Source organism: Pseudomonas sp. FW306-02-D09B, assembly GCF_058782685.1.
Window position 1 is genome coordinate 190,374 of sequence record NZ_JBYSXY010000003.1, and the last position, 57,671, is coordinate 248,044.

The 57,671-nt window shown below is 58.8% G+C and carries 50 protein-coding genes and 2 pseudogenes (1 of these 52 only partly in view); 29 read left to right on the forward strand and 23 right to left on the reverse strand.

The features are described 5' to 3' along the window. Window positions 1-82 precede the first annotated feature (82 nt). Window positions 83-865: a class I SAM-dependent methyltransferase gene (locus AC3WK5_RS07615; protein WP_103315531.1), complete on the reverse strand. Its 783-nt coding sequence runs from the start codon at window positions 863-865 to the stop codon at window positions 83-85. A gap of 93 nt (window positions 866-958) precedes the next feature. Here AC3WK5_RS07615 and AC3WK5_RS07620 point away from each other — a divergent pair, with 93 nt between their 5' ends. Then, a complete protein-coding gene (locus AC3WK5_RS07620) occupies window positions 959-1,579 on the forward strand; it encodes an energy transducer TonB (protein WP_103315532.1) in 621 nt (206 codons plus the stop codon). A 15-nt stretch (window positions 1,580-1,594) separates the two neighbouring features. Here the strand turns inward: AC3WK5_RS07620 and AC3WK5_RS07625 are convergent, their stop codons facing one another. The 7 genes from AC3WK5_RS07625 to ppc all read right to left on the reverse strand — a co-directional run bounded on the left by AC3WK5_RS07625 (window position 1,595) and on the right by ppc (window position 8,949). Further along, the gene (locus AC3WK5_RS07625) at window positions 1,595-2,293 is read right to left on the reverse strand and encodes an extensin-like domain-containing protein (RefSeq protein WP_103315533.1); all 699 of its coding nucleotides are present in this window, start codon (window positions 2,291-2,293) and stop codon (window positions 1,595-1,597) included. Window positions 2,294-2,309: 16 nt separating this feature from the next. Beyond that, complete coding sequence (locus tag AC3WK5_RS07630) at window positions 2,310-3,131, reverse strand: isocitrate lyase/PEP mutase family protein (protein ID WP_103315534.1); 822 nt, start codon at window positions 3,129-3,131, stop codon at window positions 2,310-2,312. Between the two features lie 32 nt (window positions 3,132-3,163). Beyond that, window positions 3,164-4,024 (reverse strand): DUF72 domain-containing protein, encoded by an 861-nt coding sequence (locus tag AC3WK5_RS07635; protein WP_103315535.1) that lies wholly within the window; start codon window positions 4,022-4,024, stop codon window positions 3,164-3,166. After that, window positions 4,024-4,332: a hypothetical protein gene (locus AC3WK5_RS07640; RefSeq protein ID WP_103315536.1), complete on the reverse strand. Its 309-nt coding sequence runs from the start codon at window positions 4,330-4,332 to the stop codon at window positions 4,024-4,026. Before AC3WK5_RS07640 ends, AC3WK5_RS07635 begins: the two co-directional genes overlap by 1 nt. A 280-nt stretch (window positions 4,333-4,612) precedes the next feature. Then, window positions 4,613-5,287 carry a tRNA (adenosine(37)-N6)-threonylcarbamoyltransferase complex dimerization subunit type 1 TsaB gene (tsaB, locus tag AC3WK5_RS07645; protein WP_103315537.1) on the reverse strand — a complete coding sequence of 225 codons (675 nt, stop codon included), beginning with the start codon at window positions 5,285-5,287 and terminating at the stop codon, window positions 4,613-4,615. A 93-nt stretch (window positions 5,288-5,380) separates the two neighbouring features. Beyond that, complete coding sequence (gene adk, locus AC3WK5_RS07650; RefSeq protein WP_054595883.1) at window positions 5,381-6,028, reverse strand: adenylate kinase; 648 nt, start codon at window positions 6,026-6,028, stop codon at window positions 5,381-5,383. 290 nt (window positions 6,029-6,318) lie between these two features. Continuing rightward, window positions 6,319-8,949: a phosphoenolpyruvate carboxylase gene (gene ppc / locus AC3WK5_RS07655; protein ID WP_103315538.1), complete on the reverse strand. Its 2,631-nt coding sequence runs from the start codon at window positions 8,947-8,949 to the stop codon at window positions 6,319-6,321. Window positions 8,950-9,143: 194 nt separating this feature from the next. Here ppc and AC3WK5_RS07660 point away from each other — a divergent pair, with 194 nt between their 5' ends. Then, complete coding sequence (locus AC3WK5_RS07660; protein WP_103315539.1) at window positions 9,144-9,488, forward strand: pilin assembly protein; 345 nt, start codon at window positions 9,144-9,146, stop codon at window positions 9,486-9,488. 168 nt (window positions 9,489-9,656) lie between these two features. Then, window positions 9,657-11,123: a hypothetical protein gene (locus tag AC3WK5_RS07665; protein WP_103315540.1), complete on the forward strand. Its 1,467-nt coding sequence runs from the start codon at window positions 9,657-9,659 to the stop codon at window positions 11,121-11,123. Between the two features lie 60 nt (window positions 11,124-11,183). Here the strand turns inward: AC3WK5_RS07665 and AC3WK5_RS07670 are convergent, their stop codons facing one another. Together AC3WK5_RS07670 and AC3WK5_RS07675 are read right to left on the reverse strand one after the other, a co-directional pair. Further along, window positions 11,184-11,510 carry a PA3694 family proteiin gene (locus tag AC3WK5_RS07670; RefSeq protein ID WP_054595880.1) on the reverse strand — a complete coding sequence of 109 codons (327 nt, stop codon included), beginning with the start codon at window positions 11,508-11,510 and terminating at the stop codon, window positions 11,184-11,186. Further along, window positions 11,507-12,421 (reverse strand): alpha/beta hydrolase, encoded by a 915-nt coding sequence (locus tag AC3WK5_RS07675; RefSeq protein WP_103315551.1) that lies wholly within the window; start codon window positions 12,419-12,421, stop codon window positions 11,507-11,509. Before AC3WK5_RS07675 ends, AC3WK5_RS07670 begins: the two co-directional genes overlap by 4 nt. Before the next feature lie 380 nt (window positions 12,422-12,801). Here AC3WK5_RS07675 and AC3WK5_RS07680 point away from each other — a divergent pair, with 380 nt between their 5' ends. From AC3WK5_RS07680 to AC3WK5_RS07725, 10 genes are all read left to right on the forward strand, one after another. Beyond that, window positions 12,802-13,716 (forward strand): glutamate/aspartate ABC transporter substrate-binding protein, encoded by a 915-nt coding sequence (locus AC3WK5_RS07680; RefSeq protein WP_103315541.1) that lies wholly within the window; start codon window positions 12,802-12,804, stop codon window positions 13,714-13,716. A gap of 191 nt (window positions 13,717-13,907) precedes the next feature. Beyond that, on the forward strand, window positions 13,908-14,654 hold the full coding sequence (locus AC3WK5_RS07685) for an amino acid ABC transporter permease (RefSeq protein WP_103315542.1): 747 nt from the start codon (window positions 13,908-13,910) through the stop codon (window positions 14,652-14,654). Beyond that, on the forward strand, window positions 14,654-15,325 hold the full coding sequence (locus AC3WK5_RS07690; RefSeq protein WP_054595877.1) for an amino acid ABC transporter permease: 672 nt from the start codon (window positions 14,654-14,656) through the stop codon (window positions 15,323-15,325). The genes AC3WK5_RS07685 and AC3WK5_RS07690 overlap by 1 nt, the downstream gene beginning before the upstream one ends. Further along, on the forward strand, window positions 15,322-16,056 hold the full coding sequence (locus tag AC3WK5_RS07695; protein ID WP_054595876.1) for an amino acid ABC transporter ATP-binding protein: 735 nt from the start codon (window positions 15,322-15,324) through the stop codon (window positions 16,054-16,056). Before AC3WK5_RS07690 ends, AC3WK5_RS07695 begins: the two co-directional genes overlap by 4 nt. Window positions 16,057-16,219: 163 nt before the next feature. Then, window positions 16,220-18,121, forward strand: coding sequence for a two-component sensor histidine kinase AauS (gene aauS / locus AC3WK5_RS07700; protein ID WP_103315543.1), 1,902 nt, complete (start codon window positions 16,220-16,222; stop codon window positions 18,119-18,121). Next, on the forward strand, window positions 18,118-19,446 hold the full coding sequence (gene aauR, locus AC3WK5_RS07705; RefSeq protein WP_103315544.1) for a two-component response regulator AauR: 1,329 nt from the start codon (window positions 18,118-18,120) through the stop codon (window positions 19,444-19,446). The genes aauS and aauR overlap by 4 nt, the downstream gene beginning before the upstream one ends. 27 nt (window positions 19,447-19,473) lie before the next feature. Further along, complete coding sequence (locus AC3WK5_RS07710) at window positions 19,474-19,803, forward strand: GlpM family protein (protein WP_173859969.1); 330 nt, start codon at window positions 19,474-19,476, stop codon at window positions 19,801-19,803. Between the two features lie 280 nt (window positions 19,804-20,083). Continuing rightward, window positions 20,084-21,004 (forward strand): arginase family protein, encoded by a 921-nt coding sequence (locus tag AC3WK5_RS07715; protein ID WP_103315545.1) that lies wholly within the window; start codon window positions 20,084-20,086, stop codon window positions 21,002-21,004. Beyond that, window positions 21,001-21,375, forward strand: a complete 375-nt coding sequence (locus AC3WK5_RS07720; RefSeq protein WP_103315546.1) for a DMT family transporter — start codon at window positions 21,001-21,003, stop codon at window positions 21,373-21,375. The genes AC3WK5_RS07715 and AC3WK5_RS07720 overlap by 4 nt, the downstream gene beginning before the upstream one ends. A 10-nt stretch (window positions 21,376-21,385) precedes the next feature. Next, a complete protein-coding gene (locus AC3WK5_RS07725) occupies window positions 21,386-21,790 on the forward strand; it encodes a DMT family transporter (RefSeq protein ID WP_371919121.1) in 405 nt (134 codons plus the stop codon). Window positions 21,791-21,987: 197 nt separating this feature from the next. On the opposite strand, the gene AC3WK5_RS07730 is transcribed toward AC3WK5_RS07725, so the two are convergent. Together AC3WK5_RS07730 and AC3WK5_RS07735 are read right to left on the reverse strand one after the other, a co-directional pair. Further along, window positions 21,988-22,854, reverse strand: a complete 867-nt coding sequence (locus AC3WK5_RS07730; protein ID WP_103315547.1) for a fatty acid desaturase family protein — start codon at window positions 22,852-22,854, stop codon at window positions 21,988-21,990. 105 nt (window positions 22,855-22,959) lie between these two features. Continuing rightward, window positions 22,960-23,730 (reverse strand): MipA/OmpV family protein, encoded by a 771-nt coding sequence (locus AC3WK5_RS07735; protein ID WP_285378503.1) that lies wholly within the window; start codon window positions 23,728-23,730, stop codon window positions 22,960-22,962. Between the two features lie 228 nt (window positions 23,731-23,958). Here AC3WK5_RS07735 and AC3WK5_RS07740 point away from each other — a divergent pair, with 228 nt between their 5' ends. The 6 genes from AC3WK5_RS07740 to AC3WK5_RS07765 are packed head-to-tail and all read left to right on the forward strand — an operon-like array spanning window position 23,959 to window position 31,232. Then, complete coding sequence (locus AC3WK5_RS07740) at window positions 23,959-24,681, forward strand: MtnX-like HAD-IB family phosphatase (protein ID WP_103320059.1); 723 nt, start codon at window positions 23,959-23,961, stop codon at window positions 24,679-24,681. Next, entirely contained in the window at window positions 24,674-26,068 is a 1,395-nt protein-coding gene (locus AC3WK5_RS07745; RefSeq protein ID WP_103320057.1) for an aspartate aminotransferase family protein, read from the forward strand. Before AC3WK5_RS07740 ends, AC3WK5_RS07745 begins: the two co-directional genes overlap by 8 nt. Next, the gene (locus AC3WK5_RS07750; RefSeq protein WP_103320056.1) at window positions 26,065-26,928 is read left to right on the forward strand and encodes an alpha/beta hydrolase; all 864 of its coding nucleotides are present in this window, start codon (window positions 26,065-26,067) and stop codon (window positions 26,926-26,928) included. The genes AC3WK5_RS07745 and AC3WK5_RS07750 overlap by 4 nt, the downstream gene beginning before the upstream one ends. 14 nt (window positions 26,929-26,942) lie before the next feature. Beyond that, window positions 26,943-28,067: a GNAT family N-acetyltransferase gene (locus AC3WK5_RS07755; protein WP_103320054.1), complete on the forward strand. Its 1,125-nt coding sequence runs from the start codon at window positions 26,943-26,945 to the stop codon at window positions 28,065-28,067. Continuing rightward, window positions 28,067-29,845: a sensor histidine kinase gene (locus AC3WK5_RS07760; protein ID WP_103320053.1), complete on the forward strand. Its 1,779-nt coding sequence runs from the start codon at window positions 28,067-28,069 to the stop codon at window positions 29,843-29,845. Before AC3WK5_RS07755 ends, AC3WK5_RS07760 begins: the two co-directional genes overlap by 1 nt. Continuing rightward, the gene (locus AC3WK5_RS07765; protein WP_103320051.1) at window positions 29,835-31,232 is read left to right on the forward strand and encodes a sigma-54-dependent transcriptional regulator; all 1,398 of its coding nucleotides are present in this window, start codon (window positions 29,835-29,837) and stop codon (window positions 31,230-31,232) included. The genes AC3WK5_RS07760 and AC3WK5_RS07765 overlap by 11 nt, the downstream gene beginning before the upstream one ends. Window positions 31,233-31,272: 40 nt before the next feature. On the opposite strand, the gene AC3WK5_RS07770 is transcribed toward AC3WK5_RS07765, so the two are convergent. After that, a complete protein-coding gene (locus tag AC3WK5_RS07770; RefSeq protein ID WP_103320049.1) occupies window positions 31,273-32,307 on the reverse strand; it encodes an alpha/beta fold hydrolase in 1,035 nt (344 codons plus the stop codon). A gap of 262 nt (window positions 32,308-32,569) precedes the next feature. Further along, window positions 32,570-34,882: a 5-methyltetrahydropteroyltriglutamate--homocysteine S-methyltransferase gene (gene metE / locus AC3WK5_RS07775; protein ID WP_103320047.1), complete on the reverse strand. Its 2,313-nt coding sequence runs from the start codon at window positions 34,880-34,882 to the stop codon at window positions 32,570-32,572. A 107-nt stretch (window positions 34,883-34,989) separates the two neighbouring features. Here metE and metR point away from each other — a divergent pair, with 107 nt between their 5' ends. After that, window positions 34,990-35,907 carry a transcriptional regulator MetR gene (gene metR / locus AC3WK5_RS07780; protein ID WP_054595864.1) on the forward strand — a complete coding sequence of 306 codons (918 nt, stop codon included), beginning with the start codon at window positions 34,990-34,992 and terminating at the stop codon, window positions 35,905-35,907. 169 nt (window positions 35,908-36,076) lie between these two features. On the opposite strand, the gene AC3WK5_RS07785 is transcribed toward metR, so the two are convergent. The 4 genes from AC3WK5_RS07785 to nosR form a co-directional block, all read right to left on the reverse strand. Continuing rightward, a complete protein-coding gene (locus AC3WK5_RS07785; protein ID WP_103320045.1) occupies window positions 36,077-36,580 on the reverse strand; it encodes a GNAT family N-acetyltransferase in 504 nt (167 codons plus the stop codon). Between the two features lie 5 nt (window positions 36,581-36,585). Then, entirely contained in the window at window positions 36,586-37,224 is a 639-nt protein-coding gene (locus AC3WK5_RS07790) for a LysE family translocator (RefSeq protein WP_054595862.1), read from the reverse strand. Between the two features lie 29 nt (window positions 37,225-37,253). Then, window positions 37,254-37,688 (reverse strand): NUDIX hydrolase, encoded by a 435-nt coding sequence (locus AC3WK5_RS07795; protein ID WP_103320043.1) that lies wholly within the window; start codon window positions 37,686-37,688, stop codon window positions 37,254-37,256. A 184-nt stretch (window positions 37,689-37,872) separates the two neighbouring features. Continuing rightward, a complete protein-coding gene (gene nosR, locus AC3WK5_RS07800; protein WP_103320041.1) occupies window positions 37,873-39,207 on the reverse strand; it encodes a response regulator c-di-GMP phosphodiesterase, NosR family in 1,335 nt (444 codons plus the stop codon). A 262-nt stretch (window positions 39,208-39,469) separates the two neighbouring features. Between nosR and AC3WK5_RS07805 the strand changes: the two genes are divergently transcribed. From AC3WK5_RS07805 to AC3WK5_RS07840, 8 genes and pseudogenes are all read left to right on the forward strand, one after another. After that, the gene (locus tag AC3WK5_RS07805) at window positions 39,470-41,776 is read left to right on the forward strand and encodes a GGDEF/EAL domain-containing response regulator (RefSeq protein WP_103320039.1); all 2,307 of its coding nucleotides are present in this window, start codon (window positions 39,470-39,472) and stop codon (window positions 41,774-41,776) included. Beyond that, window positions 41,773-43,644, forward strand: a complete 1,872-nt coding sequence (locus tag AC3WK5_RS07810; protein ID WP_103320037.1) for a putative bifunctional diguanylate cyclase/phosphodiesterase — start codon at window positions 41,773-41,775, stop codon at window positions 43,642-43,644. The genes AC3WK5_RS07805 and AC3WK5_RS07810 overlap by 4 nt, the downstream gene beginning before the upstream one ends. 43 nt (window positions 43,645-43,687) lie before the next feature. Beyond that, on the forward strand, window positions 43,688-44,647 hold the full coding sequence (locus AC3WK5_RS07815; protein ID WP_103320035.1) for a cytochrome-c peroxidase: 960 nt from the start codon (window positions 43,688-43,690) through the stop codon (window positions 44,645-44,647). Then, window positions 44,644-46,455, forward strand: coding sequence for a DAHL domain-containing protein (locus tag AC3WK5_RS07820; protein WP_103320033.1), 1,812 nt, complete (start codon window positions 44,644-44,646; stop codon window positions 46,453-46,455). Before AC3WK5_RS07815 ends, AC3WK5_RS07820 begins: the two co-directional genes overlap by 4 nt. Beyond that, complete coding sequence (locus AC3WK5_RS07825; protein WP_103320031.1) at window positions 46,452-47,858, forward strand: ATP-binding protein; 1,407 nt, start codon at window positions 46,452-46,454, stop codon at window positions 47,856-47,858. Before AC3WK5_RS07820 ends, AC3WK5_RS07825 begins: the two co-directional genes overlap by 4 nt. A gap of 32 nt (window positions 47,859-47,890) precedes the next feature. After that, window positions 47,891-48,055 (forward strand): annotated as a pseudogene (locus tag AC3WK5_RS07830) (response regulator transcription factor); the annotation flags it as partial. Window positions 48,056-48,256: 201 nt separating this feature from the next. Beyond that, the gene (locus AC3WK5_RS07835; RefSeq protein WP_103320029.1) at window positions 48,257-49,873 is read left to right on the forward strand and encodes an FMN-binding glutamate synthase family protein; all 1,617 of its coding nucleotides are present in this window, start codon (window positions 48,257-48,259) and stop codon (window positions 49,871-49,873) included. 57 nt (window positions 49,874-49,930) lie between these two features. Beyond that, window positions 49,931-50,215 (forward strand): putative quinol monooxygenase, encoded by a 285-nt coding sequence (locus tag AC3WK5_RS07840; RefSeq protein WP_054595853.1) that lies wholly within the window; start codon window positions 49,931-49,933, stop codon window positions 50,213-50,215. Between the two features lie 1,060 nt (window positions 50,216-51,275). Here the strand turns inward: AC3WK5_RS07840 and AC3WK5_RS07845 are convergent. From AC3WK5_RS07845 to AC3WK5_RS07865, 5 genes and pseudogenes are all read right to left on the reverse strand, one after another. Further along, a pseudogene (locus tag AC3WK5_RS07845) lies at window positions 51,276-51,956 on the reverse strand (glycosyltransferase family 39 protein); the annotation flags it as partial. Window positions 51,957-52,130: 174 nt separating this feature from the next. Then, window positions 52,131-53,639 carry a glycosyltransferase family 39 protein gene (locus AC3WK5_RS07850; protein WP_103320024.1) on the reverse strand — a complete coding sequence of 503 codons (1,509 nt, stop codon included), beginning with the start codon at window positions 53,637-53,639 and terminating at the stop codon, window positions 52,131-52,133. Next, window positions 53,633-55,138 carry a glucosyltransferase domain-containing protein gene (locus tag AC3WK5_RS07855; RefSeq protein WP_285378527.1) on the reverse strand — a complete coding sequence of 502 codons (1,506 nt, stop codon included), beginning with the start codon at window positions 55,136-55,138 and terminating at the stop codon, window positions 53,633-53,635. The genes AC3WK5_RS07850 and AC3WK5_RS07855 overlap by 7 nt, the downstream gene beginning before the upstream one ends. Beyond that, window positions 55,135-56,073, reverse strand: coding sequence for a glycosyltransferase family 2 protein (locus AC3WK5_RS07860; RefSeq protein WP_054595849.1), 939 nt, complete (start codon window positions 56,071-56,073; stop codon window positions 55,135-55,137). The genes AC3WK5_RS07855 and AC3WK5_RS07860 overlap by 4 nt, the downstream gene beginning before the upstream one ends. Further along, window positions 56,070-56,573, reverse strand: coding sequence for a GtrA family protein (locus tag AC3WK5_RS07865; protein WP_350318952.1), 504 nt, complete (start codon window positions 56,571-56,573; stop codon window positions 56,070-56,072). Before AC3WK5_RS07865 ends, AC3WK5_RS07860 begins: the two co-directional genes overlap by 4 nt. 171 nt (window positions 56,574-56,744) lie before the next feature. Here AC3WK5_RS07865 and AC3WK5_RS07870 point away from each other — a divergent pair, with 171 nt between their 5' ends. Then, window positions 56,745-57,671, forward strand: the 5' portion of a protein-coding gene (locus AC3WK5_RS07870) for an OpgC family protein (RefSeq protein ID WP_103320088.1). The gene runs 198 nt beyond the window's last position; 927 of the gene's 1,125 nt are visible here — the first part of the coding sequence; it begins with the start codon at window positions 56,745-56,747; its stop codon lies beyond the right edge, outside the window.

Consider the following 57,671-nt stretch of genomic DNA (forward strand, 5'->3'; position numbering starts at 1 on the left):
TGGCTCTGTGGTGTACATGCAATATGTGATCACCATCAATCAAATGTGGGAGCGGGCTTGCTCGCGAAGAAGTTGATGCGGTTTATGGTTTGAGCGCTTTCTTGGGGTAGATGTCGTAGCGGCTGGACTTGCCGTCCAGCGCATGGCTCGGCTTCGGCCCTTCGATGCAGGGCGCCTTGCGCGGGCGTTTGACCACCACCCGGTGGCTGGCCAGTGCAAGTGCGGCCGCGAGGAGTGCCGGCGCATCCGGGTCATCGCCTACCAACGGGCGAAACAGGCGCATTTCCTTCTTCACCAACGCGGTTTTCTCACGATGCGGGAACATCGGGTCGAGGTAGATCACCTGCGGCGGCTCACCCTCCCAATTGCGCATCAACTCGATCGAGTTGCCCTTGAGCAAGGTCATCCGCGCGACAATCGGCGCCACCTCAAAATCTTCCGCCGCGCGGGCCAAACCGTCTTCCAGCAACGCGCCAATCAACGGCTGACGCTCGATCAGGCTCATTTCGCAGCCAAGACTGGCCAGCACAAAACCATCCTTGCCCAGCCCCGCCGTGGCATCCAGTACCTTTGGCCGCACGCCTTGAGCGACGCCGACAGCCTTGGCGATCATCTGGCCGCTGCCGCCACCGTACAACCGGCGATGGGCCGCGCCGCCCTCGACGAAGTCCACCCGCACCGGGCCCGGCGCATCCGGGCCGAGCTGTTGCAACTGCAAGCCGTGCTCACCCACTTGCAACGCAAACTCGGCATCGTCCAGCAACAACGGCAAGTTCAATCGCTCGGCCCAGTGCTCGGCACGTGCCTGAAACGCTTCGGCCAGGGCCTGGACTTTGATGCGGCTGGCCGCGGGTTGCTCACTCATCAGAAAACACACTCAAAAAATTAATGATCGGCAAAAACGGCCGATAACAAAACTATCGAGCATTTTGCCAGAGCTGAGCGTCGACCGAGAGAAATGTCAGACATTCAACGCACATCAGTAGGCTACATCTCGCCCCACGGCGATTATGGCCTGCGCAACTCCCAAGCACTGAGCGGTGTCAGTCACCTGTGGCAGGATTTTTTTGCCCAGGCGCTGTCCGATCATTTGGGTGATGCTGCACCGGTTCCTGGCAGTTACACCCCTGTCGCCATCGACGGCCCGATCGAACCGACCGTTGGCGCTGAACTGCTCGAACACATCGTCACGCAGCGCGCCTGCGACGTGAAGGACACCGAAATCCGTCCGCCTGAGCCACTGTTCCTGCCGATTGCCGAGTTCGAAATGGACCTGGCGGACAAACCGTTTCCGCCGTTCCCGCCGCAAGAAATTCTCGCGCAACAGAAGCAACAAGACTTCGAAAGCGCTTGGGTGCGCCCGATCGTCCTCGCTGCCGGCCAGCCATTGCCTGCGCCAGGTCCGACACCGCAACCGCGTCCGTTGCACCTGCCAATTGCCGAGTTCGAACTCGACTTGCTGGATAAACCGGCAACCCCTTATCCGCATGAAGAGCTGGTCGAGCAACAGAAGCAATTCGACTTCGATAACGGCTGGGCCCGCCCGATCGTCCTGCAAAACCTGCGCATCGCCGCCTGATCCTCGACTTCAGCCTCAGCGACACACCCACCACGGCCCGACATCCAGATGAAAATGGTTGCGATGAGCGGCGTTGTAGTCCGGGCTCAATACCACGCTGAACATGTCACACGCGCCATCGCGAACCTTGCGTAGAAAGCGCGCATCGTCATTGTCCTTCGGCCAATCGCGCAGCACGCTGATACTGCGCCCGTCCGCCAGGCGAAAGCCGGCGATATCCAGTGCATCGGCCGTCGCGTGCTGGCTGCGCGAGCCGTTTTCGAGGTTGTACATATTGCGGCAGGCAAAACTGCCGAGGTGATCGACCCGCGCCACCGCCTGCCCATACGTGGCCTGCGCAGCCGGTTGCAGGGCATGCCGCTCGAACAGCACAAACGCCACTGCCAGCGGGCAACTGGCGAGAAAGCTGCTGCTCAGCGCCACCTCGCCGCCCTGCACGCGCAGGGTGTTGTTCAGCGGGCAATCGACGTCCGGGTTGCTGTCGGCCTGGCGGCTGTACTTCAACCCGGCACCGTTGAGCACCTGGTCGCAGAGTTCAGGGTTATCGCGCAGTCTCATCAATTTGAAGCGCGTCAGCAGGTTCGGCGTGGCCCGGACATCCAGCGGCGCCCAAGGGTTCCAGGCCGCTGGCAACGGCAGCCAGCCGCGCCAGACACTCACCAGCAAGCCGCCCATCACCAGCATCACCGCCAACAGCACTTTCAGAAACCGCACGACAACTCCCTGTAGGTCAGCCTTTGAACAACTGATTGATCTGCCCAAACGGCAGCGCGCGGTCGGCGAAATCGAAGGTGCCGTGCGACTGAATTTCCTGCGCGGCCTGATAGAACGCACCGTAGGCCGCACGGGCCATGGCCGAGCCGACGCTGATCCGTTTGACGCCCATTTCACTGAGCTGCGCGACGCTCAACTTGAGACCGCCGGACATCAGCACATTGACCGGTTTTGGCGCCACCGCACGGACCACCGCCAGTATCTCTTCAGCGTTGCGCAGGCCCGGCGCATACAGCACATCGGCGCCAGCCTCGGCAAAGGCCTGCAAACGGCGAATGGTGTCGGCCAGGTCCGGACTCCCGTGCAGGTAATTCTCGGCGCGCGCGGTCAGGATGAACGGGAACGGCAAACTGCGTGCCGCCGCAACGGCCGCCTCGATCCGCGCGACGGCGTGTTCAAAGCAGTAAATCGGGCCGTCTTCACGGCCGGTAGCGTCTTCGATCGAGCCACCGACCGCGCCGGCAGCGGCGGCGCGTAGCAAGCTCTCGGCGGATTCCTGCGGGCTGTCGGCAAAACCGTTTTCCAGGTCAACCGCGACTGGCAGATCGCTCGCGCCGACAATCGCCCGAACGTTGGCCAGTGTCTCTTCGAGTTTGACCGCGCCATCCGGGCGGCCCAGCGAAAAAGCATAACCGGCACTGGTCGTCGCCAGCGCCTGGTAACCCAGGCCGGCAAGCATTTTTGCCGAGCCGGCGTCCCACGGATTGGGAATCACAAAAGCTCCGGCACCTTCGTGTAAGGCCTTGAAGGCCTGAGCTTTAAGGGTTTGCGCATCCATTGGCTCACTCCTGCAGAAGGGAAAACCCGTCGTCAGAGCAACCCAAGCTGCTCGGCGGCGGGTTCTCTATATAGCTCAGGCAGCGCCGGCAAGCCAGGCAAACGCGTCATCAACCGAGTATGAAAGCGTTGTGCCAAAGCGGCGGCCAGCAGGTTGTCGGCGGTGTGCAGGAAGATGTACGGCGTGCGGCCCTCTTCGATCCATTGGGCGATTTTCTCGACCCATGGCGTCAGGAACGTATCGTTGGCTTCAAGCAGCGGATGACCGATGAAACGCACCTGCGGGAATTGAGTAAAAGCCGCCGGGCGCGGTGGCACCTTGGGCTTTTTCGATTGCGCGTGAAGCACCGAAGGTTCAGTCGACGTGCAACTGAATAGCGCCCGTGGATCGAGGCAAATGCGCTCCACGCCACGATCCAGCAACAGCCGATTGAGCCTGCGCTCGGCATCGCCTTTGGCGAAGAAGTCCCGATGCCGCACTTCAACGGCCAACGGCCGCTGCACCCCATCGATAAACCCGGCCAGTTCGCCCAGCCGTTGCGGGGTAAAGGCTGCCGACAGTTGCAACCAGAGCGGTGAAACCCGCTCACCGAGCGGGCTGAGCAATTGCACGAAGGTTTCGGCGGCGCTCAGTTGCTCGCGCAGGTCGCCGCCGTGGCTGATGTCGCCGGGGAATTTGGCGGTGAAGCGAAAATGTTCCGGCATCGTCTGCGCCCAGCGCTCCACCGTCGCCGGCGCAGGGCGTGCGTAGAACGTGGTGTTGCCTTCAACGGCGTTGAACACCTGCGAGTACAGGTCGAGAAATTCATTGGGGCGGGCGTTTTGCGGATACAGGTATTCGCGCCAGGCGTTTTCGCTCCAGGACGGGCAACCGAGGTAGTAAGGCAACCGCATCAGATGTGCAGGTCGAGACCCAGCACTTCCATATCCCAATCGACGAAAGCCGCAGTGCTCAGGTAGCTGGCCAGGGCCATCGCCACGCTTTTGCTCATGGCGCGATGGTAGATCATGTCCTGCTGACGGGCGGGGAGATTGCTCAGGCGTTGCGCAGAGGCCTTGGCGGCGCGGGCAGCCAGTTGCTCCTCAGAAGGAAACTCCTGCTCGCCATCGATATCCTCGAGGGACTCGTCCACCGACACATTGCCTTTGCGTGGCTTGCGCTTGATGGGGTAGGACTGAGAGGCAAAGCCGTCTATGCGCATAGGTACAAACTCGCTATCGATGATGGCAATTTAGCGGCACTTATCAGTGTGCGCAAACTCCCAAGTGATAACTAGAGCACAGAAACCGGAAAAGGTTTAAAAGCGCGTGGCAGAAACTGACAACTGGCTGCGCCCCTGTGGCGAGGGAGCTTGCTCCCGCTCGGGGGCGAAGCGCCCGCAGATTAGCCGACGCGGTACATCTGACGACATGAGGCTGCAGATTTTGGGGGCGCTTCGCACCCCAGCGAGAGCAAGCTCCCTCGCCACAAAAGCACTCGGATTACCGGGCTTTGGGGGTTGCCACTTTGTCGCGCAGGTAAACCGGCTGTGCGTCGTCGGCAGGGATGCCTTCGCCGCGTTCCCAGGCGAAACGGGCCAGGGTCAGCAAGTCTTCGGCGTGAGGCAACATGCCGGCATCCTGGCCGATCAGGTTGACCGCGATTCGCTCGCCATAGCCCCAGCCGGTGCCCGCGCCGAACCAATCGCCCGTGGCATCTGCCGGCAATGCCGCGACTTGCGGCGGCAACACCGCTTCAGCCCCCACCAGACGCATTTCGCCGGCGGTTTCGCGGTAGCAGCCCCAATAGACTTCATCCATCCGGGCATCGATGGCCGCCGCGACCTGATGTGCACCGTGCTCGCGCAATGCGCGCTGCGCCAGTACCGCCAGGTTGGACACCGGCAACACTGGACGATCCAGCGCAAATGCCAGGCCCTGAACCACGCCAATGGCGATTCGCACGCCAGTGAACGCACCCGGGCCGCGCCCAAAGGCAATCGCATCGACCGCTTGCAAGGTGGTGCCTGCATCCGCAAGCAACTGCTGGATCATCGGCAGCAACTTCTGCGCATGCAGGCGCGGGATCACCTCGTAATGACTCGTGACCTTGCCGTCATGCAGCAAGGCAACGGAGCAAGCTTCAGTCGCGGTGTCCAGGGCCAGCAAGGTGCTCATCGATGTTTCCGTAAAGAGAGTTGGAAAAAGTCCGCCAGTATAAACAACAACGGCCCGCAAGCGGGCCGTTGTAGGTAAAGCAAATCAGCTTTCTCAGCTCAGCGCTTCAAGCACCTTGCCGGTGATCGCTTCAACCGAACCGACGCCTGCGATGTGGCTGTACTTCGGCTTGCCTTGGGCAGCCGACAGTTGCTGGTAGAAATCCACCAGTGGCTTGGTCTGGGAATGGTAGACCGACAGACGATGACGCACGGTTTCTTCAGTGTCGTCTTTACGCTGCACCAGCGCTTCGCCGGTGACGTCGTCCTGGCCCGCGACTTTTGGCGGGTTGTAGACGGTGTGGTAAACGCGGCCGCTGGCTTCGTGTACACGACGACCGGCGATACGCTGGACGATTTCTTCGTCATCAACGGCGATTTCAACCACGTGATCCAGTTCTACACCGGCATCGACCAGGGCTTCAGCCTGAGGAATGGTGCGCGGGAAACCGTCGAACAGGAAGCCATTGGCGCAATCGGGCTGAGCGATACGATCCTTGACCAATGCGATGATCAGGTCGTCGGAGACCAGGCCGCCTGCGTCCATGATGCTCTTGGCTTTAATGCCCAGCTCGGTGCCGGCCTTGACGGCAGCACGCAGCATGTCGCCGGTGGAGATCTGTGGAATAGCGAATTTTTCAGTGATGAACTTAGCCTGAGTACCTTTACCGGCCCCGGGAGCTCCCAGCAGAATGACGCGCATCGATGTGCTCCTCAATTTCTTATTTAGATAACGATCGGATTTGCCGCGTGGGGCCAATCTCAAAAATAGGGTCGTGGGCCGCCCAAACGGCCAAAGGCTGATCAAGATACACAGCAGGCCCTGACCACACAAGCCGCCGAAAGTCGGAGCAACCCGTGCCTGTTATGCCCTGGCGAGGAGGCGATCCAAGTCGCAACCCCATAACAAAGTGTCGCCTGACAAGCGCGACCGGCCCCCGCGGACCGGTCGTTTGTCGCAGTAAAATTGCCTGCGACACCCCGCAAAAGACCTTAGCCGGTATTGCGCAAACCGGCGGCAATCCCCGCCACAGACACCAGCAACGCCTGCTCCACCGGGCTGCCCTGCACCACATCCGGCTGTCGCGAGCGCGCCAACAGTTCAGCCTGCAATAGATGTAGCGGATCGAGGTAGGTGTTGCGCAAACGGATGAACTCCAGGGTGTCAGGGCTATGGGCCAGCAGCTGCGACTGACCGGTCAGGCCAAGGACCACGGCACATGCCTGCGACAATAGGTCGCGTAAATGCACACCCAAAGGTAACAATTCCGGCGCAACCAATCGCTCGTCGTAGGACTGGGCAATGTCCGCGTCAGCCTTGGCCAGCACCATCTCCAGCATGTCGATGCGCGTGCGAAAGAACGGCCACTGCTCACGCATCTGCGCCAGCAACTCGCCCTCACCGCGCGCCAAGGCGTTGCTCAACGCCGCTTCCCAGCCGAGCCAGGCCGGCAGCATCAGGCGGGTCTGGGTCCAGCCGAAGATCCACGGAATCGCCCGCAGGCTTTCGATCCCGCCAGCACGACGCTTGGCCGGACGGCTGCCGAGCGGCAGGCGCCCCAGCTCCTGCTCGGGCGTGGATTGACGGAAATACTCGACGAACTGCGGATTCTCCCGCACCACGGCGCGATAAGCGCTGACGCCATCGGCCGCCAATTCGTCCATCAGGCCGCGCCATGCCGGTTCCGGCGGTGGCGGCGGCAACAGCGTTGCTTCGAGCACTGCGGCCAGGTACAGGTTGAGGTTTTGCTCGGCGATGTCCGGCAAGCCGAACTTGAACCGAATCATTTCCCCTTGCTCGGTGGTGCGGAAACGCCCGGCCACCGAACCCGGCGGCTGCGACAGAATCGCCGCGTGCGCCGGGCCACCGCCACGGCCCACGGTGCCGCCGCGACCATGGAACAACAGCAGTTCAACTTGTTGCTCGCGGCAGATATCCACCAAGCGTTCCTGCGCCCGGTACTGAGCCCAGGCCGCCGCCGTGGTGCCGGCGTCCTTGGCCGAGTCGGAATAGCCGATCATCACTTCCTGCGGGCCCTGCAAACGCGAACGGTAACCCGGTAGCAGCAACAGTTTTTCGATCACCGGGCCGGCATTGTCGAGGTCGGCGAGGGTTTCGAACAACGGCACGACGCGCATCGGCCGCAGCACGCCAGACTCTTTAAGCAGCAGTTGCACGGCGAGCACGTCCGAAGCGGCACCCGCCATGGAGATCACATACGAGCCGAGCGACGCCGCCGGCGCCGCCGCGATTTCGCGACACGTCGCCAGGACTTCGGCGGTGTCGGCCGAAGGTTTGAAATACGCCGGCAGGAGTGGCCGACGATTGTTCAGCTCGCCCATCAGGAAGCTGATGCGCGCTTCCTCGTCCCAGTCTTCATAGCGACCGAGCCCGAGGTAGTCGGTGATTTCGGTCATCGCCGACGCATGCCGCGATGAGTCCTGGCGCACGTCCAGTCGCACCAGGAACAGGCCGAACGTCACTGCCCGACGCAGGCAATCGAGCAACGGGCCATCGGCGATCACGCCCATGCCGCATTCATGCAGCGATTGATAGCACAGCTCCAGCGGATCCAGCAGCTCGCGGTTGTTTTGCAGCACGTCGGCCGGCGCCGGGGTGCTCGCGGTCAAGGATGCCTGCGCCCAGTTACGGGTCGCACGCAGGCGTTCACGCAGCTGTTTAAGCACTGCACGGTAAGGTTCGGCGCTGTCCCCAGCCTTGGCCCGCAACGTGGTGCTGGCCTGCTGCATCGACAACTCGGCGGCCAGTTGATCGACATCGCGCAGGTAAAGGTCGGCCGCCATCCAGCGCGCCAACAGCAGCACTTCACGGGTCACCGCCGCCGTGACGTTCGGGTTGCCATCACGGTCGCCGCCCATCCACGAGGCGAAGCGAATCGGCGCCGCCTCCAGCGGCAAGCGCAGACCGGTGGCCGCATGCAGCGCCTGGTCGGCCTTGCGCAGGTAGTTGGGAATCGCCTGCCACAGCGAATGCTCGATCACCGCAAAGCCCCACTTGGCTTCATCGACCGGGGTCGGCCGGGTGCGGCGAATTTCTTCGGTGTGCCAGGCTTCGGCGATCAAGCGCTGCAAGGTCGACTTGATCTGCTCGCGCTCGGCGCGGGTCAGGTCACGGTGATCCTGTGCCGCCAGTTGCGCGGCGATGGCGTCGTATTTCTGGATCAAGGTCCGGCGGGCGACTTCAGTCGGATGCGCCGTCAGCACCAGTTCGATCTCCAACCGTCCCAATTGCCGCGCCAGCGCGTCGCTGCCATGCCCTTCAGCCCGCAGGCGGGCGAGCAGTTCGGGCAGCACCCGCGCCTCGAACGGTGCCGGTTGGGACTCTTCGCGACGGTGAATCAACTGATATTGCTCGGCGATGTTCGCAAGGTTCAGGAACTGGTTGAACGCTCGCGCCACTGGCAGCAGTTCATCTTCAGTCAACTGGTTGAGGCTGGCGCGCAGTTCGGCGTCCGTCGAGCCACGACGGTCAGCCTTGGCACCCTTGCGGATCAGCTCGATCTTGTCGAGAAAGCCATCCCCGTACTGCTCGCGAATGGTGTTGCCCAACAACTCACCCAGCAGGTGAACATCCTCGCGCAAGCGTGCATCGATATCAGTCATCAGCAGTTCTCCAGCGAATGGCGGTCGACTCCAAGAGTGCCGTCCACAGCGGGTTCTTACAAGTCAGACGACAAATCGACGGTAAATCCCGAAGGTTGGGGCTAGTCTGAAGAATAAGCCGCACAAAGGCTTGCTACCGGCCACGGCCGGACACTCATCTCCCCTGCCACCAGCAGGTGCCTATTGAGGTCATTATGAAAATCCGTGAGCTAGCCCAACATTGGGAAGAAACCGCCAAAGGCCGTTTGACCAAGACCGGCTACACCATTCACCTGGACGTCGAAGCCGCGGCGCGGTTGGCCGCGCTTACCGAGATGTACCCCAAACGCCACCCCGAAGAACTGCTGGGCGAACTGATCGGCGCCGCCCTGGAAGAGCTCGAAGCGAGTTTCCCTTACATCAAGGGTCAGCACGTGGTCGCAACCGATGAGGAAGGCGACCCGCTCTACGAAGACGTTGGCCCGACACCGCGCTTTCTCGAATTGTCGCGGCGTCATCTGCACGATTTATCGGCCCAGGCCGGCAAGCAAAAACATTGACGTGCCCGCAATGCAAGAGCCCCGTCTGAGGTGATCAGGCGGGGCTCTTGTGTATACGCACGCTCTTGCCACTCGTCGCCACCTGTTATTTCTGACAGTAGGCAGCCTCCAGCGTCGCGAGTAAAAGTGAGCTCCTGGCCAGGATCACGGGCATCAAGGAGCAACACCATGCGACTGCTGACAGTTTTTTTGCTGCTGTGTGCGGCGCTGATCCAGGGAGGGTGTGCACAGTCCACCCATGACTCGAACGTCGGCGTGTCGACAAGCGGCGAGTCCAGGTACAACCATCTCGACCCTGAGGCCATTCTTACCGGTGAGACCCTGCCCGTTCCGGGGGTCAACCAACGACCGGTCGTGGGTACAAAAAAGGTGTTGCTGGTGGTCGGTCGGTGGGCCGGCATGCCTGCGATGGACAAGGAAGAGCTCTGGAAACAAAGTCTTTCTCCAGAAAGCGAAAGCTCCTTACGCCGGTATATCTCATATGTTTCAGGCAGGAAGCTGACGCTGGAAGGCACGATGATCACCGCTGACCTCGGGCCAAAACCGGCCATCTGTAACACTCGCGACGCAGTCAAAGGCCCAGCCGAAGCCGCCGCCAGGGCTCAAGGCCTGAACCCCGACGACTTTGACTATCTGTTCATCGCAGCCTCCTGCGGTATTGGTACCGGGAGTGCTGACGCACCTGGCCGAGTGCTGGCGATCTACAACCAGCCAGAGAGCTCGCATCTCTGGATTCGCCTGTTCGGCAATAACCTGGGGTTTATCAGCGGGCCGACCTATTCCGGCTGCCCTCTGAGCAGCAATGTCATCACGGCACCCGACCACTGCAAAATCATCTTCTACCCCGATTACGGTAATCCCGTGTCAGGCGGCGGGTCGGTTCTGTATCCCACGCACTTGCGCTGGTATGCGGGCTGGTTGGATGAGTCCCGGGTAACCCACATCAAGGCGTCGGGCATCTACCGCCTCGCCCTCGGAAACAGCTATTTGATTGATCTCCCGACAACAGCCCCAAACCAGCTTAAGCAAATAGCGCTGGAAGTTCGTCAGACCCTCTTTCCACCGTTCGACAGTCAGTTTCCAACGGGCTATGCCAAGGGTGTCGGGGTGCGCTACACCAAGATGGCTGAATACGTTCAGGACATGCAAGTCGATAGCGCACCCGAAACGGTCTCAACAGAAGATGCCACCTTGAAAGCGGGTAGAACGCTAAAGGATGAAGCAGCAGGTATTACCGTACATGTGTGCGCAGTTGATCCCTTGGTGGAGTCGAATGCTGCCATTTCTGTTGGCCTCAAGGGGGAAACACAGCCGGCGTGCTCCTCCCTGAAGAAGCCGACCTTCACGACGCCCAAAGATGGAGATGTGGTCAACCGAGTTGTGCAATTCACCGGGGGCGGACTACCCGACGCGTCATTCAGCGTAAGGGTCATTAACCTCTCGACACTGTTCAGTTGGACTCTCGCGCCCCCCAACGTTGACGGGGCAGGCAACTGGAGAATATCGGAATGGGATCATGGGATGAAACCAGGTCCAACCTACCAAGTTAACTTGAATCAGAACTACGGCGGCATCATTGATCGAACATCGATCAAGGTCACCGTAAAACCCGACACATCAGCTGCCAAACAATAGAAAAAGCACCGCTTCCAGCCAAAGAAGCGGGGCTTTTTTTCTTCTATCCGATCTAAACCGTTACTGCTCCAGCTGCGGGGTCTCTTGCCCCATGCAACGCACGGCTTTTTTCTTGTTGTTGACCAGCACACCCGTCAGGCCTTTCTGTTCGGTGTCGAACAGCACCAGCACGCCATCGACGCACTGGGCGACTTGCGCGGCCGGCTCCAGGGAGACTTTGTAGTCTTCACCCGGTATGGTCTTGAGCATGGTGAAGTCGCTGAGCAGCAGCGCGTCTTCCGGTTTGGCGAAGTGCAGGTAACCGTAGAACCACAAGGCCCCGACGGTGCCGAGGATGCTGCAGATACCGGTGATGATCAGCGGGATGGCGTTACGTTCTTCACTCATTGCGGACTCTCTGGAGGTTCAACTTCTGAATTCGGGGGTGCCGGGTAATTGGGTGTTTCGCCCAGGCGGCGCAGACCGTTGAAGTGCTGCGGGTCATCGAGGTAACGCAGCATGACGGTGCGCCAGGTCGGGACGCTGAAGGTCTGCACATGCCCGCCTCGGGTCAATTGCAGGACCCTGGGCGCGGGCGCAGCTTGATACAGTCGGATGCCATTGGAAAGAGGCACGAGCGGATCGTCGATGCTGTGGAAGATCAGTTTTGGCACGCGATTGAGCTGCGGCATGGCGTAGATCGCGCTGTCGGCGTCCGGCACCAGCCAGGACAACGGCACCTGAAACGGCCAGGTCATCCACGACGAACTCAGTGCAAACCGCCCGACATCCCGATAACTGGCCGGCACGCTGTCGAGGACCAGCGCCTTGAGGCGGGGCTGACGCTCGGGGTGTTCAGCCAGATAATGCACGACCAGCGCACCGCCAAGGCTCTGACCCAGGACGATCAACGGTTTGCCCTGAACTTCTGGCGCCTGGTCCAGCCATTTGAATGCAGCGTCGATGTCCTGATAGATCGCCGGAAGGCCGGGTTTACCCTGCGACAGCCCATAGCCGCGATAGTCCACCAGCAGCACCTGGTAACCCTGCTTCGGTAGCCACCAGCTGGCCCCAAGATGCCCGGCGAGATTTCCACCATTGCCGTGCAAGTGCAGCACTGTGCCCTTGACCGCTACGCCTTTTTTGGCCGGTAGCCACCAACCGTTGAGTTTCACGCCGTCAGCGGTGGTCAAGGTGATGTCACGGTATTCAAGCCCGGCTTTTTGCGGGGTAAACGGCAGACCGGGATCGGGGTAGAACAGCAAGGAGCTGCAACCGCCGAGGGTCAGGAGAAGGCAAAGGATGCCGAGGACTTTCATCCGCTGAAACCCCGCAATGAAGGTGAAGAATTCCGCTGCCATTCAGATCATCAGCATCGCGGTCTGCGGCAACTCACAGGGGATCGCATTCCAGCGTAGGCGCTGCCGCGGGCTGCGATTTTTTGCATTCGGTTTTCCGAACGCGACCCGTCAGTCGATTCGGTTAACCGGATTATCACGTCCTGAATCCAATCCTATAAATATTTAATATCCTTTAAAATCAATAAGTTGATTGATAAATTTTGAACTGGCACGACTCATGCTCTACAACTTGGGACGAATGCCTGATGTGCCAACACTTCAGGAGCCGTCAAGGCATTCAGCAGTACAAAAGAGCCGATAAACTGGCTCCATATAAAAACAATGTAGAGGAAAATTTGATGCGCATCGTTCCCCATATCCTGGGCGCAGCCATTACGGCCGCTCTGATCAGCACGCCAGTTTTCGCCGCCGAACTCACCGGCACCCTGAAAAAGATCAAAGAGTCCGGCACCATTACCCTGGGGCATCGCGACGCTTCTATTCCGTTTTCCTACATTGCAGATGCTTCCGGTGTACCGGTCGGCTACTCCCACGATATTCAGCTGAAAATCGTCGAAGCCATCAAGAAAGACCTGGACATGCCAAACCTGAAGGTCAAGTACAACCTGGTCACCTCGCAAACCCGTATTCCACTGGTTCAAAACGGCACTGTAGACGTCGAGTGCGGTTCCACCACCAACAACACCGAGCGTCAGCAACAAGTTGACTTCTCCGTTGGCATCTTCGAAATCGGCACCAAGCTGCTGTCGAAAAAAGACTCGACCTACAAAGACTTCGCCGACCTCAAGGGCAAGAACGTCGTGACCACCGCCGGCACCACGTCCGAGCGCATTCTGAAGTCGATGAACGCCGACAAGCAGATGGGCATGAACGTCATCTCCGCCAAAGACCACGGCGAATCCTTCCAGATGCTGGAATCGGGTCGTGCTGTCGCCTTCATGATGGACGACGCCTTGCTGGCCGGTGAAATGGCCAAGGCCAAGAATCCGACTGACTGGGCCGTGACCGGCACTGCTCAGTCCTATGAAATCTACGGCTGCATGGTCCGCAAGGGCGACGCGCCGTTCAAGAAGGCTGTAGACGACGCCATCGTCGCGACCTACAAGTCCGGCGAGATCAACACTATCTACGCAAAGTGGTTCACTCAGCCAATCCCGCCAAAAAATCTGAACCTGATGTTCCCGATGAGCGACGAGCTCAAGGCCCTGATCTCCAACCCGACCGACAAAGCGGCTGAAGAAAAGAAATCCTGATTTCTGACTAACCCACCTCCTGACAGGGCCTGCGCCCTTTCAGGAGGCTGTCACTACCTGCTGGCACTTTCTGGAAACACTCGAACCGGTGGTTGTCGAGCCGATCGCGTGTGCCTGATCGTCGAGATCAGAGGGAACGGAGTTTCCCCAGGCAGGCACTTGTACATCGATCGATCTGAGGGGAGACCCTAATGAATTACAACTGGGATTGGGGCGTGTTCTTCAAGTCCACCGGCGTGGGCAGCGAGACCTATCTCGACTGGTTCATCACGGGATTGGGCTGGACCATCGCCATCGCCATCGTGGCCTGGATCATCGCCCTGATGCTGGGCTCGGTGCTCGGCGTCATGCGTACCGTGCCGAATCGCCTGGTATCGGGCATCGCCACCTGCTATGTGGAACTCTTTCGTAACGTACCGCTGCTGGTTCAGCTGTTCATCTGGTACTTCCTGGTGCCCGACCTGTTGCCGCAAAACCTGCAAGACTGGTACAAGCAGGACCTGAATCCGACCACCTCGGCCTACCTGAGCGTCGTCGTGTGCCTGGGCCTGTTCACCGCCGCCCGAGTGTGCGAGCAAGTGCGCACGGGTATCCAGGCGCTGCCGCGTGGCCAGGAATCGGCCGCCCGCGCCATGGGCTTCAAGCTGCCGCAAATCTACTGGAATGTGCTGCTGCCCCAAGCCTACCGGATCGTCATTCCGCCGCTGACCTCGGAATTTCTCAACGTCTTCAAGAACTCCTCCGTCGCCTCCTTGATCGGCCTGATGGAGCTGCTCGCACAGACCAAACAGACCGCGGAGTTCTCCGCCAACCTGTTCGAAGCCTTCACCCTGGCGACCCTGATCTACTTCACCCTGAACATGAGCCTGATGCTGCTGATGCGTATGGTCGAGAAGAGAGTTGCGGTGCCCGGCCTGATTTCCGTGGGGGGTAAATAATGGATCTCGATTTCAGTGGCGTCGTCCAGGCCGTCCCCGGCATGTGGAACGGCATGGTCATGACCCTGCAACTGACGGTACTCGGCGTCGTCGGCGGGATCATCCTCGGCACTCTCCTGGCGCTGATGCGCCTGTCCCACAGCAAGCTGCTGTCGAACATTGCCGGCGCTTACGTGAACTACTTCCGCTCGATCCCGCTGCTGCTGGTGATCACCTGGTTCTACCTGGCGGTACCGTTCGTGCTGCGCTGGATCACCGGCGAAGACACGCCGATCGGTGCGTTCACCTCGTGCATCGTGGCCTTCATGATGTTCGAAGCGGCGTACTTCTGCGAAATCGTCCGGGCCGGCGTGCAGTCGATTCCCAAGGGACAGATGGGCGCAGCCAAGGCCTTGGGCATGGGCTACGGCCAGATGATGCGCCTGATCATCCTGCCGCAAGCGTTTCGCAAGATGACCCCGCTGTTGCTGCAGCAAAGCATCATCCTGTTTCAGGATACCTCGCTGGTCTACACGGTCGGCCTGGTGGACTTCCTCAATGCTACGCGGGCCAGTGGCGACATCATCGGTCGCGCCAATGAGTTCCTGATCATCGCAGGTCTCGTGTACTTCACAATCAGCTTTGCCGCCTCACGGCTGGTCAAGCGTCTGCAAAAAAGGTTTGCCGTATGATTTCTATCAAGAATGTCAACAAGTGGTATGGCGACTTCCAGGTACTGACTGATTGCAGCACCGAGGTCAAAAAAGGCGAAGTGATTGTGGTGTGCGGACCGTCTGGCTCCGGCAAATCCACCCTGATCAAATGCGTCAACGCCCTGGAACCGTTCCAGAAAGGCGACGTGGTGGTCGATGGCACCTCCATCGCCGACCCGAAGACCGACCTGCCGAAACTGCGCTCGCGCGTTGGGATGGTGTTCCAGCATTTCGAACTGTTCCCGCACCTGACCATCACCGAAAACCTGACCATCGCGCAGATCAAGGTGTTGGGCCGCAGCAAGGAAGAAGCCACCAAAAAGGGCCTGCAACTGCTTGAGCGCGTCGGCCTTTCGGCTCACGCCCACAAGCACCCGGGCCAGCTCTCCGGTGGTCAGCAACAGCGTGTGGCGATTGCCCGTGCACTGGCGATGGACCCGATCGTCATGCTGTTCGACGAACCGACCTCGGCGCTCGACCCGGAAATGGTCAATGAAGTGCTCGACGTGATGGTGCAACTGGCCAACGAAGGCATGACCATGATGTGCGTAACCCACGAAATGGGCTTCGCCCGTAAAGTGGCGGACCGGGTGATCTTCATGGATCAGGGCAAAATCATCGAAGACTGCAAGAAGGAAGAGTTCTTCGGCGACATCAACGCCCGCTCGGACCGCGCGCAGCACTTCCTCGATAAAATCCTGCAGCACTAACAACAGCACCGCTCCACCCTGTGGGAGCGGGCTTGCTCGCGAAGAGGCCATCAGCTTCAACATCAATGTTGGCTGACACACCGCTTTCGCGAGCAAGCCCGCTCCCACACTGGATCGGTGTTGATGTGGAAATTTGTATTGTGGTTGACCCAAGGCATCTGTGATGAAATGCGAATCCACTCTCTATCGCGCAGCGCCGCCATCACTTGCCGTGAAACCTCGTCTGATTCGCCAACTGTTCCTGCCACCGCTGATCATCTTGCTGATGGTCGGATTGGGTTACCTCGGCTTCTGGGTCAGCGAGCATTACGGAATTCGCAGCCTGAGCGAGAACGGTCAACGTCAGCTGGAACTGCACGCCCGCGCGGTCGAAAGCGAGATCAGCAAATACACCTACCTGCCCAGCCTGCTGGAACTCGAATCGAGTGTTTCAGAGCTGTTGGGCGACCCTACGCCCGAGCACCGGCAAGCGGTCAACAATTACCTCGAAGGCCTGAACCGGCGTAGCCGCAGTCGGGCAATCTACGTGATGGATACCACCGGTCGGGTACTGGCCACCAGTAACTGGCGCGATGTCGACAGCTACCTAGGCGAAGACCTGTCCTTCCGTGCCTATTTCCAGAATGCCGTACGCGGTCAGCCCGGTCGTTTCTACGGCATCGGCAGCACCAACGGCGAGCCCGGCTACTACCTGGCCCATGGCCTGGAAGAGCAAGGCAAGATCATCGGCGTCGCAGTGGTCAAAGTCCGCCTCGAAGCCATGGAAGAACGCTGGCAGCGTGCACGCCTCGAAGCCTTCGTCAGCGACGAGAATGGCATCATCATTCTGTCCAGCGACCCGGCGCGGCGGCTCAAATCGGTTCGCCCGCTCAGCGACGACACCAAGGAACGCCTGGCCCGCAGCCTGCAATATTACTGGTACCCGCTCAATGAACTGGAACCGCTGGCCCGCGAGCGGCTGTCCGAAGGCGTGGAGAAAATCACCTTCCCGGCCAACGCCGAGCTGGTCTCGGATGAACAGGAAATCAGTTACCTGTCGCAGACCCGCGTCTTGAGCGATACACCGTGGAATTTCACCCTGCTCACACCGCTTGGGGATCTGCGTCGTGAAGCGATCAACCAGGGCATCCTGGTCGCGGTAGCCTTTGCGCTGGTGGCGTTCCTGCTGATTGCCTGGAACGAACGGCGCAAAGTTATCGCCACCCGCCTCGCCGCCCGCGAAGCGCTGCAAGAAGCCAACAATCAGCTCGAACGCAGGATTACCGAACGCACTACCGACCTGCGGGCCAGCAACGAGCGCCTGAAAAGCCAGATCCGCGAACGGCGCCAGGCCGAAGAAACCTTGCGCCGGGCTCAGGACGAACTGGTACAGGCCGGTAAACTCGCGGCCATCGGCCAGATGTCCACCAGCATTGCCCACGAATTGAACCAGCCGCTGGCCGCGTTGCGTACCTTGTCCGGCAATACCGTGCGCTTTCTCGAGCGCGGTCAGCTGGACATCGCCAGTGCCAACCTGAAAACCATCAACGATCTGATCGACCGCATGGGCCGGATTACCGCCAGCCTGCGCTCCTTTGCCCGGCGCGGCGACGATCAGGGCCAGGCCAGCCTCGGTAAAGCGGTAGATGCCGCCTTGCAGTTGCTCGGCGCACGCCTTGAAAGCGCTCGTTTGCTGTTGCACCGCGAGTTCAGCGACGTGCAAGTACAGATCGACCAGACCCGCCTGGAACAGATTCTGGTCAACCTGATCGGCAACGCCCTGGACGCCATGCAAGCGCAGCCATTGCCCGAACTATGGCTGGAAGGTGACATTGTCGACGGCAAATATCGCCTGCGCGTCCGCGATAACGGCCACGGTATCAACGCCGAAGCCCGCAAGCATTTGTTCGAACCTTTCTTTACCACCAAACCCGGCGAACAGGGCCTGGGCCTTGGCCTGACCCTGTCGGCGAGCCTGGCGGCCGCCACCGGCGGTCACCTCGGCGTCGAGCACCCGGCCAGCGGTGGTACCGCTTTCGTCCTCAGCTTACCGTTGGTAAGCCCCGTTCCTGCCGAGCCGATATGAACAACGACCTTAGTGTGCTGATCGTCGAAGACGATCCCCATGTCCTGCTCGGTTGCCAGCAGGCGCTGGCTCTGGAGGATATCCCCTGCGAAGGCGTTGGCAGCGCTGAAGAGGCCCTGGCTCGGGTCGGCGACAACTTCGCCGGGATCGTCATCAGCGACATTCGCCTGCCGGGCATCGATGGACTGGAACTGCTGAACCGCCTCAAGGCCCGTGACCGAAGCCTGCCGGTGGTGCTGATCACCGGCCATGGCGACATCTCGATGGCGGTTGGCGCGATGCAAAAAGGCGCCTACGACTTCATGGAGAAACCGTTCTCCCCCGAACGCCTGGTCGACGTCGCACGCCGCGCGCTGGAGCAACGCAGTCTGGCTCGCGAAGTGACCTCACTGCGCCGGCAACTGGCCGAGCGTGATTCCCTTGAAGGCCGGATCATCGGGCGCTCGCCCGCCATGCAGCACCTGCGCGAGTTGATCGCCAACGTCGCCGATACGTCGGCCAACGTGCTGATCGAAGGCGAGACCGGCACCGGCAAAGAGCTGGTCGCGCGTTGCCTGCACGACTTCAGCCGCCGTCAGTCGCAGCAATTCGTCGCGCTGAACTGCGGTGGCCTGCCGGAGAACCTGTTCGAAAGTGAGATTTTCGGTCATGAAGCGAATGCGTTCACCGGCGCCGGAAAACGCCGGATCGGCAAGATCGAACACGCCCACGGCGGCACGTTGTTCCTCGACGAAGTAGAAAGCATGCCATTGCCGCTGCAAATCAAACTGCTGCGGGTATTGCAGGAGCGCACGCTGGAGCGGCTCGGCTCAAACCAGAGTGTCGCGGTCGACTGCCGGGTGATCGCGGCGACCAAGTCCGACCTCGACGACTTGAGCAAGGCCGGCCAGTTTCGCAGCGACCTGTATTACCGCTTGAACGTAGTGACGCTGGAACTGCCACCGCTGCGTGAGCGTCGCGAAGACATCCTGCAATTGTTCGAACACTTCTTGCAGCAATCGTCCCTGCGCTTTGACCGTGCGCTGCCTGAGCTCGACAACCAGACCCTGTCGAACCTGATGAGCCACGACTGGCCCGGCAACGTGCGTGAACTGCGTAACGTCGCCGAGCGTTTTGCCCTGGGTTTGCCGGCCTTCAAGAAGTCCGGCAGCGGTGGCGCCGCCCAAGGCCTGGCGTTCTCCGAAGCGGTGGAAGCCTTCGAACGCAACCTGCTCAACGATGCCTTGCAGCGCAGCGGCGGCAACCTGACCCAGGCCAGCCAGGAACTGGGAATGGCCAAGACCACGCTGTTCGACAAAGTTAAAAAATACGGCTTGAGCCACTAACCCACTGCGAGAGTTTTCGTGGATCTACTGTTAAAAGCTGCACTGGGCGCCGCGGTGGTGGTGATCCTCGCCTTCCTCGCCAAAACCAGAAACTATTACATCGCAGGCCTGGTGCCGCTGTTTCCGACCTTTGCACTGATTGCCCATTACATCGTCGGCAAGGGCCGCTCGCTGGACGATCTGAAGACCACCATCGTGTTTGGCATGTGGTCGATCATTCCGTACTTCGTTTATCTGGCAACCTTGTACGTGATGGTCGATCGCCTTCGCCTGGAGGCCTCGCTGGCGGTGGCTGCGCTTGCGTGGCTGATGGCGGCGACGGTGCTGGTTTCTGTTTGGGTCCGCGTTCACGCCTGACCACAACCCCCTGTGGCGAGGGAGCTTGCTCCCGCCGGCCGGTCCACGCTCGGGCGCAGCAGTCGTAAAGTCTGCAACCACATTTCGTCAGACATACGCTTCCAGCCGTATGGGGGCCGCTTCGCTGCCCAGCGGGGGCAAGCCCCCTCGCCACCATGGAGCTCAGCGTTCCTTCCAACACTGGCCCGCCCCTTGCATTTACCCGTTAAAGCCCACCTGGCCTGCGTTGGCGATTGTTCACGCTGGTCTTGCAGGGGCGCTGCCATGGGTAAAACACGTTTTGAATATATTGGATCTCGACCACAGCCTCACAGCCCAGGCGCCGATTGCCCGACTGCTGGAAAGCGGTCGCGCCAAGCGTCTGGACCTGCTCGATCTGGGCCCCAAACTGCGTTTGTGGTCCAGCGAGAAAAACTATCGTCGCTTTTCCGAACGCCTGCGCGAACGGCCCCGCCATACGGGGCCGCAGCCAGAAATCTTCTTTATAGGTTCCGGTGACTACCACCACCTGACCCCGGCTTTTCTCGCCGAGATTACCGAGCCGGTCAGCCTGATTCATTTCGACAACCATCCCGACTGGGTGCGTTTCGCACCGCGTCGGCATTGCGGTTCATGGGTCAACCGGGCACTGAAGCTGCCGAACATCAAACGCATCGTCACCCTCGGGCCGTGCAGCGATGACCTGCATAACCCGCAACTGCGTGGCGGCAACCTCGGCGCGCTGAAGCGTGGCGACTTGCAGCTGTTCCCCTGGCAGCACCCGCCGTCCCAGGTCTGGGGTTTCATCGGCGATGGTGCCGGGCATCAACAGCGGGAAAACCTGCTGCACTGGCGCAACCTGGCCGACCTCGATTGGCCGGTGTTTCTCCAGCAACTGATCGAGAGCCTGCCGACCGAAGCGGTGTGGATTACCATCGACAAGGATGTGCTGGCCAGTGAAGACGCCGCGACCAACTGGGATCAGGGTGGCATGCGGCTGACGCACTTGCTGCAAGCCCTGCGCATGTTGGCCGCGAGCAAGCGAATCCTCGGCATCGATGTTTGCGGCGAGTTCGCTCAACCAGCCTTCAGCAACGCGCTCAAGCGTTGGGAAGCCAAATCCGACCAGCCGTCCCCCGAGCGCTGGAGCGAAGACGATCTGCTGCGCAATGCGGCAACCAACCAGGCGCTGATCAGCCTGTTCGAGGAGTTATTCCCGTGACCTTGACCGTGGTGTTACTGGTGGCGTTTTCGATTGTTCTGGACGTCATCGGCCAGCTCTGTTTCAAGCTCGGCCTTGACCGTTTACCGGAGCTCGAAGGTGGCTTTCGATTGAACGCGTTCTGGGGCCAGGTGTTCAACGCGCCGTTGCTCTGGTGCGGGATCGGCGCCTACGCCATCGAGTTCTTTGTCTGGCTCGAAGCCCTGTCCCGCGCGCCGCTGAGCCTGTTGTTTCCATCCGCGGCGCTGGCTTATTGCGGTGTGGTACTGGCCGGTAAAGTCGTGTTGGGTGAAACCGTCAGCCGCCGGCGCTGGCTGGGCACCCTGGTGATTACGGCGGGCGTGATGCTCGTGTGTGTCGCCCATGCCTGAAGCTCAATCGATGATGGAAAGGAACAGCACTATGGGTTGGCTGCACGGACGTCTGGGCACCGTGGTGCTCTGGATGCTGCTGATCGGTTTTGAAAGTGGCGGTCAGATCGCCACCAAAGTCGGTGGCGATCAACTGGGGCAGATGGACTTCAACCTTCAATGGCTGGCGGCTGTGGCCGGTAATCCTGGGGTGCTGACGGCCATCGCCTGCTACATCGGGGCGTTTTTCGTCTGGATGTTGATCCTGCGGCGCAGCAGCCTGTCGTTGGCGTTTCCGCTGAGTTCGCTGGTGTTTGTCGGCGTGTTGCTCGGCTCGTGGCTTGGTCTCGGCGAGCAGATCAGCCTGCTGCACTGGCTGGGCGTGGCAGTGATCATGGGCGGGATAGCATTACTGGCGGAAGGCGAAGAAACCTAAGAGCAACGCATTTCCCTTGTGGCGAGGGGGCTTGCCCCCGCTGGGCCGCGAAGCGGCCCTAAACGCTGCAACCGTGGAGATCAGGCAGACTTCTACAGCTGGATTGCGAGCGCTTCGCACTCGAACGGGGGCAAGCCCCCTCGCCACAAAAGCCCCCTCGCCACAGTAAGCCCCTTCACCACAAAAGGATCTACAGGTCAGCCTTTACGGTGGGCCGTCAGAAAGCCCAGTCCGTGTGACACCGGGATTACCTTCACCCCTGCCGCACGTTGCTGCTCGGCAATTTCGCGGTGGAATGCCTTGACCTGGGTCCAGTGCATTTTCGGCCGGTAATGGTGCTCGGCGTGATAACCGTTGTTCATCCAGATCAGGTTGTAGAGCACGCTGTAGCTGCTCACGCCCCAGGCGATCGGCAAGTCCGGATTACCGCCCAAATGCTCGTAATACCCATTGAGCGACGACAGCGCCTGGCCCAGATACCAGAACGGCAGCAACAGCAACACGGCATGCCAGTCATAGAACGCCAGCGCCACATACGCCGCCACCGTCACATAAATCTCGACCTTGACCCAGCGCGCATCGCGGGGCCGCTTGCGCTGCATTTCTTCGTAGAACGGCTTGGGATCATCGCGGAAAAAGCTGAGAAAAGTGTACGACCAAGGGTTTTCAGGTTGCCCATCCTTGCCGCGCAAATAGATCGACAGCGGATCGACGGTTTTTCCGTGTGCATCCGGCAGGTCTGAATTACCACGGTGATGGCGATTGTGGATGTCGCGATAGAGGGTCTGCGAGAAACCGATGGTGACCGACAACAACAGATCGAATGCCCGATTCATCCAGCCAAGGGTGAAGTACGGGTTGTGGATCTGGTTGTGGGAAATACTGTTGATGCTCCACGACAGGCTAACGGCATAGACCAGCGCCAGCGGCACAAGGGCCCACCATGACAGGTCATGGAAGGCCAGCACCAACCACAGGACAAACGCCAGATGAGCCACGCCCAGCGCAATCGGGACCAGATCCCACAGCGAATAGGCAAGGAAACGATACGCGGGACGAGCCATGAAGCACTCCTGAGAAATTGAGTTCTCCATGGCTATTGCAAACAGCAGACCAGATTTACCTGTAGCAGCTGGCGTAGCCTGCTGCTACGGGGGTCTGAGTCCAGGTCAATTGAATTTGTAGCTGATCGCCGCCTGAACTTCACCCTGGTTCACGCGGCCTTCTTGTTTGACGATAGTGCTGTCCGCCGCGGAATTGGTCAGGTGCTTCCAGGTGGCACTGGTCACCAGCGACCACTTTGCGGCCAGCGGGAACTCGAAGTTCTGGGTCAACGCCACATTCTGCATGCCGCCACTGGCCTTGTACGGACGGAACTCCGAATCCCGGGCGTCTTTAGCGGAAACACCAAAGAACGTCTGGGTCTGCTGGCGATCGGCAAAACTGGCGCTCAATTCGCTACTGCCAATGATCCCCAGCCGCAGTGGATAACCCACTTCCCCGCCCACCCGACCGAGCACACCACCCTGGCCGCGATTAGCGCCCACGGTATGGCCGACGAAAGCAAAAATGCGCCAGAAATCAGCCGGGCTGTACTGAACGAAGCCGCCGGCCTCGCCCATGGCCGACACATTGTGCAGGCCTCGCAGCGTGCCATTGGAGTTGCGGCCCGGAATGTAGTTGATAAACGGCCCGGCACTGAAACCGTTGGCTTTCAAGGCGCTCCAGGTCAAACCGTCGTCGGTGCTGAGGCTGACATCGCCCCAGTCCAGATCGAAGTAAGGCACCGGCACGGTTTCATAACGGCTACCCGTCGGGTCATAGGGCTGATTGCTCATGCCGAGACCCGCCTCACCGGTTATCCCGGCAGCCTGCGCGGTGGCGCAAAAGCCGCCAAGGCCCAGCAAGGCAGTGAATACAGCAGAGGTAATCCTGAACATAAAGCGATTCCTTATCAGTACAGGCGCGCATCAACTCCCAGGTCGACTTTGCAGCGCAAGCACTCATGTTGTTTGTAGCAACCTACAAAAATTGTAGCTAGCCGGACATATTTCCTGCCAAGCATACCTCAGGGCCCCAGCCTGCTGGACTTGAAACAACTTGGCACATTCCCTGCTCTACCCCGTTGCAAGCGCATCAGCGCGCCCCTGCCCCAATAGGTAATGCAGATGATTGATTGGCATATCGTGTGTGATTTCGACGGGACCATCACCCGGACCGACGTAATCGACAGCATTCTCCAACGTTTCGCCGACCCGAGCTGGGAAGCGATCGAGGAAGAGTGGCTGAGCGGTGCTATCGGCTCGCGTGAATGCCTCAGCCGCCAGCTTTCTCTGGTCAAGGCAACGCCCAATGAACTGCTCGAGTTCTTCGACAGCGTCGAAATCGATGCCGACTTCCCGGACTTTGTCGACCATGTGGTCGGCCTGGGCGCTTCCATCGAAGTTGTCAGTGACGGTATCGAACAAGGTATCGCGCGGATTCTGTCGCGCAACTACGTCAGCCTCCTGCCGATCCTCGCCAACCGCCTGCGCCAGGTCGACAACAACAGCTGGCGCATCGACTTCCCGTATTCGAGCGACGCCTGCCGCGCAGCCTCCGGCAACTGCAAATGCAAATCCACGCCCAGCAGCAAACGCGTGCTGGTGATCGGTGACGGTCAGTCCGACATGTGCGTGGCCTCGACCGCCGACTTCGTATTTGCCAAGGACCGCCTGGCCGAACATTGCGAACGCAATGGCATCGCCTACGCCCGCTTCGACAGCTTCGCCGAACTTCCGGCCTTGCTGGCCAAACTGCCGGCCGGCAGCGCAGCCAATGCCACTGACTTCGCACTTGAAACCTCTTCTGAACTCTCGCTACACAATCAGGAACTCTTCCACCATGTCTGATATTCGAATTGCTACCCCAGAAGACCAGATTCTTCTGGAAAAAGAAGCCAAGTACTGCTCCTACGGCGACACCGTTCACTACATCGAACCACCGCGTATTTTCAGCCGTTGCGAAGGCTCGTACGTGTGGGACACCAGCGACCAGGCTTACCTGGACCTGCAAATGTGGTACTCGGCGGTCAACTTCGGCTACGCCAACCCGCGCCTGAACAACGCCCTGAAACAACAGATCGACACCCTGCCGCAAATCGCCAGCCAGTACCTGCACAAAGGCAAGATCGAGCTGTCGGAAATGATCGCGGTCGACGCCAAGAACAAGTTCGGCCTCGACGGTCGCGTGCACTTCAACGTCGGCGGTTCGCAGTCCATCGAAGACTCGTTGAAAGTCGTGCGTAACGCCACCAACGGCAAGAGCCTGATGTTCGCCTTCGAAGGCGGCTACCACGGTCGTACCCTCGGCGCCTCGTCGATCACTTCGAGCTACCGCTACCGTCGCCGCTACGGTCACTTCGGTGAGCGTGCCAACTTCATCCCGTTCCCGTACCACTTCCGTGGCCCGAAAGGCATGACCAAGGAAGAATACGGCAGCCATTGCGTGCAGCAGTTCGCCCGTCTGTTCGAAACCGAATACAACGGTGTGTGGGACCCTAAAGTCGGCCAGAGCGAATACGCAGCCTTCTACGTCGAGCCGATCCAGGGCACCGGCGGCTACGTGATCCCGCCGATGAACTTCTACAGCGAACTCAAGCAAGTGCTGGATCAGCACGGCATTCTTATGGTCGTCGACGAAATCCAGATGGGTTTCTGGCGTACCGGCAAGCTGTGGTCGATCGAACACTTCGACGTCAAACCGGACGTGATCGTCTTCGGTAAGGCGCTGACCAACGGCCTCAACCCACTGGGCGGTATCTGGGCTCGCGAAGAGCTGATCAACCCGAAGGTGTTCCCGCCAGGTTCGACTCACTCCACCTTCGCGTCCAACCCGCTGGGGACTGCGGTCGGTCTGGAAATGTTCAAGATGACCCACGAAGTCGACTACGGCTCGATGGTCATGGCCAAGGGCAAGTACTTCCTCGAAGGCCTGCAAGAGCTGCAGAAACGCTTCCCGATCATCGGCGACGTCGACGGCCTGGGCCTGGCCCTGCGCTGCGAAATCTGCACCACTGACGGCTTCACCCCGGACAAGGCGACCCTGGACTACATGGTCGAGGAAGGCATGAAGGGCGATATGGTGGTTGACGGTCAGAAACTGGGTCTGATCCTCGACGTGGGCGGCTACTACAAGAACGTGATCACCCTGGCCCCGTCGCTGGAAATCAGCTACGCGGAAATCGACCTGGGCCTGAAACTGCTCGAGCAATTGCTGAACCGGGCCATGAAACGATGAACGAAACAGAGATCGATCTCGGCGAAGGTAGCACCGGTTTCGTTCTCGGCAGTGGTGAGGTCGCGGTGTTGTTGATCCACGGCCTGACCGGCACCCCGACGGAGTTGCGTCGGGTTGCCATCGGCTTGGCCAAATCGGGTTGCACGGTGTACGTGCCAACCCTGGCCGGGCACTGCGGTGACAACGCCGACCTGCAAGCCACCGGCTGGCAGGATTGGTACGAAGGTGTACGCAAGACATTCGTGGGCATACGCCAGAAGCACGAACAGGTGTTCGTCGGCGGTCTGTCCATGGGCGCGGTCATGTCCATGTATGTCGCGTCCGAGCATCCGGGACAGGTCGCCGGCCTGCTGATGTATTCGACCACCCTGCGCTACGACGGCTGGAGCATCCACAAACTGGCGTTCCTGACGCCGTTGCTGATGAAGATTCCGTTCGGCGTGCACATCTGCAGCTTCGAAGAGAAGCCACCTTATGGCATCAAGAACGAGCGCCTGCGGGCGATCGTCGAACGTCAGATGAAGGACGGCGAAAGCAGCAATGCCGGTCTGTTGACCATGGAAGGCGTCACCGTGCGCGAACTGCACCGGATGAATGCCGTGGTCAAGAAACGCATGCCGTCGATCAAGACACCAGCCCTGGTGCTGCACTCCATCGAAGACGACATCACCAGCCGCTGGAACGCCGACTACGTCGAACGCCATCTCGGCGGCCCGGTCACCAAGATCCTGCTGGACAACTGCTATCACATGATCACAGTTGACCTGGAATACCGCCGCGTCGTGGATCTGAGCGCGGACTTTGTCCATCAGCTTTCCATGAAGCCTGGCAAGCCTGAAGAGTATCGACAACTGGCGTAGCTTAAGGACAAGACGTGATTACCGCCCATGCCTTTTCAACCATCCAGGCCATCGAACGCTGCGCCTGGAATGACTGCTTCCCTGGGGAACTGGAGGACTGGGATTATTACCGGGCCGTTGAACAGGCGGGAGTCGCCGACTTCCAGTGGCGCTACCTTGCACTCTATGAAGGCAGCACATTGATTGCCGCAGCCGCGGCATTTACCACGCAGTACTCGCTCGACACCACGGTGCAGGGCATCGGCAAACGCATCACGCAACGCTTGCGTCAATGGTTGCCGGGCGTGCTGGATATTCGCTTGTACGCCATGGGATCGCCTGTGACCGAGCAATGCCACGCAGGCACCGCCAGCCACATCACCGAAGACCGACGTCCGGTGTTGCTACGTCAGTTACTGACGTTGGCTCGTAACGATGCCAACCAGGCGGGTATCGGCCTGTTGGCGGTCAAGGATGCACCCAGCCACGATCAGCAGTGGATTGAAGTCTGCCGCGAGGCCGGGCTGCAAACCATGCCTGGTTTACCGAGTGCGGTATTGCCGATCGCGTTCGGCTCACTCGATGCCTACCTCGGCACACTGGGCAAATCCACCCGCAAGGACTTGCGCCGAAAACTTCGGGCACAAGGCCCGCGAATCGAATGGCGACGCTCGGTCGACGATGTATTGCCACAGATGATGCGCTTGTATGAAGCCACCCTGGCGCGCAGTGATCTGGAGTTCGAACGACTGTCCGCAGCGTATTTCACCAGTATCCTCGAACACCTCGACCAACGTGCCGCGTGCGTGCTGTATTGGGTGGGCGAGCAACTGGTGGCGTTCAACCTGGTGTTGCTGGACGAACATCGACTGGTGGACAAGTTTTTTGCCCACGACCTGGAACAGACCCGTGAGTACAACCTGTACTTCAGAAGCTGGCTGGCCAATGTCGACTATTGTATTCAGCACAAAATCCCGCTGTATGTGTGCGGCCAGGCCGGCTATGCCAGTAAGCTGCGGCTCGGCTGTAAATTTGAAGGCAATACGCTGTTTTTTCACCACCGCAACGGGTTGCTCAATACATTACTGAAGCTTGTGAAACTGTTTGTCCGACCGGATAAATCCGACCCTGCCATGGCTGCTGCGATAAGCGAAACCTGATGATCAAAGTCCGACGCCGTAAAGCCCTGCCCTTCGCCATCTCCCGCTGGAGCCTGCAACGCAAGCTGGTATTGGCATTCTGGCTGGTCAGCGTGATCCCGACCATGATCGCCGCGGAACTGGCGGCCACCACGCTGTCACAGATCTTCGATAGCAACGTGCGCATCTGGTTGCAGGAATCGACCAAGATCGTCGAAGACGAGGTCCGGGAAATCCTCCGCGAAAACACGCGGGTCGCCCAGTTGTTGCTACGCCACATCCGCCCGATCAACGACCGGATTTCGGCCCGGCAGGACCGCCTCAGCGCCGACATTGCCGAAGCCATGGGCATCGACGTCGTGGCGCTGGTGCGCACCAGCGATCACAAAGTGCTGTTCAGTACCGTGACCGACGACATCGTCCAGCAAATCAACACCGCGCCCAAAGCCGTCCTGCAAACCATTCAAGTCACGGGCGCGTCCACCGGCATCCTGGTCTCGACCTTCCAGACAACCCAGGCTGGGGTCGACTATCAGTTGGTCCTCGCCAACTATCTGGACAGCAGCTTCCTCACCAGCGTCGCCGATGTGCATTCCCTTGACCTGCGGTTGTACCTGGCCAAGGACGAAGACTTCTCGGAAATTTTCGCGACCCAGCGCTTCGAAGATCACCCCATGAAGGTGCCCGAAGACATCGAGCAAATCCTGCGCACCACGAAAAAACCGATCGAACAGTTCACCAAAAACTACAGCGGTATCTATCGGCCAATCCTCAATGACAGCGGTGAACTTCAGGGGGTGATCTTCAGTGGCCTGCTGCGCCACAACAGCCTGGTCGGGCTGGTGAACCAGAGCAATCTGTTCATCCTGATTTTCATCCTCAGTTCGGCGCTGTCGCTGGGTGTCGGCTGGCTGGTCTCGCAACGCCTGACCCAGCCCCTGCGTGCGCTCTCCAAAGGCGTTCGGGCGGTGATCGACGGCGATTATCGTCAGCGAGTGCCGGTTTATGGCAGCGACGAACTGGCCGAACTGAGCAGCACCTTCAACCACATGACCGAACGTCTCGGCGAGTTGCAGCACCTGGAGTCGCAACTGCGCCGCCGTGATCGCTTGCACGCCCTGGGTGAAGTGGCCATGGGCCTGGCCCATGAAATCCGCAACCCGCTGGGCATCATCAAGACCGCGACCCAATTGTTGCACCGTCGCGCCGACCTGCCCGAGACCGACAAACGGCATCTGGAATACGTGGTCAGCGAGGTCAGCCGGATCAACGACCTGATCACCGAATTCCTCGACTTTGCCAAGCCCAACGCGCCCATGCGTTCCACCCAACTGGTACGGCCGCTGGTCGATGAGCTGATCGGGTTCTGCGCCCCGGAACTGGCAACTCACAACATCGACGCCCGGATCGAGGACAACGCGCCGGCCGCAACCATGTACGCCGACGCCCGGCAACTCAAACAGGCCTGCCTGAATCTGGTGATCAATGCCATTGACGCAATGCCCGACGGCGGTCGCCTGACCCTGGGCATAACCAGCGACAAGGAATACACCGTCATCAGTGTTTCCGACACCGGCCAGGGCATCGAACCGGACATGCTCGAACGGATTTTTACACCGTTCGTCACCACAAAGGCTTCAGGTACGGGCTTGGGGCTGGCAAAAGTCTTCTCGATCATGGAAAACCATGACGGACGGGTCGAATGCATCAGCGAAAAAGATGCCGGCTCCACATTCAGCCTGTACATTCCGGCCAACGGTGAAGACGACAGCGACGACGAGGACAGTGATGACGCATAACATTCTGGTGGTCGATGACGAGCCCAAGCTTTGCGACTTGTTGGCCTCGGCCCTGAGCCAGAACGACATCCAGGTGTTCACCGCCAGCAATGGCCTGCACGCGCTCAAGGTGCTGGAACAGGAAGACATCGACCTGGTGATCAGCGACTGGCGCATGCCCGGCATGGACGGGCCGCAGTTGCTGGCGGAAGTCAAAGTGCGCTATCCGCAACTGCCGGTGATCGTCATGACGGCCTACAGCACGGTGAAAAATGCCGTGCAGTCGATGCGCAATGGCGCCTTCGACTACATTGCCAAGCCGTTCGACATCGATGAGCTGGACATCACCGTCAACAAGGCCCTGCAATTTCGCGACATTCTCAAAGACAACCAGCGCATGCGCGCCGAGCTTGAAGAACACCAGCAGATCGACAGCCTGGTGGGCGACAGCCCGACCTTCCGTCGAGTGCTGCAAGCAGTGGATTCGGTACGCGAAAGCAATGCGACCATCCTGCTCACCGGCGAAAGCGGCACCGGCAAGGAAATGGTCGCCCGGGCCATCCACAAACACGGCAACCGCGCCGACAAACCCTTTGTCGCCGTGAACTGTGCGGCGATCCCCGAAGGGTTGCTGGAAAGTGAAATGTTCGGCCATCGCAAAGGCGCCTTCACCGGCGCCGTGGCGGACCGGGTCGGGCGCTTCATGCAGGCCGACAAGGGCACGCTGTTTCTCGATGAGGTGGGCGACATGCCGCTGGCCTTGCAGGCAAAAATCCTCCGGGCCTTGCAGGAGCGAGTGATCGAGCCGGTGGGCGACCAGCGCGAGCGCAAAGTCGATGTGCGCGTGATCGCCGCCACCAACAAGAACCTGCTGGAAGCGGTGGCCAACAAAGAGTTTCGCGAAGACCTTTATTATCGCCTCAACGTGTTCCCGATCCCCCTGCCCGCCCTGCGTGAACGGGTCGAAGACATCGCGCCACTGGCCCGACACTTCGCTCACACCCTGGGTGCCACCGCCGGCAAGCGCATCACCGGTTTCAGCCCGGAAGCCTTGCAGGCCATGGCCAATTATTCGTGGCCGGGGAACATCCGCGAACTGCAGAACTGCGTTGAACGAGCCACCATCGTGGCCTCGGGTTCGGTGATCGAGGAGGACGATCTGCCAGCGTACCTGTTCGCCTCAAGACCCACCGTCGACGGTGCCCGCGTGCCCCTCAACGTAGGCACTGGCGTGCCGCCGGACCTCGACGCCGCGCTGGTGGAAGTCGAGAAGTCGTACATTCTTGCCGCCCTGCAACAAAGCAATGGCGTGCAAGCGGCCGCCGCGCAACTGATCGGCATCTCGGAGCGCAGCTTCTGGTATCGGCTGAAAAAACTCGGGATTCATGTGGACAAAATCGTCCGCTAAAACCCTCGCGCGCTCCCTCGCCACAAAGGCGCGTTGAGCGTTACAACAGGTTCGGTGCCTGCACCGGATCGATCTGTGCCCAATGCGCGGTGTCCTCTCGATGGGTTTTCAGGTACGGCAACACTGCCGCCAGTAACGGCGCCTTGAACGCTTCCTGAAAACGATGGGCCAGCCCCGGAATCAGCTTCAACTGACTGCCCTGGATATGCGCCGCCAGGTGAATGCCATGCATCACCGGCAACAGCGGATCAGCAGTGCCATGCACCACCAGCGTCGGCACCCGCAGTTGGTTGAGCAGCGCCACCCGGCTCGGTTCGGCGAGGATCGCCATGATCTGGCGTTTCACGCCTTCAGGATTGAACGCCCGGTCGTACGCCACCGCGGCCTGATGCAACAGCGCCTGACGATCATCACTCACCTGCGGACTGCCCAGCGCTGCCAGCAGATCGGCCTGTTGCTCCAGTGCCACCTCACGGTTCGGCGCACCGCGCCGTGAGAGCAATTGCACCAGCGCCGCATTCGGCGCCGGCAGCCCTTCTGCACCGGAACTGGTCATGATCAGCGTCAGGCTCTCGACCCGTTGCGGTGCCATGGCCGCCAGGTGCTGGGCGATCATCCCGCCCATGCTCGCGCCCAGCACATGGAATTGCTCGACGTGCAGCGCATCCATCAGGCCCAGCGCGTCGTCCGCCATATCAGTCAGGCTGTACGGCGCCGCTACGGGTAATCCGAGTTTGTAGCGCAGCACTTCAAAGGTCAGGTTGGCGTTGGCCGGAGCCTGACGCCAGGTCGACAGCCCGACATCGCGGTTGTCATAGCGAATCACCCGGAAACCCTGCTCGCACAGCGCCACCACCACCTCGTCCGGCCAGTGAATAAGCTGGCCACCCAGGCCCATCACCAGCAGCAACGCAGGATCGGACGCACGACCGATGCTCTGGTACGCCAGGCTGACCTGCGCCAGATCGACCCGTTCGGTCGGAACATTGACATCGCAGCGCGACGCCGCCAAAGACGGTAAGCCGAACAGCAGAGCGGTCAAAAAAACCGCCGTTGAAAAAAATCGTACCCGCATGAAGAAACACCGAAACGCAGAACCCCAGTAGAGAGCGAGTCTGATGAACTTTGTTAAAGCGCGCTGCCACAGTTACGTGACAGTTTGATGAAGAGTGCTCAACGGTCGATTCGTAGACCGCGTTATCGTTCTTCGTCGGATCGCCGCCCGGAGCAAGCCCGCTCCCACAGAATTTATGTCGGATACAGAGTTTGTGTACGACACCAATCAAATGTGGGAGCGGGCTTGCTCGCGAAGGCGCCCGACCAGGCACCGCTGGACTTTAAGCCAACTGGCTACGCAACTGGCGCGCGGCGGCGACCATATTCACCAACGCGGCTTCTGTTTCGGGCCAGGCGCGGGTTTTCAGGCCGCAGTCCGGGTTGACCCACAGCCGTTCGGCCGGGATCCGCTGCACCGCCTTACTCATCAACTTGACCATCTCGGTGGTGTCCGGCACCCGTGGCGAGTGAATGTCGTAGACGCCCGGGCCGATGTCGTTCGGGTAGTCAAAGGCCTTGAAGGCTTCGAGCAATTCCATGTCCGAACGCGAGGTCTCGATGGTGATCACATCAGCGTCCATGGCCGCGATGGACTGGATCACGTCGTTGAATTCGCTGTAGCACATGTGGGTATGGATCTGGGTTTCATCGCGCACGCCAGACGCGCTCAAGCGGAACGCTTGCACCGCCCAGTCGAGGTATTCCTGCCACTGCGTCCGGCGCAGCGGCAAGCCCTCGCGGAACGCCGCTTCGTCGATCTGGACGATTTTGATCCCGGCCTGCTCCAGGTCGACCACTTCATCGCGCAGGGCCAGCGCCAACTGTTGCGCCTGGACTTTACGCGACACGTCTTCGCGCGGGAACGACCACATCAGCATCGTCACCGGCCCGGTCAACATGCCTTTCATGACCTTGTCGGTCAGGCTCTGCGCGTAAGTGATCCAGTCGACGGTCATGGCCTTCGGACGGCTCAGGTCACCGTAGATGATCGCCGGCTTCACACAGCGCGAACCGTAGCTCTGAACCCAGCCGAAACGGGTGAACAGGTAGCCGTCGAGTTGCTCGGCAAAGTACTCGACCATGTCGTTGCGCTCGGCTTCACCGTGCACCAGCACGTCGAGGCCAAGACGTTCCTGGATTTGCACCGCGTGGCGGATTTCGCTGTGCATGGCGTCGGTGTAATCGTTGGCCGAGAGCTTGCCCTGCTTGAATGACTGGCGCGCCAGACGGATCGATGCGGTCTGCGGGAACGAGCCGATAGTGGTGGTCGGGAAGGCCGGCAAATTCAGGCGTGCGCGTTGCAACTCGATACGCTTGGCAAACACTGAGTGACGCTGACTGTCGGTGTCGCGAATGGCCCGGATGCGCGCCTGCACCTCGGCTTTATGGATGCGTGGCGACTGCGCACGGCTGGCCTGCACGGCACGGTTCTGCGCCAGCGCAGCCTGGACCTTCGGCGCTTGCGGATCGTTGAGTGCATCCCGCAGCACGGCGATTTCAGCGCACTTTTGCACAGCGAACGCCAGCCAGCTCTTCAGCTCGGCGTCGAGTGTGTCTTCACGGTCCAGATCCACCGGACTGTGCAGCAGCGAGCACGAGCTGCTGACCCAGAGGTTGTCGCCGTAACGTTCTTGTGCCGGTTTCAGTTGTGCCAGCGCCTGTTCCAGCTCGCAACGCCAGACATTACGACCGTTGACCAGGCCCACCGATAGCACTTTGTAAGTCGGCAGGCGATCGAGTACCTGGCCCAGTTGTTCCGGTGCTCGCACCGCGTCAATGTGCAGGCCGTCCACCGGCAGGCTCACCGCCAGCCCGAGGTTGTCTTCCAGGCCACTGAAGTAGGTGGCCACGAGTTTCTTCAGCGGCGAATACTGAAGGATGTGGTAGGCGCGCTCGAAGGCGTTTTTCCAGGCTTGCGGCAGGTCGAGGGTCAGGATCGGTTCGTCAATCTGCACCCATTCCACACCTTGGGCCTTGAGGCGATTGAGGATTTCGCCGTACAGCGGCAGCAGGCGTTCGAGCAGGTCAAGCTTGTCGAAGTCGTTGCCTTTGGTTTTACCCAGCCACAGGTAAGTCAAAGGGCCGATGATTACCGGCTTGACGCGGTGACCAAGGGCATGGGCTTCGTCGACTTCGTCGAACAGCTGCTCCCAGCTCAATTTGAACGGCTGGTCAGCGCTGAATTCAGGGACCAGGTAGTGGTAGTTGGTGTCGAACCACTTGGTCAGTTCCTGCGCATGGTGCGTCTTGGCTGACTCACCATCGCAGCACTTTGCACTGGCGCCACGGGCCATTGCGAACAAGGTGTCGAGGGTCGGCAGGCCCTGTGCATCCTTGGCGCTGTCGAAGCGTTCGGGGATCACGCCAAAGGTCAGCGAGTGCGTCAGCACCTGGTCGTACCAGGCGAAGTCGCCCACCGGCAGCAGGTCGATACCGGCGTCTTTCTGCACTTGCCAGTGTCTGGCTCGCAGTTCACGGCCGACGCTTTGCAACCCGGCCTGATCGAGGTCGCCCTTCCAGTAGGATTCGAGGGCTTTTTTCAGCTCGCGGTCGGCACCGATGCGTGGAAAACCGAGTGTGTGGGCCAAGGCCATGGTGTGTTTCTCCCTATAAAAGATGGCCCTATTGTCGACAGCCAACCCAACATGAGACAAACTCAACCTTTTCGTGTTGATCACAAAATTTGCTCATGGAGCCCCCAGTGCTCGAAATCCGTCACCTGAAGACCCTGCACGCCTTGCGCGAGGCCGACAGCCTGGTCGACGCCGCCGACCGTCTGCACCTGACCCAGTCCGCCCTGTCCCACCAGTTCAAAGAGCTGGAAGAGCGCATGGGTATGCCGCTGTTCGTGCGCAAAACCAAACCGGTGCGGTTCACCAGCGCCGGCCTGCGCCTGCTGCAACTGGCCGATGCCACCCTGCCGCTGCTGCGCGGAGCCGAACGTGACATTGCGCGCCTGGCCGGAGGCACCGCCGGACGGCTGCACATGGCAATCGAATGCCACAGTTGCTTTCAGTGGCTGATGCCGACCATCGACCAGTTCCGCGATGCCTGGCCGGAAGTCGAGCTGGACCTGGCGTCGGGTTTCTCCTTCGCCCCGTTGCCGGCCCTGGCCCGTGGTGACCTGGACCTGGTGGTAACGTCCGACCCGCTGGAGCTGGCCGGGATCACCTACGTGCCGTTGTTCACCTACGAAGCGATGCTCGCGGTGGCCAATCAGCATCGGTTGGCGAACAAGCCGTACATCGTCCCGGAAGATTTGCTCAGCGAAACCCTGATCACCTACCCGGTGGAACGTGATCGGCTGGACATCTTCACCCGCTTCCTGGAGCCGGCCGATATCGAACCGGCGCAGGTCCGTACTTCGGAACTGACGGTGATGATGATGCAGTTGGTGGCCAGCGGCCGTGGCGTCTGCGGCATGCCGCATTGGGCGCTGCATGAATACAGCTCACGGGGTTACGTGAAGGCCAAGCGGCTCGGTGAGAAAGGTTTATTTGCCACGCTATACGCCGGGATCCGCGCCGACATGCTCGACGCGCCGTACATGCGCGACTTCCTGCTGACGGCCAAGGACACCTCGTTCTCGACCCTGGATGGAGTTAGCGCGGTGCGCTGACATTCTCTGACAGGTATCACACCTGTGGCGAGGGGGCTTGCCCCCGTTCGATGGCGAAGCCATCGTAATGTCAGCGAACGCGGAGTATCTGAAAGAACGCGTTGGCCGGTATTGGGACTGCTTTGCAGCCCAGCGGGAGCAAGCTCCCTCGCCACAAAAGCACTCAGCGTCAGGCCGGGACTTCGCGCCACATATGGATCTTGTCGAAGTACTCTTCGCCAACCCGCACCGCCAGCGGTTCGAGCCCGAACTGCACGAAACCGCAACGCTGGTACAACGCCAATGCGGCGTCATTGCCAGCGGTGACGGTCAGTTGAATCAGCTTCAAGCCCGACCGACACCGTGCCTCGTCGAAAAGCACCTGAACCAGCTGATAACCGAGCCCCCGCTGTCTGGCCTCGTCTGACACATACATGCCAAACAGCGTTGCCTTGTGCCGGGCTTTTTCCCGTGCCTCGAAGGCCAGGCCGACAATGCCTACCAGTTCGTCGCCTTCAAATGCGCCGAACAGCACGTCCAGCGGGCTGGTCAAGCGTGACTCCCACCAGCTCAACGGCATTACCGCGCGCTCGCGGACACTCGACGTGAACGCCTGCGGGTGACGGTCATAAGCCTCAAGCATCAGCGCCCGGTAAGCGAGTGCATGGCTGGCATCGAGTCGTTGGACCGCCATGTGCGTCAGGCCATGCGCCGCTGTTCAGACATCAGCCGCACTGCCAGCCCGGCCAGTACGAAACCCATGAAATAGCGCTGAACCGCCAGCCAGCTCGGATTGTTGACGAACCACGAGGCAATCCCGGCAGCAAACAGTGCGATAAACAGGTTAACCGTGAAACTCACGCTGATCTGGGTCAGGCCCAGGGCAATACTTTGGGTAAACACCGAACCGTGTTCCGGGCTGATGAACTGCGGGAACACCGAGAGATAGAACACCGCGATTTTCGGGTTCAATGCGCTGGTGAAAAAGCCCATCAGCATCAGTTTTCGAGAAGAATCCGGCGGTAGTTGCTGCGCCTCAAAGGGCGAGCGCGCACCCGGTTTGACTGCCTGCCAGGCCATCCACAGCAGGTACAGGGCGCCGGCCCATTTGAGCGCCTCGTAAGCCATCGGCACCGCCATGAACAGTGCTGTCAAACCGGCCGCCGCGCAGAACAGATGCACGAAAAAACCTGCGACAACCCCAAGTAACGAGGTCACGCCCGCCTTGCGTCCCTGGCAGATCGAACGGGAGATCAGATAGATCATGTTCGGGCCCGGGGTCAGCACCAGTAGCAGCGAGGCCGCCGCAAAAATCAACAGATCATGTGTTGGAATCATGACGCAGTCCTTGTCATTGTGTGGGGGGGTCAGGCCGGAGCCGTCAGGGAGGCACGATAAAACGGCAGGATCAGGTCCCGTGTCAATGGCGCCAGGATGAAATCAACGACATTGTGCGGATCAATCCACAGCACTTCTTCGATCTCTGCCGCCGGGGTGACGTGTTGCTGGATATCCAGTTGAAAAATCTCGGCCTCGACCACAAACCCCGGCTCATTGGCTGCCGGGGCAGAAAACTTGCCCAGATAACTTGCTTGAAGGGTGTCGATGACCAAACCCAGTTCTTCTTCCAGCTCGCGGGCCAGCGCATCGACCGGTTGCTCAGAGGCCTCGATCTTGCCCCCCGGTTGCATGAAGGCCTGGGTCCCGCGCTTGCGCACCAGCAGGGTTCGACCGTCCGGGCCGATCAGCAGGGCAGCGGCAATGCGGATAATGCGCGGAGAAACAGAGGATGAAAGCGTCATGGATCAACGATGGCCTTGGACAAAAGAGCCAAGGATCACATGAGTGCAGGTGCTGCGTCACCTCGAAAAAACACCGCCACGCAGGCCCCCGTAGGAGCATGGCTTGCCAGCGATGACGTCTGTGGACTCGCCATCGCCGGCAAGCCGTGCGCCTACGGATGCCCGGTGAAGTTCACAACGGTATCTACGCAGAAATCACCGCTTCCAGCTCCTCGGGCACGTGGACAAATACGCTGTACCTGGCGCCTTCCATCGCTTCGAAGGCGATGAGTTTTTCCACCAGCGGGCCATTGAGCACCTTGCCGGCATTGAGCAGCAGCATGCCGTTGTCGGCATTGAGATTGCGCGCCAGCACCATCCCGGCTGCCAGATCGCGGGTACTCAGCACCTTGACCGTCGGATCGCCGAGGGTGATATCACGCTGGTAGGTGGCGCAAACCTGAACGAAGTCTTCCACCAGCTCCGGGTCGTAGAAACGCCCGGTGTATTTGCGGATGAACAGCAGCGCTTCATCACTGTTCATGTTTCGCTCAAGAATCAGCCCGCACTGCAATTCGATGAAGTCCACGGCCAGCTTCAGCAGGCGCGAACCCAAAGGGATTGCCTCCCCCTTGAGGCGATCGGGAAACCCGCTGCCGTCCCAGCGCTCCTGATGGTGCAGGATCAGGCGTGCGGCATCCTTCATCGGCTCAAGGGTCATCAACAGCGATTCGCTCTGTTTCGGATAACCGCGATACAGCTCCCGTTCGGGGTGATGCAGCAGGTCCGAAGGCGTCGTCATCATGCCGTCGGTCCAGCTCAGCTTGCCGATGTTGTAAAGCGCCGCAGCCATGGTCAGGTCTCGGCTGCTGGCCTCATCCAGCCCATGGGTCTGGCAGTAGATACGCACCAGATCGATGATTTGCCGATTGGTTTGCTTGGCCGGTGGCAGACGCAGATTGGCCAGCAACGAAAACACTTCGGTGCCGGTAACGTAGCTGTGCTTGAGCTCTTCATAGGCCAGATCGAGCATGTCGGCGGTCTGCTGCAACTCCGCGGTGCGCGCTGCGACACGTTTTTCCAGGGACACGTTGAGCAGCTTCAACTGCTCGTTCTGATCCCACGTCAACTGCACCAGACGCAGCCGCTCGCGCTCGGAGAGCTGATACGCCAGCGACTGACGCAACGTCAGCAGCATTTCCTCGTCATTCCAGGGCTTGCTGATGTAACGGTGAATCTGCCCCTCGTTGATCGCCTTGATGATCATCGAGAGATCGGCATAGCCGGTCAGCAGGATGCGTACGGTGTCGGGATAGTGTTCGTGGATGTGCGCCAACAGGGTCGCACCGTCCATGTTGGGCATGCGGGCATCGGTCATCACCAGATCGACCGGTTGCTGCTCCATGATCTGCAACGCCTGGGTGCCGCTTGTGGCCAGCAGCACTTCATAGGGTTGGCCGCGCAACAGCCGACGCAGGCTATTGAGGATCGATTCTTCGTCATCAACCAGTAACACTCGGGGTTTAAGCGGCTCATCCATGGCATTACCTCTGCTGAAACAGACCAGTCGTTTGTGAGCACCCAAGGGAACTCCCCCTCCTCCTTGGGCCTGAACTACAGGCTAGACGGTTTTTCAGCACAGTTCGCAATAGATTTGCCACACGGCAGGCGGCGAACTCGAGAGTCGCAGACTATGCTCTGGGTACCTGGATCCAAGATCTGCACCCGTAGCACACTGCGATCAGGAAGGGACGCCATATGAACACGACGCTGCGAGGGCTTATTTGCAACGGTGCATTGCAATGAAGACACCGTTTGCGCAAAAAAACCGACGGATCCTGATCGTCGACGACACCGCCTCTATCCATCAGGACTTTGCCAAGATCCTCAGCCCCCACGTGCTCGACGATGATGCGCTGAGCAGCGCCGAAGAAGCCCTGTTCGGCACGCAAGTGGTGGCTGCGGACCTGGGGTTTGTGCTCGACAGCGCCTTTCAGGGCCTGGAAGCCCTGGGCAAGGTCGAAGCCGCCCTGGCCAAGGACCTTCCGTATGCGATGGCCTTTATCGACATGCGTATGCCGCCCGGCTGGGACGGACTGGAAACCATCGAACGGCTCTGGCAGGTCGATCCAAAACTGCAAGTCGCGCTGTGTACCGCGTATTCCGACTACTCCTGGGACGATATCGCAGAACGGCTGGAGCTCGGCGATCGCTTGCTGATCCTGAAGAAGCCCTTCGATGCCATCGAAATCCGGCAGATGGCCAGCACCCTGACCGTCAAATGGCAAATGACCGAAGAAGCCGAATTAAAGATGAACCTGCTGGAGCAGGCGGTCGAGGAGCGCACCCGCGAGCTGTCCGACGCCAATATCATCGTGCAGAACAGCCCGACCATTTTGTACCGGCTGCGCGGCGAACCCTCGTTCCCGTTGATGTACATCTCCCACAACATTACCAAGTTCGGTCACGTGGCCGCGCAATTGGTGGCGTCGGCAAACTGGGCTCAGGAGCTGATTCATCCCGAGGACCAAGGCAAAGTCGACAATGCCATGGCACGGATACTCGACCGGGACGCTGTCGGGGCGTCCATCGAGTTTCGTCTGCGCACCGGCACCGGCGACTGGCGCTGGGTCGAAAACCGCTACGTACCGGTGCGTAACCAGGACGGACGCTTGCTGGAAGTCGAAGGCATCATCATCGATATCACTGAACGCAAGCTGGCCGAAGAGAAGATCGCCCTGCTGGCACGTACCGACGGGCTGACCGGGCTGGCCAATCGAACAACGCTCCTCGAACGTCTGCACCAGGCATTCGCTGCCGCCCGTCGGGGCGGCGCACCCTTCGCGGTGTTCTACCTGGACCTCGATCATTTCAAACGCATCAACGACACCCTGGGCCATCCCATCGGGGATTTGCTGTTGCAGGAAGTCGCCCGGCGCATCAAGGCCTGCGTCCGCGAAAACGACATCGTGGCACGTCTTGGTGGTGACGAATTTGCAATCGTACAGCTCGACGCTGGCGATCCGACGCAGTCGGCGGCCCTGGCAGGCAAGGTCCGCGATGAACTGGTGCTGCCTTACACCCTCGATGGCAACAATGTGCGGGTTTCGGTCAGCATCGGCATCAGCACTTACTCCAGTACCAGCCTGAGTGCTGAAAGCCTGTTGGCTCAAGCCGACATGGCGCTGTATCGCTCCAAGGAAAAAGGTCGCAACCAGTACCACTTCCACTCCGAGGAGATCAATCAGGAAGTACTCGACCGGGTGTCGATTGCCAACGATTTGAAACAAGCCATCGAGCAAAACCAGCTTGAACTGCATTACCTGCCCGAAGTCGACCTGAGTACCGGGAAGATCCTCGGCATGGAAGCCCAGGTCCGCTGGAGTCATCCAGAGCGAGGAATACTGGAACCCGATATGTTTCTTCCCGCAGCGGAAAAAACCGGTGCAATCATCGCGCTCGGGCACTGGTTGCTGGATCGGGCCTGTCGGCAAATGCGTGAGTGGCGCGACGAAGGCATGGCGCCCCCGGTGATTGCAATCAAGCTTTCGCTGGCCCAGCTCAAGAGTGGTCCGGACCTGATCTACGACGTGCTGCGCACCACGGCCCTGTGGAACCTCTGCCCCTGGGACCTGCGCTTCGACGTCACCGAAGCGACGCTGGCGCAAACCAAATGGACCCACAACGATGTGCTGCCGCGCTTGCGTGAGCTGGGGGTGAAAATAGCCATCGACGACTTCGGCACCGAGTACTCCTCGTTCGACTACCTCAAGACCTATCGGGTCAATCACCTCAAACTCGCCCAGGCCTTCATCGACACCGCGACCCGTGATCCCGCCAGCGCCACGACCTTGCGCGCGATCATCAATTTCGCCCGCGAAGTGGGGATCGGCATCATTGCCGAGGGTGTCGAGACCCAGGAACAGCGCAGCTCGCTGATCTCCACCGGCTCGCCAATGAACGCTCAGGGCTATTACTTCAGCAAAGCCGTCAGCAGCCAGCAGGCAGCGGCGTTGCTGATGGCCGGCAGCATCGTGCCGCCGACCTTCCCCGGCGCAACAAACCCGCTGCTCGAAGACTCGTACTATCCACCGGAGGACCGGGGATGAAACCATCGCTCGCCCCCACCAACCGGCGCATCCTGATCATCGATGACATGCCTTCGATCCATCAGGACTTTCGCAAGATTCTCAGCCCCGATCTGCCGGACGAGCAGTCGCTGGCCGGCACCGAGGAACTGTTGTTCGGCACAGAACAACGCGTTCGCCCGACGTTTCTCCTCGATTCGGCCTATCAGGGAGAAGAAGCACTGGAACTGGTAAAACGTGCCCAGGCCGAAGGCAGGCCCTATGCCCTGGCGTTTACCGATATGCGCATGCCACCGGGTTGGGACGGCCTGGAAACCATCGAGCGACTCTGGAAGGTCGACCCGAACCTGCAAATAGCTTTGTGCACCGCCTTCTCTGACTACACCTGGGAAGCGATGGCCGAACGCCTGGCGTTCGGCGACCAGTTGCTGGTGCTGAAAAAGCCTTTCGACAGCCTGGAAATCCGTCAGATGGCCAGTGCCCTGACCTGGAAATGGCAGATGGCCCAGGACGCCGCGATAAAAATGCTCAGCCTGGAGCGAACCATCGAAGACCGCGTGCAGGAACTGCTCAAAGTCTCCCATCTGTTGCAATACGATGTACTGACCGGCCTGCCCAACAGCACTTTGCTCGGTGATCGACTGACTCAGTCCCTGGCCCTTTCACGGCGACACGACAAACAACTGGCGGTGATATTTCTGGGGCTCGACCGCTTCAAGCGCATCAACAACGCACTGGGCCATCCGGTGGGCGACGAAATGCTCAAACGGGTCGGCCGGAGCCTCGCGTCCACGGTGCGTGAATCCGATTCGGTATTTCGCTACGGTTCCGACGAGTTCGTGGTGATCCTCGCGGACATCCACCATCCCCAGCAAACCCAAGGCATTGCCGAAAAGCTGCTGAAAGCCGTCAACACCCAGCAGCACATTGCCGGCCATGACCTGAGCGTGACCGCCAGCCTGGGCATCAGCATCTACCCGGACGACGGCTTCGATGCCGTACCGTTGATCAAGAAAGCCGAAACCGCGATGCATAACGTCAAGGAGAGAGGCCTTAACGACTTCAGCTTTTTCATCGACGAGATGAACCAGCGCGCCCGTGAACAGCAAAGCATCGAATCCGGCCTGCGCCTGGCGCTGGAACGCGATGAGTTCGTCCTGCATTACCAACCCAAACTGGATCTGCGCACGGGTAAAGTGGTCGGTGCGGAAGCCTTGATCCGCTGGCTCAAACCCGGTCACGGTTGGGTGTACCCAATGGATTTCATTGGAGTGGCCGAAGACAGTGGGCTGATCATTCCCCTGAGCAAATGGGTATTGACCCAGGCCTGCCAACAGGCCCGCGCCTGGCAACTGGCCGGATTGCCGGCGATCAGCATGTCCGTCAACGTCTCCGCCATCGACTTCCGTCAGCACGACTTTGTCGACGGTATCGTGCGGATCCTCGAACTGACCGGCCTCGACCCAACGTTACTGGAGCTCGAAATCACCGAAAGCGTGCTGATGCAGAACGTCGAGGCCACCGTGCAGACCCTGCACGCCATCAAGGCATTGGGCGTGCGCCTGGCAATCGATGATTTCGGCACCGGTTATTCCAGCCTGAGCTACCTGCAACGGTTCCCGGTCGATGTACTGAAAATCGACCAGTCATTCATACGCGGGCTGAGCACCAAAAACAACGACGCTGCGCTGGTCAGCGCCATCATCAGCCTGGGCAAGAGCCTCAACCTCAATATCATCGCCGAAGGCGTGGAAACCCTGGAACAGCTGGACTTTCTCAAGGCCCTTCAGTGTGAGGAAGGCCAGGGTTACTTCTTCAGCAAAGCCGTGCTCCCCCAGGAGTTCGTACAGTTGCTCACCGACAGCGAACAGACACCACCGCGCACGTAGACTGACGCCCCGACAGGCAGGCACCCGGCAAAGGAATCATCAGATGTCGCCCTATGGATTCACGCTGCTCACCACGTTGATGCTCGGACTCTGCCTGACGGCGAGTGCCGAGCCTTTGGACGAACCCCTCAAACCGCTGCCACCGGTGCCTGTGCAAGACCCTCAGCGTGTCGAGCTGGGTCGTCAGCTGTTCAATGAAACGCGCTTGTCGGTCAACAACAGCCTGTCCTGTGCCAGCTGCCATCACCTGGAAAAGGGCGGTGCCGATAACAAGCAATTTTCCATCGGTTTCGACGGCAAGCCGCTGGTCGTCAACACCCCCAGCGTGCTGAACGCCAGCCTGAACTTCAGGCAATTCTGGAACGGTCGCGCCGCTACCCTGGAAGAGCAGGCTCACGCAGTGGTGCAAAGCCCCACTGAAATGGGCAACAACTGGGAACATGTGGTGCAAACGCTATCCACTGACCCGGCCTACCACTCGGCGTTCGGTAACGCTTATCCCGATGGGGTCACGGCCGCCAATGTGCAAAACGCCCTGGCCACCTACGAGCGCACATTACTCAGCGCCAATTCGCGTTTCGACCAGTACCTGAAGGGCAACACCGACATTCTCAGCCTCGATGAAAAGTACGGTTACCAACGCTTCAAGGACTACGGCTGCATTGCCTGCCACCAAGGGGTAAACATCGGCGGCAACATGTACCAGAAGCTCGGGGTCATGGGCGACTACTTCCAGGCGCGGGGTAACCCGACCGAATCGGACCTTGGGCGTTATCTGGTGACCAAGGATGAAGAAGACCGCAACGTGTTCAAGGTCCCCAGCCTGCGCAACGTCGCAGTGAATGCGCCGTACTTTCATGACGGCGCGGCAAAAACCCTCGAAGAAGCCGTTGATGTGATGTTCAAGTTCCAGTTGGGACGCGTTCCCTCGGATGAAGACAAGGCCCTGATCATCAAATTCCTCAAGACCCTGACCGGCGAGTGGGGAGGCAAACCATTATGAAAGTGTCCCGTCGACTCAGTTTGCTGTTGCTTACCGGCATGACCGTCTTGCTGGCCTCGATCCTGCTGTTCCTGTATCTGAAGTCCAGTTCGGATCAAACCTCGACCTATACCGAATCGCGGGATCTGATCCGCCAGATAAAACAGCTGGATGCGCAATGGGAAACCGAGATCCTCAAGGCCCGGATCGCCCTCGTCCACAACTACGATCCACTGGTTTCGCCGCTGACCGAAATGAGCCGTCTGTGGGAACGATTCGACTCGATAGAGTCCAGACACGGTCGCAACGACTCGACACAGTGGCAGACCAGTCATGACGCTTACCTGAACGCAATCAAGGAAAAGACCCGGCTGGTCGAACAATTCAAGTCACACAACGCGGTGCTGCGCAATTCACTGGCGTTCCTGCCCACTGCCGAAGACGACATTCAGAACCAGTTCGCACGCCTTGAGGACGACAACAAACTGCAAATGCAGAACACCGCCACCGACACCTACGACCTGCTACTCAGCGGCCTGGAGTTCGCCCAGGTCACGTCCGACGACAAAGCCGCCGACATCCTGCTCGGTTTGAACAAACTGGCGGTGAACAAAGACCGACTGCCTGCCGAGTTCCACACACCGGTGGAGCTTCTCAGCAACCACATCGCGCTGATCCTGCGTGAACAACCCCTGGTCAACAGCCTGCTGGAACGGATCGAGGCAGTCCCAGTGTCCGAGCGCCTGGACAACATCACCAGCCTGCTGGACAACGATCAACAACAGGTCGATGCAGTCGATCAACGCTACCACTTCTACATGGCGGTTTTTTCGGCGCTGCTGGTGCTGTTGCTACTGTTTCTGGCCATTGGTCTGCTGCGCAGCTTTGCGGAAATCAACCGCGTCAACAAGGACCTGCAAGCGGCTAATGAAAGCCTGGAACAGCGAGTTGAAGAACGCACCCGCGAACTCAAGGACACCCAAAGCGAACTGCTGGACACCGCACGCCAGGCCGGGATGGCCGAGATCGCCACCAACGTGTTGCACAACGTCGGCAATGTGCTCAACAGCGTGAATATCTCTGCCGACCTGGTCACCCGCAAACTGCGCACCAGCAAGGCGCTGGGGCTGGGCAAGGCGATGCAGCTGATCAACGAGCACCAGGGCGATCTCGGGCACTTCATCACCGAAGACGAAAAAGGCAAATTGCTGCCCGGTTACCTGAATCAACTGGTGGAAGCCATTGCCCTCGAGCAGCAGGGCATTACCGACGAACTGGCGCAATTGAGCAAAAGCGTTGACCACATCAAGGACATCGTTGCCACCCAGCAGTCCTACGCCGGGGCCAACAGCCTGATGGAGCCGCTGCAAGTCAGCGAACTGCTCGAAGACGCCCTGCGCATGAACTCGGGTGCCCTGACCCGCCACCACGTCACCGTGGTCAAGGACTACGCCGAAGTGCCCAAGGTCATGGGCGATAAACACCGGATGTTGCTGATTCTGATCAACCTGATCAGCAACGCCAAATACGCCATGTCGGACCTCAGCGACCGCCCCCGGGAAATGACCCTGGGGGTCAAGGTGGTCGACGACGCCACGCTGCAGGTCAGCGTCAAGGACGAAGGCGAAGGCATCTCGGCCGAAAACATGACCCGGATCTTTGCCCACGGCTTCACCACGCGCAAGGAAGGTCACGGTTTTGGCCTGCACAGTTGCGCCCTCGCCGCCATCGAGATGAATGGCCACCTGACAGCCCACAGCGACGGTCCGGGAAAAGGTGCGCTGTTCACCTTGAAAATCCCCTTGAAAATCGCCGAAGGTGAAACATGAACAAGTCATCGAATCGACGCATCCTGCTGATTGACGACACACCCTCGATCCATGACGACTTTCGCAAGATCCTGACACCTGAGCTACCACAACACGGCGAACTGGACGAGATGGAGTCGGCGCTGTTCGGCACGCAAATCAAAGCGGCGAGCACCCGCTTCGAACTGGATTCGGCCTATGCTGGCCAGGAAGGCTTGAGCAAACTGGTCCAGGCCCAACACGACAATCGCCCCTATGCACTGGCGTTCGTCGACATGCGCATGCCCCAGGGCTGGGACGGCGCCGAAACCATCGAGCATTTATGGCAAGCCGATCCGCGTTTGCAGGTGGTGGTCTGTACGGCGTATTCCGACTACTCCTGGGATGACCTGCTCAATCGCTTGCAGGCCCACGACCGGCTGCTGATACTGAAAAAACCCTTCGACAACATCGAAGTCCAGCAAATGGCCAATACCTTGACCAGCAAATGGGACATGACCGAGCGCGCCAGCGTGCAACTGGATCAGTTGGGGCACCTGGTAGAACGACGGACCCGGCAGTTCCAGCAAGCGAGCGTCGAACTGCAACAGGAGATCGACGAGCGCAAGCAGCTCGAAAGCCAGTTGATACAGTCGGAAAAACTCGCGTCCCTGGGGCAATTGGCGGCGGGTGTGGCCCATGAAATCAACAACCCCATCGGCTTTATTTCTTCCAACCTCGGCGCCCTGGACGGTTACTTCAAGCAGTTGCAGAGCATGCTCGACGCCTATCAGGGGGCCGAAGAAGCCATTGGCTCCGTTGAGCTTCTCGAACGGCTCCAAACGTTGCGTAAAGACGTGGAACTGGACTTCCTGCGTGAAGATATTCCGCTGCTGATCAAGGAGTCCAAGGACGGCATCAACCGGGTCGGGCAAATCGTCAGGGACCTGAAGGATTTCTCACGCGTAGACGCCAGCCAGGAGTGGCAGTCGGTCAATCTGCAAACGGGTATTGATTCGACGCTGAACATTGTCGCCAACGAACTCAAGTACAAGGCCGACGTGATCAAGCACTACCAGACGCTTCCCGAGATCGAGTGCCTGCCCTCGCAGATCAATCAGGTGATCATGAACCTGATCGTCAACGCCGCCCAGGCCATGGGCCCCGAACGCGGGACCATTACCCTGAGTAATGGAGTTGCCGGGGAAAAAGTCTGGATCGAAGTGGCGGACACCGGATCGGGCATCGCGCCCGAATGCCTGCAGAAAATCTTTGATCCCTTCTTCACCACCAAACCGGTGGGCCAGGGGACCGGATTAGGCCTGTCATTGTCCTATGGCATTGTGAAAAAGCATCGTGGCGACATTACTGTGCGCAGCGAAGTCGGGGTAGGCAGCACCTTTAGGATCGAGTTACCGATTCGACAGTCAAAAACCACAGCCTGAATCCGCAGAAAAGATCGCAGCCTTCGGCACCCGGGTGGCACTGCAAGGAAATCGCCCGTAAGCTGGGAATCTCTGCCGAAACCGTGAAAGTCCATAAGAAACATATTTACAGCAAGCTGGGGATCAAATCCCGGTCCGAGCTGTTTTCGATATTTCTCCGGGCACAAAACACCTGTAAAACCTTCTGCGTTGAATGAACCACCTTGTGGCGAGGGAGCTTGCTCCCGCCGGCCGGTCCGCGCTCGGGCGAAGCAGTCGCAAAACCGGTTAACGGGTTTTATCTGACTGAACGCGGTGCCACTTTTTTGGGACCGCTTCGCGGTCCAGCGGGAGCAAGCTCCCTCGCCACACAGAAGTACGCAGTGAATAACCAATGAGTCCGAACCCAAGGAAACCGTATGAGCCTGTCACTCCTGAGCCGCTACGCCTTCTTTGCCGTCTGTGTGATTTTCACCCTCGCCAGCCTGCCGTTTCTTGAATACGACTGGCTCTGGCCAATCTCCATCGTCACTGGGCTGCTGAGCCTGCTGGGTATTTTCGACCTGCTGCAAAGCCCTCACGCGGTACGCCGCAACTACCCGATCCTGGGCAATATCCGTTATCTGGTCGAAGGCATTCGCCCGGAAATCCGCCAATACCTGCTTGAATCCGACAGCGACGCCCTGCCCTTCTCCCGGGCCCAGCGTTCGTTGGTTTATTCGCGGGCCAAGAACGAAAGTGCCGACAAACCCTTTGGCACGCTGATCGACGTGTACCAGTCGGGTTTCGAGTTCATCGGCCATTCGATGCGCCCGGCCCCCGTGAGTGACCCGAGCAGTTTCCGGGTGACCGTTGGTGGCCCGCAATGTACAAAACCGTACTCGGCCTCAGTCTTCAACATCTCGGCCATGAGCTTCGGCTCGCTGAGCGCCAACGCGATCCGCGCCCTCAACCAGGGTGCCAAACTCGGCAACTTCGCCCATGACACCGGCGAAGGCAGCATCAGCCCCTACCACCGCGAACACGGTGGCGACCTGACCTGGGAACTGGGCAGCGGCTACTTCGGCTGCCGCACCGCCGACGGACGCTTCGACCCGGAACGCTTTGCCGCCCAGGCTCAGGACCCGCAGGTACGGATGATCGAAATCAAAATGAGCCAAGGCGCCAAACCCGGCCACGGCGGCATTCTGCCCAAGCATAAAGTGACCCAGGAAATTGCCGACACGCGTGGCGTTCCAATGGGCCAGGACTGTGTGTCGCCATCGCGCCACAGCGCGTTCTCCACGCCAATCGAAATGATGCACTTCATCAAGCAACTGCGTGAGCTGTCGGGCGGCAAACCGGTGGGCTTCAAGTTCTGCCTCGGCCATCCGTGGGAATTCATGGGCATTGCCAAGGCCATGCTGGAAACCGGCATCCTGCCGGACTTCATCGTGGTCGACGGCAAGGAAGGCGGCACTGGCGCTGCACCGGTGGAGTTCACCGACCACATCGGCGTGCCGATGCGTGAAGGCCTGCTGTTCGTGCATAACACCCTGGTGGGCCTGAACCTGCGGGACAAGATCAAACTTGGCGCCAGCGGCAAAATCGTCAGCGCCTTCGACATCGCCAGCGTCCTGGCAATTGGCGCCGACTGGGCCAACTCGGCCCGTGGCTTCATGTTCGCCATCGGCTGCATCCAGTCGCAAAGCTGCCACACCAACAAGTGCCCGACCGGCGTCGCCACTCAGGACACCCTGCGCCAACGCGCATTGGTGGTACCGGACAAGGCCCAGCGCGTGTTCAACTTCCATCGCAGCACCCTCAAGGCCCTGGCCGAAATGCTCGCCGCGGCAGGCCTCGAACACCCCTCGCAGCTGTCGGCCAAACACCTGGTACGGCGCATGTCAGCGACCGAGATCAAACTGTTCTCCCAATTGCACGTGTTCCTCAAACCCGGCGAATTGCTGACCGGTGAAGTGAATGGCGAGTTCTATTCACGGATGTGGCAGATGGCTCGGGCGGATAGTTTTGAGGCGAATGAAGTGGCCGTTTGAAGATAGTTTTTACGCCAATCTCGTCGCGAGATTGGCGCTCTTTCCAAGGAAGAAACAGTGCTGAAAGTAATTGCCCGGGATTTCATCAAACCCGAACATATCGAAACCGTCCGCCCGTGGTACACCGAATTGGTGGAGAAAACCCGACAGGAGCCGGATTGCATTGCCTACGACCTGTTCGTCGATCAGAAAGACCCAGGGCATTTCATCTTCGTTGAGCAATGGCCGAATCAGGCCGCGCTGGACGCTCATTGCCAGTCAGAACACTTCAGACGGCTGGTGCCGCAAATCAACCGCTATCAGGCCAAAGATTGCATTGTTGTGCTGATGGATGAGTTCTGACCTCCTGCAAGATACAAAAGAAGTGAATGGCGAGTTCTATTCACGGATGTGGCAGATGGCTCGGGCTGACAGCTTTGAGGCCAATGTCGTGTAAGGCGTACTCGCGATTATCAGGTGGCTGGGTAGCACAGCCACCGCCGGTGGTGGTGGTGGCGGTGGTGATTTGCTCTGCCCAGGCGCGGGTCACATAGAGTCGAAGCTCCATGTCTCCCAAGCTTTGCGCGAACACACACTGCCAATTGCCTGGAAAGTGGTTTTCTTCATCCGCCAGGCGAGTCGATGTCACCCACCACACTCGCTTGATGTCGGGCGATACGCTGACAAGGTTGTCGAGAAAGACCTTATCCCGATCCTGATAAATCAACGTGGACGCGCCATAACCGTTGGGTCGGTGAGCCGTGCTGCTATCCCAGGGCGCCTGATACAGCCTTGGTTGAATGTCGGAGCGATTGTAGTAAGCAACGCTGTAATACCAGTACGCGCCATCCACAATGATGTTATCGCCTGCAATCGCATTTTCATTGATACGCGACACAATATCGTCAAGCGGATACTGGGACGCATTGCGTGGATCATCCAGATCATCTTGTTGTTGATAGATTGTATTCAACCCCATGAGTTGAACGCCGATCATCAACAAGGTCGACACCCACGCCAGGGCACGCGTGCGATGTGCTATCCGGCTGATTGCCAACGCCACAATCATCGGCAAGCCCAGCGCCGCAAAGGCCATGTACCGTTCAACAAAAATGGGAAAACCAAATGACACCAGAAAAACAATCAACACTGGCAACAGCACGTAGATAACCAGTAACAGCTCAAGTTTCAAACGGCTTCTTTCCTTGAACCCGACCCACACCACCGATGCCATTACCAGCGCCGGAAGCAGTACATAAATCGGGCTGGCAAACTCCAGTCCACTCTTCACCGTCAAAAACTTCCAGACCGCTGAAGGTAACGTATAGATCGTCAATTCAGGGATCCAGAAAATATCCCCTCCGGTCTCCAGCTTCTCCGTATTTAAAAACAGCTCATTGCCCAGGCTGATCAACCAGGGAATATAAAGAACAACAATGGCCACATTCGTGCCCCACCACGTTGGCCGCGAAAGGTAATGAAGCGTTTTATCTCGCTGAAGACGCAAGACAACGAGGTATAGCCAGTGAGACAGCAAACATAAAACAGCCAGGTAATGGGTGTATAACGCGGCCGTCATGAGCACGAGATAGCTCATCAGGTATCGGTTGCGAGCGCTTTTAAGCCAATAGACCAAGGCGATGGTTGCGCCCAGCAGCCATACCCCCTCCAGCGTATACATCCGGGCTTCCTGGCTATAGCGAACGGATATCGGTAACAAGGCCAGAAACAACCCGGCCAACAAGGCCACCCTCGGCGTGCTGATCAATCGCATCAGCCACATGCCCAACGCGACTGTCGCAACCCCCGCCAGCGCACTCAGGGCCCGAATCGCAAACACCCCTTCACCAAAAATCGCCATCCAGGCATGCAGCACCAGAAAATACAGCGGCGGATGAACGTCATGCCCCAGGTGAAACCAGATACGCCCCGGCGACTGAACCCCCACCAACGCCGAGAACGCTTCATCGGTCCAGAAATAAGGAAGGCTGATGCAGTAAAACCGAACAATGATCGCGAGCATCATGACCAGCACCCACCCAGCGTTTTCTACCGATGAGTGCAGGGATAGAAACCCCGTATCGTCACGACGCTGAAAGCGCATATTTTCTCCCCGACAACGTAAACCTGATAGAAACAGGTGCCTGTCCACGGACGACTACCCTCATCGTGAATCCGTGTTTACGCTAAACACTCTCGATAAAACGGCCTGCAGTCATCGGTAAAGGCTAGCCAAAGGAGCTGCCCCGGATTGGCTTTTTTTGATTCCTCACGGAATTCAGGGACTTACTGAAAATAATCGGACGTCCCCATCCCCTTGGATAAAGGTATCGAGCAGTCGCCAGTTTTCAGGGATGACGACCTGCTGCGCCCCGTCACCACGGCCGTCCAGCACCCACACCCGACCTGAGCCCGGTGTCAGGGTTTCAAGGTTATCGAGATAGACCTTATCTGCGTTTTGTTGAGTCAGTGTCGAGGTTAGATAGCCGTCGGGACGTCCGGAAGTGCCGTCCTTTTGAGGGGGCGTATAGAGCATCGGTGTCACGCCAGTCTTGTTGTAATACGCAAAGGGATAGTAAAGAAACCTGTTGACTACAACGACACCGTCATCGGGACGAGCAAAGGCATTGATGTAGTCTGCCAACGCATCGACCTTGTTGACTTCGGCATACACAATATGACCCCGTTGATGAACGTTATATAACCCGACACTTTCCATCGACACTATCAATAGCAACAGGACAAAAAATAACGTTTTTGCGCGCTCCCACAGAGCATCCAGTGACATCGCCAGGATCATCGGAAAGCCCAACGCAGCAAACACAAAATAACGATATATAAACAGTGGCCGAACCAGTGAGACCCCTGCAATCAATACCAACGGGAACCAGGTATAGATAACGAGCAGCGTGCTGAATCTTTTCTCACTCGTGTCCCGCATGACAATGACCGCCGACACCAGCAGCATCAATAACGGCACACTGTAGAACAGCCAGATTGATTCTTTTGGCCCATCGCTATAACTCACAAACTGCCAGAACGCTGAAACCACCGTAGGAACATCCAGCGGCGCTATCCAGTTAAAGCCGGAAAACCTTAACTGGTTCATCAGGCTCGGCACCCAGGGCATGAACAGTAAAACGACCGTTCCATTGGCCAGCCACCATGCAGGCGCTAACAACTTGCTCTGATACCTCAATACCAAAAGCCAGGCCCAGTGTGCCGCCATACACACAGCAGCAAAATAGTGAGTATAAAAACCTGCAACCATCAGTAACGTATAGATGGCAAGCGGCCAATGACTGCCTGAGTCTTTTACCCAGTAGACGAAAGCAATCGTCGCGCTGACCATTAACAGCGCAAGCAACGCATACATGCGAATTTCCTGACTGTAGCGTACCGCTATGGGCAGTAACGCCAACATGGTTCCGGCGAGCATCGCCGCCCGTCGCGTACTGACCAGACGAACCAGCCAGATGCCCAGCCCGACGGTGACGACGTCCGCCAGTGCGCTCAGGCTTCGAGCAGCAAAAACACCCTGTCCGAATAGATTCATCCATTCATGCAACAGCAGATAATACAGCGGCGGGTGCACATCCCGGGCCGTATGGAACAGGATTTGAGAGGGTGAATATGAACTCAACAGCAAGGTAAACCCTTCATCGGCCCAGACAGCGGGTTTGCTCAAGGCGTAAAAACGCACCCCTGCCGCCACGAGAATAATCAGCAGTATCCAGCACGTGCTCTGGAGAGTGCTGGCACTCGAACGGTTAACCTGGCTTACCACTTATCCTCTCCAGAAGAGGGCACTTCCTTCATAACGATAAAGCCATAATCGCCAATCACGTACATAGAATAAAATTTGCTGTCCACCACGGGCGTGTACCGTTGATACCCTACCAGCGTCGCATTTTTCCGTTCATTTTCGATAACGACATTGGTAATACCCTCTCTGAGCAGATTTTCAGACAGCATGTAAAAATCAATATTGAGTATGTATCTCAGCACCGGAATGCGCTCAAAACTTCCCTTGGCGCTTAGCAACCAACTGTTTGAATAGCTGATTGCCATGTATATCCGCTTCGCATCGCGCAAGCTTTGATGAGAAGCAATATCATAGGCCATATTAAATTCAGCGTTCAGCCCAAATTCTTTCTGCAGATTCAGTACCCGCCCATACGCATATGACATCGACAGCATACTCAGCAACGGCACAATCAATACAACACCGAGCCTGGCATCAACCATCACCAACCACTGATGAGCCAGGTAAAACAAAAACACCAGCAACACGCCAAAGCCCAATAGTGTTCTGGCGCCCTCATTGAAAAACCGGAACAACAGGGCCGAACCTGACACCAGAAAAACCAGGAATAAAACCATAAGCACATACAAAAAAAACAAAAGTATCTTATTTAACGACGTTTCTTTCCCCTGGATAATATTTCGCCCAACCCGCCCGCCTCCAACAACCGCAAACACCACCACCATCCACGCCAGCCAACGATTCCCTCCCTGAAACAGCAATCCGATTTTTCCAACTAATACGCCTACATTATTCAGGATCAGCAACAGCCCGCTCGTATTGAACGGAATCATTTCCAGGCGCTCATGGCTCATGAGTGGATAGGCCAACAAAAAATAAATGATCAAGCCTGCAACCCACTGCACCGCTTTCACTCCTGCCATTGATAATAAACAGGCAAGGGACTGCTTATTATCAAGAGCTCTCACGAACTCGATGCAGCACAGCCCCAAAAACACATTGATACTCAGTTGATACAAGCTGAGCCCCACCGCAATCAATGCGCCAGGCACCAGTACCTGAACGACGCCAGCTTTATGTTGAAATGCCACCGCATAGATCACCGCCACCAGGCTCAACGCCGTTGCCGGCCCGTCATATTGATACGATAAATTCTGTAGAAAAAACGGGTTGTACCACAGTGGCAGGAACACCAGACAGCATGAAACAGTCGGTGCTTTGTAGTAATGCGTCGTCAGTTTCATCAAGGCAAACGCCATGGCAAGCGTGGCGATCAGCAAGGGTAAGGGGAACATATCGGGCGCGCCCGAGGTGAAGCTCAAGGTGTTGTAAAACAGTTCGACCAGTAACCGTCCCTGTCCCGCCCAGCCAGTACCGGCCGCCAAGGAGCGCCAGTTATCATCTATATAGTAATAATCGACCAGTATCAGAGGGAGTACATAAATAAGAGTGGCAAGTAGATAAAATACAAACACTTCACGACCGGACAACTCCCTGCTCAATACACTCGCCACCTTCATTTCGGCACTCCTTTGCCACCCACAATATCTTTCACCACGTACCTCGGTCGGTGTTTCGATTCAATATAGATCCGACCCACATACTCACCCAATATGCCAATACCGATCAGTTGCACTCCCCCCAGGAATAAAATCGCGGTCATCAACGAAGGGTAACCTGGCACGTTATTGCCGAAGAAAATCTTGTCCAGCACCATGTAAATGGCGTAGAGAATTGCAAACAGGGAAATCGCGCTACCGACATACGTCCACAACTGCAAGGGCACTGTACTAAAAGACGTAATCCCTTCCAGCGCCAGATTCCAGAGTTTCCAGAGATTGAACTTGGTGGTACCCGCCACACGCTCGGCCCGTTCGTATTCGACGACGGCGGTATTGAACCCCGCCCACGAGAGAATGCCCTTCATGAATAACCGGTGTTCCGGGAGCGTGCGAATCACGTTCACGACCTTGCGGTCCATCAACCGGAAATCACCGACGTTCTCTTCTATCCGGGTGTAAGCGATCCGATTCAACAGGTGATAGAACAGTGCCGCGCTGTGCCGCTTCATATAACTGTCGGCGGTGCGATCATGGCGCTTGGCAAGTACCACATCCGCCCCGTTCTGCCACTCCCGGACCAACAAGGGGATCACATTGATCGGGTCCTGCAAATCGACATCCATCGGTATCACCGCATCGCCGGTGGCGTACTCCAACCCGGCAAATAACGCCGGCTCCTTGCCAAAATTGCGCGAAAAATTGATCACCAGCACATGCTCGTCCGCCAATGCGATGGCTTTGGCCTGCGCTGCCGTCTGGTCGGAACTGCCGTCATTGATGAACACGATCTCGACGTCACAATCAGCGATCGACAGTTCCTGACGAACCGCCTGATAAAACAGGTTAATCGCCTGTTCTTCATTGAATACGGGAACAATCAGCGAGATCTTCACTGCTCACGCCCCCGAAAGATGAAATATTTCGAGTAAAAAAAACCGCAGACCAGGCTGATACCCGAGAAGACCACCAACGTCACCAACCCTGGCAGCAGTAACTGATCCGCCCCATACCCCACGCCATAACTTAATACGCCCATGAACCCGACAAACAGCACATACCGTAGAACACTGGTTCTTTGTTTGAAGGTGTATCGCGCATTGGCATAAAAGGAAAAAGAAACGGCCAGGCAAAAGCTCACGAAGTTACTGGGTGCCTGACGAAATCCCATGACGGTGTGCAGAACAAAAAACGTCGACCAGTGAATCAACGTATTAAGCAGGCCAACCGACACGAATCTGGGGAAACCGTGAAATGCGGCTCTCATGTCCATTGCGTTTGTTTCCAGTCTGAACACCTGCCCAGTTGAAAGCTTGGCACCCTTGGTCCGCTTGTCTATTTTCCAGTCAACAAATAGACCAATGGCTAAAAATGCTGTTTTAGAGACGCGCTTCAACGTTCAGAGATACGCCCCCAACCCGCTCCGTTCGCCGCTGAGACATCCGGTAATATCCGGCCTTTGCAATTGCCGCCAAATCGCGCCACCCTGCGCGCCGCCGATGTGCGGCGCACAGTCTTTTGCCCCGCGGACCACCCTTTACTCACATCTGTTCAAGAGCCCGTTGTCATGACCCAAGGACGCGACCTTCGTATCGATTTCTTTCGCGGACTGGCACTGATCTTCATTTTCTGGGATCACGTGCCACACAACCCCCTTGCCCATTTCACGGTGCGCAATTTCGGTTTCAGCGATGCGGCGGAAATCTTCGTGTTTCTGGCGGGCTACGCGGCGGTGCTGGCCTACGGCAAGATTGCCCGACGCGATGGGTTGCTGTTGGCCACGGTAAAAATCCTGCGCCGCGCCTGGTTGCTGTACGTGGTGCATATCTTTCTGTTGGCGGTGCTGATGGGCATCGTGTTCTTCGCCAACAGCCACGTGGAAACCCGTGACCTTGTGCAGGAAATGGGCCTGCAATACTTCCTCAGCAACCCGCAACAGGCCTTGGTCGATGAGTTGCTGCTGCGCTTCAAGCCCAACCTGATGGACCCGTTGCCGTTGTACATTCTGCTGTTGCTCGGGCTGCCGCTGGTGTTACCGATGTTGCTGCGCAAGGCCGAGTACGTGGTCGGGTTGTCGGTGGTGCTGTACATGCTGGCGCCTTGGTTTCAATGGAACCTGGCGGCTACCGACGGTGGTGTGTGGTTCTTCAACCCAATGGCCTGGCAGTTGTTGTTTATCCTCGGTGGCGCAGCGGCAATTCACGGTCAGCGCCCCGCTGTACCGGACACCCGCACCTTGCCCCGGCAGCCACTGTTTGTTGCGGCAGCGACCTATCTGCTGATCACCGGGCTGATCGCAGTGTCGTGGAATTGGCCAACGGTGCATGACGCGTTCATGCCCCGGATGCTGGGCGAATGGCTGTACCCGATCAGCAAGACCAACTTGTCACCGGCGCGGCTGCTGCACTTTTTGGCGCTGGCATACGTCATCGCCAAGCTCTTGCCCAACAGCGGCTGGACGCAAAACTGGCTGGCGCGGCAAAGCTGCCGCATG

Excerpts from the sequence above, each read along its gene's own strand:
- AC3WK5_RS07640 (WP_103315536.1), bottom strand. The coding sequence starts at position 4,332 with ATGCGCATAGACGGCTTTGCCTCTCAGTCCTACCCCATCAAGCGCAAG.
- AC3WK5_RS07835 (WP_103320029.1), top strand. The coding sequence starts at position 48,257 with ATGAGCCTGTCACTCCTGAGCCGCTACGCCTTCTTTGCCGTCTGTGTG.
- AC3WK5_RS07690 (WP_054595877.1), top strand. The coding sequence starts at position 14,654 with ATGGATCTCGATTTCAGTGGCGTCGTCCAGGCCGTCCCCGGCATGTGG.
- AC3WK5_RS07790 (WP_054595862.1), bottom strand. The coding sequence starts at position 37,224 with ATGATTCCAACACATGATCTGTTGATTTTTGCGGCGGCCTCGCTGCTA.
- AC3WK5_RS07815 (WP_103320035.1), top strand. The coding sequence starts at position 43,688 with ATGTCGCCCTATGGATTCACGCTGCTCACCACGTTGATGCTCGGACTC.
- AC3WK5_RS07740 (WP_103320059.1), top strand. The coding sequence starts at position 23,959 with ATGATTGATTGGCATATCGTGTGTGATTTCGACGGGACCATCACCCGG.
- AC3WK5_RS07620 (WP_103315532.1), top strand. The coding sequence starts at position 959 with ATGTCAGACATTCAACGCACATCAGTAGGCTACATCTCGCCCCACGGC.
- AC3WK5_RS07670 (WP_054595880.1), bottom strand. The coding sequence starts at position 11,510 with ATGAGTGAAGAACGTAACGCCATCCCGCTGATCATCACCGGTATCTGC.
- AC3WK5_RS07760 (WP_103320053.1), top strand. The coding sequence starts at position 28,067 with ATGATCAAAGTCCGACGCCGTAAAGCCCTGCCCTTCGCCATCTCCCGC.
- AC3WK5_RS07730 (WP_103315547.1), bottom strand. The coding sequence starts at position 22,854 with ATGGCTCGTCCCGCGTATCGTTTCCTTGCCTATTCGCTGTGGGATCTG.
- AC3WK5_RS07660 (WP_103315539.1), top strand. The coding sequence starts at position 9,144 with ATGAAAATCCGTGAGCTAGCCCAACATTGGGAAGAAACCGCCAAAGGC.
- adk (WP_054595883.1), bottom strand. The coding sequence starts at position 6,028 with ATGCGCGTCATTCTGCTGGGAGCTCCCGGGGCCGGTAAAGGTACTCAG.
- AC3WK5_RS07765 (WP_103320051.1), top strand. The coding sequence starts at position 29,835 with ATGACGCATAACATTCTGGTGGTCGATGACGAGCCCAAGCTTTGCGAC.
- AC3WK5_RS07825 (WP_103320031.1), top strand. The coding sequence starts at position 46,452 with ATGAACAAGTCATCGAATCGACGCATCCTGCTGATTGACGACACACCC.
- ppc (WP_103315538.1), bottom strand. The coding sequence starts at position 8,949 with ATGACTGATATCGATGCACGCTTGCGCGAGGATGTTCACCTGCTGGGT.
- AC3WK5_RS07795 (WP_103320043.1), bottom strand. The coding sequence starts at position 37,688 with ATGACGCTTTCATCCTCTGTTTCTCCGCGCATTATCCGCATTGCCGCT.
- AC3WK5_RS07785 (WP_103320045.1), bottom strand. The coding sequence starts at position 36,580 with ATGGCGGTCCAACGACTCGATGCCAGCCATGCACTCGCTTACCGGGCG.
- AC3WK5_RS07615 (WP_103315531.1), bottom strand. The coding sequence starts at position 865 with ATGAGTGAGCAACCCGCGGCCAGCCGCATCAAAGTCCAGGCCCTGGCC.
- AC3WK5_RS07675 (WP_103315551.1), bottom strand. The coding sequence starts at position 12,421 with ATGAAAGTCCTCGGCATCCTTTGCCTTCTCCTGACCCTCGGCGGTTGC.
- AC3WK5_RS07810 (WP_103320037.1), top strand. The coding sequence starts at position 41,773 with ATGAAACCATCGCTCGCCCCCACCAACCGGCGCATCCTGATCATCGAT.
- AC3WK5_RS07685 (WP_103315542.1), top strand. The coding sequence starts at position 13,908 with ATGAATTACAACTGGGATTGGGGCGTGTTCTTCAAGTCCACCGGCGTG.
- AC3WK5_RS07745 (WP_103320057.1), top strand. The coding sequence starts at position 24,674 with ATGTCTGATATTCGAATTGCTACCCCAGAAGACCAGATTCTTCTGGAA.
- AC3WK5_RS07725 (WP_371919121.1), top strand. The coding sequence starts at position 21,386 with ATGATGGAAAGGAACAGCACTATGGGTTGGCTGCACGGACGTCTGGGC.
- AC3WK5_RS07750 (WP_103320056.1), top strand. The coding sequence starts at position 26,065 with ATGAACGAAACAGAGATCGATCTCGGCGAAGGTAGCACCGGTTTCGTT.
- AC3WK5_RS07635 (WP_103315535.1), bottom strand. The coding sequence starts at position 4,024 with ATGCGGTTGCCTTACTACCTCGGTTGCCCGTCCTGGAGCGAAAACGCC.
- aauS (WP_103315543.1), top strand. The coding sequence starts at position 16,220 with ATGAAATGCGAATCCACTCTCTATCGCGCAGCGCCGCCATCACTTGCC.
- tsaB (WP_103315537.1), bottom strand. The coding sequence starts at position 5,287 with ATGAGCACCTTGCTGGCCCTGGACACCGCGACTGAAGCTTGCTCCGTT.
- AC3WK5_RS07805 (WP_103320039.1), top strand. The coding sequence starts at position 39,470 with ATGAAGACACCGTTTGCGCAAAAAAACCGACGGATCCTGATCGTCGAC.
- AC3WK5_RS07680 (WP_103315541.1), top strand. The coding sequence starts at position 12,802 with ATGCGCATCGTTCCCCATATCCTGGGCGCAGCCATTACGGCCGCTCTG.
- AC3WK5_RS07735 (WP_285378503.1), bottom strand. The coding sequence starts at position 23,730 with ATGTTCAGGATTACCTCTGCTGTATTCACTGCCTTGCTGGGCCTTGGC.
- aauR (WP_103315544.1), top strand. The coding sequence starts at position 18,118 with ATGAACAACGACCTTAGTGTGCTGATCGTCGAAGACGATCCCCATGTC.
- AC3WK5_RS07820 (WP_103320033.1), top strand. The coding sequence starts at position 44,644 with ATGAAAGTGTCCCGTCGACTCAGTTTGCTGTTGCTTACCGGCATGACC.
- metE (WP_103320047.1), bottom strand. The coding sequence starts at position 34,882 with ATGGCCTTGGCCCACACACTCGGTTTTCCACGCATCGGTGCCGACCGC.
- AC3WK5_RS07695 (WP_054595876.1), top strand. The coding sequence starts at position 15,322 with ATGATTTCTATCAAGAATGTCAACAAGTGGTATGGCGACTTCCAGGTA.
- AC3WK5_RS07630 (WP_103315534.1), bottom strand. The coding sequence starts at position 3,131 with ATGGATGCGCAAACCCTTAAAGCTCAGGCCTTCAAGGCCTTACACGAA.
- nosR (WP_103320041.1), bottom strand. The coding sequence starts at position 39,207 with ATGGATGAGCCGCTTAAACCCCGAGTGTTACTGGTTGATGACGAAGAA.
- AC3WK5_RS07770 (WP_103320049.1), bottom strand. The coding sequence starts at position 32,307 with ATGCGGGTACGATTTTTTTCAACGGCGGTTTTTTTGACCGCTCTGCTG.
- AC3WK5_RS07855 (WP_285378527.1), bottom strand. The coding sequence starts at position 55,138 with ATGAAGGTGGCGAGTGTATTGAGCAGGGAGTTGTCCGGTCGTGAAGTG.
- AC3WK5_RS07665 (WP_103315540.1), top strand. The coding sequence starts at position 9,657 with ATGCGACTGCTGACAGTTTTTTTGCTGCTGTGTGCGGCGCTGATCCAG.